Source organism: Terrabacter sp. NPDC080008, assembly GCF_040702505.1.
In the GTDB taxonomy this organism is placed as follows: Bacteria; Actinomycetota; Actinomycetes; order Actinomycetales; family Dermatophilaceae; genus Terrabacter.
Genome location: NZ_JBFBLC010000003.1, coordinates 113985 through 170568, shown reverse-complemented (window position 1 = coordinate 170568; position 56584 = coordinate 113985). Strand labels below are relative to the sequence as shown.

Annotated in this window: 55 protein-coding genes (2 of these 55 only partly in view); 18 read left to right on the top strand and 37 right to left on the bottom strand. The window is 73.0% G+C overall.

Annotated features, from left to right (window positions below; all coding sequences use genetic code 11):
- Positions 1–1602: the 5' end (the start) of an NAD-glutamate dehydrogenase gene (locus AB0316_RS11000; RefSeq protein WP_366273053.1), read on the bottom strand. 3660 nt of this gene lie to the left of the window's left edge; the window shows 1602 of its 5262 coding nt (coding positions 1–1602); it begins with the start codon at positions 1600–1602; its stop codon lies beyond the left edge, outside the window.
- Positions 1603–1754: 152 nt separating this feature from the next.
- Here AB0316_RS11000 and AB0316_RS10995 point away from each other — a divergent pair, with 152 nt between their 5' ends.
- The 3 genes from AB0316_RS10995 to AB0316_RS10985 all read left to right on the top strand — a co-directional run bounded on the left by AB0316_RS10995 (position 1755) and on the right by AB0316_RS10985 (position 3151).
- Positions 1755–2036, top strand: a complete 282-nt coding sequence (locus AB0316_RS10995) for a hypothetical protein (protein ID WP_366273052.1) — start codon at positions 1755–1757, stop codon at positions 2034–2036.
- Positions 2033–2572 carry a hypothetical protein gene (locus tag AB0316_RS10990; protein WP_366273051.1) on the top strand — a complete coding sequence of 180 codons (540 nt, stop codon included), beginning with the start codon at positions 2033–2035 and terminating at the stop codon, positions 2570–2572. The genes AB0316_RS10995 and AB0316_RS10990 overlap by 4 nt, the downstream gene beginning before the upstream one ends.
- Before the next feature lie 81 nt (positions 2573–2653).
- A complete protein-coding gene (locus AB0316_RS10985; protein ID WP_366273050.1) occupies positions 2654–3151 on the top strand; it encodes a DUF2505 domain-containing protein in 498 nt (165 codons plus the stop codon).
- 79 nt (positions 3152–3230) lie between these two features.
- Here AB0316_RS10985 and pruA read toward each other — a convergent pair whose 3' ends face one another.
- The 6 genes from pruA to AB0316_RS10955 form a co-directional block, all read right to left on the bottom strand.
- On the bottom strand, positions 3231–4859 hold the full coding sequence (pruA, locus tag AB0316_RS10980; protein WP_366273049.1) for an L-glutamate gamma-semialdehyde dehydrogenase: 1629 nt from the start codon (positions 4857–4859) through the stop codon (positions 3231–3233).
- A 140-nt stretch (positions 4860–4999) separates the two neighbouring features.
- A complete protein-coding gene (locus AB0316_RS10975) occupies positions 5000–5398 on the bottom strand; it encodes a DUF4870 domain-containing protein (RefSeq protein WP_366273048.1) in 399 nt (132 codons plus the stop codon).
- A 96-nt stretch (positions 5399–5494) separates the two neighbouring features.
- On the bottom strand, positions 5495–6208 hold the full coding sequence (locus AB0316_RS10970; RefSeq protein WP_366273047.1) for an SGNH/GDSL hydrolase family protein: 714 nt from the start codon (positions 6206–6208) through the stop codon (positions 5495–5497).
- Positions 6209–6268: 60 nt separating this feature from the next.
- Entirely contained in the window at positions 6269–7576 is a 1308-nt protein-coding gene (locus AB0316_RS10965; protein WP_366273046.1) for a phosphotransferase, read from the bottom strand.
- A 13-nt stretch (positions 7577–7589) separates the two neighbouring features.
- The gene (locus tag AB0316_RS10960) at positions 7590–8030 is read right to left on the bottom strand and encodes a hypothetical protein (RefSeq protein WP_366273045.1); all 441 of its coding nucleotides are present in this window, start codon (positions 8028–8030) and stop codon (positions 7590–7592) included.
- Complete coding sequence (locus tag AB0316_RS10955; RefSeq protein WP_366273044.1) at positions 8030–9451, bottom strand: wax ester/triacylglycerol synthase family O-acyltransferase; 1422 nt, start codon at positions 9449–9451, stop codon at positions 8030–8032. The genes AB0316_RS10960 and AB0316_RS10955 overlap by 1 nt, the downstream gene beginning before the upstream one ends.
- A 41-nt stretch (positions 9452–9492) precedes the next feature.
- On the opposite strand from AB0316_RS10955, the gene AB0316_RS10950 reads away from it, so the two are divergent.
- Together AB0316_RS10950 and AB0316_RS10945 are read left to right on the top strand one after the other, a co-directional pair.
- A complete protein-coding gene (locus AB0316_RS10950; RefSeq protein WP_366273043.1) occupies positions 9493–9879 on the top strand; it encodes a hypothetical protein in 387 nt (128 codons plus the stop codon).
- A 2-nt stretch (positions 9880–9881) separates the two neighbouring features.
- Positions 9882–11210, top strand: coding sequence for a hypothetical protein (locus AB0316_RS10945; protein ID WP_366273042.1), 1329 nt, complete (start codon positions 9882–9884; stop codon positions 11208–11210).
- 22 nt (positions 11211–11232) lie between these two features.
- Here AB0316_RS10945 and AB0316_RS10940 read toward each other — a convergent pair whose 3' ends face one another.
- Together AB0316_RS10940 and AB0316_RS10935 are read right to left on the bottom strand one after the other, a co-directional pair.
- Complete coding sequence (locus tag AB0316_RS10940) at positions 11233–12708, bottom strand: hypothetical protein (protein WP_366273041.1); 1476 nt, start codon at positions 12706–12708, stop codon at positions 11233–11235.
- Positions 12705–13367, bottom strand: a complete 663-nt coding sequence (locus AB0316_RS10935; RefSeq protein ID WP_366273040.1) for a hypothetical protein — start codon at positions 13365–13367, stop codon at positions 12705–12707. Before AB0316_RS10935 ends, AB0316_RS10940 begins: the two co-directional genes overlap by 4 nt.
- Before the next feature lie 250 nt (positions 13368–13617).
- Here AB0316_RS10935 and AB0316_RS10930 point away from each other — a divergent pair, with 250 nt between their 5' ends.
- Positions 13618–13845 carry a helix-turn-helix domain-containing protein gene (locus AB0316_RS10930; RefSeq protein WP_142184595.1) on the top strand — a complete coding sequence of 76 codons (228 nt, stop codon included), beginning with the start codon at positions 13618–13620 and terminating at the stop codon, positions 13843–13845.
- 44 nt (positions 13846–13889) lie between these two features.
- On the opposite strand, the gene AB0316_RS10925 is transcribed toward AB0316_RS10930, so the two are convergent.
- On the bottom strand, positions 13890–14435 hold the full coding sequence (locus tag AB0316_RS10925; protein WP_366273039.1) for a hypothetical protein: 546 nt from the start codon (positions 14433–14435) through the stop codon (positions 13890–13892).
- A 119-nt stretch (positions 14436–14554) separates the two neighbouring features.
- On the opposite strand from AB0316_RS10925, the gene AB0316_RS10920 reads away from it, so the two are divergent.
- Together AB0316_RS10920 and AB0316_RS10915 are read left to right on the top strand one after the other, a co-directional pair.
- Positions 14555–15571 (top strand): LysM peptidoglycan-binding domain-containing protein, encoded by a 1017-nt coding sequence (locus tag AB0316_RS10920; RefSeq protein WP_366273038.1) that lies wholly within the window; start codon positions 14555–14557, stop codon positions 15569–15571.
- Positions 15568–16173 (top strand): Rv3235 family protein, encoded by a 606-nt coding sequence (locus AB0316_RS10915; RefSeq protein WP_366273037.1) that lies wholly within the window; start codon positions 15568–15570, stop codon positions 16171–16173. Before AB0316_RS10920 ends, AB0316_RS10915 begins: the two co-directional genes overlap by 4 nt.
- 139 nt (positions 16174–16312) lie before the next feature.
- Here the strand turns inward: AB0316_RS10915 and secA are convergent, their stop codons facing one another.
- The 9 genes from secA to AB0316_RS10870 all read right to left on the bottom strand — a co-directional run bounded on the left by secA (position 16313) and on the right by AB0316_RS10870 (position 28340).
- Entirely contained in the window at positions 16313–19126 is a 2814-nt protein-coding gene (secA, locus tag AB0316_RS10910) for a preprotein translocase subunit SecA (RefSeq protein WP_366273036.1), read from the bottom strand.
- A 178-nt stretch (positions 19127–19304) separates the two neighbouring features.
- A complete protein-coding gene (locus AB0316_RS10905; protein ID WP_366273035.1) occupies positions 19305–20522 on the bottom strand; it encodes a crosslink repair DNA glycosylase YcaQ family protein in 1218 nt (405 codons plus the stop codon).
- Entirely contained in the window at positions 20519–21205 is a 687-nt protein-coding gene (locus AB0316_RS10900) for a response regulator transcription factor (protein WP_366273034.1), read from the bottom strand. The genes AB0316_RS10905 and AB0316_RS10900 overlap by 4 nt, the downstream gene beginning before the upstream one ends.
- Before the next feature lie 179 nt (positions 21206–21384).
- Entirely contained in the window at positions 21385–22035 is a 651-nt protein-coding gene (raiA, locus tag AB0316_RS10895; protein ID WP_366273033.1) for a ribosome-associated translation inhibitor RaiA, read from the bottom strand.
- Between the two features lie 285 nt (positions 22036–22320).
- Positions 22321–23205: a phosphoribosyltransferase family protein gene (locus tag AB0316_RS10890; RefSeq protein ID WP_366273032.1), complete on the bottom strand. Its 885-nt coding sequence runs from the start codon at positions 23203–23205 to the stop codon at positions 22321–22323.
- 155 nt (positions 23206–23360) lie between these two features.
- Positions 23361–25136 carry a GerMN domain-containing protein gene (locus tag AB0316_RS10885; protein ID WP_366273031.1) on the bottom strand — a complete coding sequence of 592 codons (1776 nt, stop codon included), beginning with the start codon at positions 25134–25136 and terminating at the stop codon, positions 23361–23363.
- Positions 25137–25150: 14 nt separating this feature from the next.
- Positions 25151–26923 carry an MtrAB system histidine kinase MtrB gene (mtrB, locus tag AB0316_RS10880; RefSeq protein ID WP_366273030.1) on the bottom strand — a complete coding sequence of 591 codons (1773 nt, stop codon included), beginning with the start codon at positions 26921–26923 and terminating at the stop codon, positions 25151–25153.
- 1 nt (position 26924) lies between these two features.
- Entirely contained in the window at positions 26925–27602 is a 678-nt protein-coding gene (gene mtrA / locus AB0316_RS10875; protein WP_366273029.1) for an MtrAB system response regulator MtrA, read from the bottom strand.
- Between the two features lie 198 nt (positions 27603–27800).
- Positions 27801–28340, bottom strand: a complete 540-nt coding sequence (locus AB0316_RS10870) for a hypothetical protein (protein WP_366273028.1) — start codon at positions 28338–28340, stop codon at positions 27801–27803.
- A 158-nt stretch (positions 28341–28498) separates the two neighbouring features.
- Here AB0316_RS10870 and AB0316_RS10865 point away from each other — a divergent pair, with 158 nt between their 5' ends.
- Positions 28499–29992, top strand: coding sequence for a hypothetical protein (locus AB0316_RS10865; protein WP_366273027.1), 1494 nt, complete (start codon positions 28499–28501; stop codon positions 29990–29992).
- Between the two features lie 102 nt (positions 29993–30094).
- Here the strand turns inward: AB0316_RS10865 and ahcY are convergent, their stop codons facing one another.
- The 7 genes from ahcY to AB0316_RS10830 all read right to left on the bottom strand — a co-directional run bounded on the left by ahcY (position 30095) and on the right by AB0316_RS10830 (position 37516).
- Positions 30095–31531, bottom strand: a complete 1437-nt coding sequence (gene ahcY, locus AB0316_RS10860) for an adenosylhomocysteinase (protein WP_366273026.1) — start codon at positions 31529–31531, stop codon at positions 30095–30097.
- 194 nt (positions 31532–31725) lie between these two features.
- On the bottom strand, positions 31726–32667 hold the full coding sequence (locus AB0316_RS10855; RefSeq protein ID WP_366273025.1) for a DUF808 domain-containing protein: 942 nt from the start codon (positions 32665–32667) through the stop codon (positions 31726–31728).
- A gap of 4 nt (positions 32668–32671) precedes the next feature.
- Positions 32672–34093 carry a mycothione reductase gene (locus tag AB0316_RS10850; RefSeq protein WP_366273024.1) on the bottom strand — a complete coding sequence of 474 codons (1422 nt, stop codon included), beginning with the start codon at positions 34091–34093 and terminating at the stop codon, positions 32672–32674.
- Positions 34094–34219: 126 nt separating this feature from the next.
- A complete protein-coding gene (locus AB0316_RS10845) occupies positions 34220–35383 on the bottom strand; it encodes an SIS domain-containing protein (RefSeq protein WP_366273023.1) in 1164 nt (387 codons plus the stop codon).
- 5 nt (positions 35384–35388) lie between these two features.
- Complete coding sequence (locus AB0316_RS10840; RefSeq protein WP_366273022.1) at positions 35389–35595, bottom strand: Trm112 family protein; 207 nt, start codon at positions 35593–35595, stop codon at positions 35389–35391.
- Positions 35592–37112: a phosphomannomutase/phosphoglucomutase gene (locus AB0316_RS10835; RefSeq protein ID WP_366273340.1), complete on the bottom strand. Its 1521-nt coding sequence runs from the start codon at positions 37110–37112 to the stop codon at positions 35592–35594. Before AB0316_RS10835 ends, AB0316_RS10840 begins: the two co-directional genes overlap by 4 nt.
- A gap of 8 nt (positions 37113–37120) precedes the next feature.
- The gene (locus AB0316_RS10830; protein ID WP_366273021.1) at positions 37121–37516 is read right to left on the bottom strand and encodes a DUF3499 domain-containing protein; all 396 of its coding nucleotides are present in this window, start codon (positions 37514–37516) and stop codon (positions 37121–37123) included.
- Between the two features lie 148 nt (positions 37517–37664).
- On the opposite strand from AB0316_RS10830, the gene AB0316_RS10825 reads away from it, so the two are divergent.
- Entirely contained in the window at positions 37665–38099 is a 435-nt protein-coding gene (locus tag AB0316_RS10825; RefSeq protein WP_366273020.1) for a metallopeptidase family protein, read from the top strand.
- A 30-nt stretch (positions 38100–38129) separates the two neighbouring features.
- Here the strand turns inward: AB0316_RS10825 and AB0316_RS10820 are convergent, their stop codons facing one another.
- From AB0316_RS10820 to AB0316_RS10810, 3 genes are read right to left on the bottom strand one after another with little or no spacing between them, the layout of a single operon-like run.
- On the bottom strand, positions 38130–39602 hold the full coding sequence (locus AB0316_RS10820; RefSeq protein WP_366273019.1) for a DUF5719 family protein: 1473 nt from the start codon (positions 39600–39602) through the stop codon (positions 38130–38132).
- Entirely contained in the window at positions 39599–42871 is a 3273-nt protein-coding gene (locus AB0316_RS10815) for a glycosyltransferase family 2 protein (protein ID WP_366273018.1), read from the bottom strand. The genes AB0316_RS10820 and AB0316_RS10815 overlap by 4 nt, the downstream gene beginning before the upstream one ends.
- 37 nt (positions 42872–42908) lie before the next feature.
- Positions 42909–43175 (bottom strand): WhiB family transcriptional regulator, encoded by a 267-nt coding sequence (locus AB0316_RS10810; RefSeq protein ID WP_020143018.1) that lies wholly within the window; start codon positions 43173–43175, stop codon positions 42909–42911.
- Between the two features lie 243 nt (positions 43176–43418).
- Here AB0316_RS10810 and cofD point away from each other — a divergent pair, with 243 nt between their 5' ends.
- Together cofD and AB0316_RS10800 are read left to right on the top strand one after the other, a co-directional pair.
- The gene (gene cofD, locus AB0316_RS10805) at positions 43419–44420 is read left to right on the top strand and encodes a 2-phospho-L-lactate transferase (RefSeq protein ID WP_366273017.1); all 1002 of its coding nucleotides are present in this window, start codon (positions 43419–43421) and stop codon (positions 44418–44420) included.
- Positions 44417–45475: a coenzyme F420-0:L-glutamate ligase gene (locus tag AB0316_RS10800; RefSeq protein WP_366273016.1), complete on the top strand. Its 1059-nt coding sequence runs from the start codon at positions 44417–44419 to the stop codon at positions 45473–45475. Before cofD ends, AB0316_RS10800 begins: the two co-directional genes overlap by 4 nt.
- A gap of 39 nt (positions 45476–45514) precedes the next feature.
- Here the strand turns inward: AB0316_RS10800 and AB0316_RS10795 are convergent, their stop codons facing one another.
- Complete coding sequence (locus AB0316_RS10795; RefSeq protein WP_366273015.1) at positions 45515–46486, bottom strand: zinc-binding dehydrogenase; 972 nt, start codon at positions 46484–46486, stop codon at positions 45515–45517.
- 52 nt (positions 46487–46538) lie between these two features.
- Here AB0316_RS10795 and AB0316_RS10790 point away from each other — a divergent pair, with 52 nt between their 5' ends.
- From AB0316_RS10790 to AB0316_RS10780, 3 genes are all read left to right on the top strand, one after another.
- On the top strand, positions 46539–47219 hold the full coding sequence (locus tag AB0316_RS10790) for a biotin transporter BioY (protein ID WP_366273014.1): 681 nt from the start codon (positions 46539–46541) through the stop codon (positions 47217–47219).
- A gap of 74 nt (positions 47220–47293) precedes the next feature.
- A complete protein-coding gene (locus AB0316_RS10785; protein WP_366273339.1) occupies positions 47294–47938 on the top strand; it encodes an ABC transporter ATP-binding protein in 645 nt (214 codons plus the stop codon).
- Positions 47935–48612: an energy-coupling factor transporter transmembrane protein EcfT gene (locus tag AB0316_RS10780; protein WP_366273013.1), complete on the top strand. Its 678-nt coding sequence runs from the start codon at positions 47935–47937 to the stop codon at positions 48610–48612. The genes AB0316_RS10785 and AB0316_RS10780 overlap by 4 nt, the downstream gene beginning before the upstream one ends.
- Here the strand turns inward: AB0316_RS10780 and AB0316_RS10775 are convergent.
- From AB0316_RS10775 to AB0316_RS10765, 3 genes are all read right to left on the bottom strand, one after another.
- Positions 48609–49784: an NADP-dependent malic enzyme gene (locus AB0316_RS10775; RefSeq protein ID WP_366273012.1), complete on the bottom strand. Its 1176-nt coding sequence runs from the start codon at positions 49782–49784 to the stop codon at positions 48609–48611. The genes AB0316_RS10780 and AB0316_RS10775 overlap by 4 nt on opposite strands.
- A 173-nt stretch (positions 49785–49957) precedes the next feature.
- Positions 49958–51253: an HD domain-containing phosphohydrolase gene (locus AB0316_RS10770; RefSeq protein WP_366273011.1), complete on the bottom strand. Its 1296-nt coding sequence runs from the start codon at positions 51251–51253 to the stop codon at positions 49958–49960.
- Entirely contained in the window at positions 51250–52560 is a 1311-nt protein-coding gene (locus AB0316_RS10765; RefSeq protein WP_366273010.1) for an HD domain-containing phosphohydrolase, read from the bottom strand. The genes AB0316_RS10770 and AB0316_RS10765 overlap by 4 nt, the downstream gene beginning before the upstream one ends.
- Positions 52561–52962: 402 nt before the next feature.
- Between AB0316_RS10765 and AB0316_RS10760 the strand changes: the two genes are divergently transcribed.
- Entirely contained in the window at positions 52963–53085 is a 123-nt protein-coding gene (locus tag AB0316_RS10760; protein WP_366273009.1) for a hypothetical protein, read from the top strand.
- A 68-nt stretch (positions 53086–53153) separates the two neighbouring features.
- On the opposite strand, the gene rsrA is transcribed toward AB0316_RS10760, so the two are convergent.
- The 4 genes from rsrA to AB0316_RS10740 all read right to left on the bottom strand — a co-directional run bounded on the left by rsrA (position 53154) and on the right by AB0316_RS10740 (position 55763).
- The gene (gene rsrA, locus AB0316_RS10755; RefSeq protein WP_366273008.1) at positions 53154–53462 is read right to left on the bottom strand and encodes a mycothiol system anti-sigma-R factor; all 309 of its coding nucleotides are present in this window, start codon (positions 53460–53462) and stop codon (positions 53154–53156) included.
- Positions 53459–54163: a sigma-70 family RNA polymerase sigma factor gene (locus AB0316_RS10750; protein ID WP_366273007.1), complete on the bottom strand. Its 705-nt coding sequence runs from the start codon at positions 54161–54163 to the stop codon at positions 53459–53461. Before AB0316_RS10750 ends, rsrA begins: the two co-directional genes overlap by 4 nt.
- 122 nt (positions 54164–54285) lie before the next feature.
- Positions 54286–54927 (bottom strand): alpha/beta family hydrolase, encoded by a 642-nt coding sequence (locus AB0316_RS10745; protein ID WP_366273006.1) that lies wholly within the window; start codon positions 54925–54927, stop codon positions 54286–54288.
- Positions 54924–55763 carry an SOS response-associated peptidase gene (locus AB0316_RS10740; protein ID WP_366273005.1) on the bottom strand — a complete coding sequence of 280 codons (840 nt, stop codon included), beginning with the start codon at positions 55761–55763 and terminating at the stop codon, positions 54924–54926. Before AB0316_RS10740 ends, AB0316_RS10745 begins: the two co-directional genes overlap by 4 nt.
- A 175-nt stretch (positions 55764–55938) precedes the next feature.
- Between AB0316_RS10740 and AB0316_RS10735 the strand changes: the two genes are divergently transcribed.
- Both AB0316_RS10735 and aroA read left to right on the top strand, forming a co-directional pair.
- Entirely contained in the window at positions 55939–56469 is a 531-nt protein-coding gene (locus AB0316_RS10735) for a DoxX family membrane protein (RefSeq protein WP_366273004.1), read from the top strand.
- Between the two features lie 67 nt (positions 56470–56536).
- A protein-coding gene (gene aroA, locus AB0316_RS10730) for a 3-phosphoshikimate 1-carboxyvinyltransferase (RefSeq protein ID WP_366273003.1) crosses the window boundary here: on the top strand, positions 56537–56584 show its 5' end (the start). It continues 1281 nt past the right edge of the window; the window shows 48 of its 1329 coding nt (coding positions 1–48); it begins with the start codon at positions 56537–56539; its stop codon lies beyond the right edge, outside the window.

Genomic DNA, 56584 nt, shown 5'->3' with positions numbered 1-56584 from the left:
GGCCTTGGCGTAGGCCGCCATCGTCCTCGCGGCGCCCTCGAGCCCGCGTGCCTGGCCGAGCGCCTCGGAGAGGTCCTCGTCCCAGGTGCGGGTCGCGTCGATGACGCGCCGCTCGAGCGCCACCTCGTCGACGTCCGGGATGTCGGTGCCGGACGGCATACGGACGACGAAGTGCAGCCGGGCGAGCGTCGACTCGCTGACGCGCGTCGTGTTGTCGATGTTCTCCCCGCCGAAGGCCTCGAGCAGGATCGCCTCGATGCGCAGGCGCACCGTCGTGTTGTAGCGGTCGCGCGGGAGGTAGACCAGGCAGGAGACGAAGCGGCCGAACTCGTCGCGGCGCAGGAACAGCTTGGTCTTGCGACGCTCCTGCAGGTGCAGCACGCTCGTGGCGATCTCGGCCAGCTGCGCCGCGGACGTCTGGAAGAGCTCGTCGCGGGGGTAGCTCTCGAGGATCTGCAGGATGTCCTTGCCGGAGTGGCTGTCGGCGGACAGGCCGGTCAGCCGCAGCACCTCCTGGGCGCGGACGTCGAGCAGCGGGATGTCGTGGATGGTGTCGTTGTAGGCCGCCGAGGCGTAGAGCCCGAGGAAGCGCTGCTCGCCGACGCACTCGCCGCGGGCGTCGAACGTCTTGATCGAGATGTAGTCGAGGTAGACGTCCCGGTGCACCGTCGCGCGCGAGTTGGCCTTGGTGATGATCAGGATGCTCGAGTCGCGGGCCGCCCGGCTGGCGGCCGGCGTGAGCACCAGCCCCTTGGCGGCCGCGGGCCGGTCGTAGCGCAGCAGGCCGAGGCCCGTGCCGGGCACCTGGCGCGAGACGTCCTTGCCGTCCTCGTGCTTGAGCGAGTACTCGCGGTAGCCGAGGAAGGTGAAGTTGTTGTGGGCCAGCCACTCGAGGAACCGGGCGGCCTCGCGCGCGTGGTACGGGTCGGTCCCGGGCGGGGTGGCGGCGCGCAGCTCGCTCGCGATGGTCAGGGCGTGCGCCCGCATCTTGGGCCAGTCCTCGACGGAGTCGCGGACGTTCTCGAGCACGTGGCGCAGGCGCGTCTCGACCTCGGGCAGAGCATCGGCCGGCAGGCGGTCGATCTCGAGGTGCATCCAGGACTCGCGCACGAGTCCCTCGGTGCTCGACGCGGTGGTCGTGGAGCCGTCGGTGACGACCGACCTCAGCTCCCCGGTGACGGTGCGCGACACCGTCATCTGGGGGTGGACGATCAGGTGGACGCCGCGGTCGAAGCCGCCGAGCGCTCCCACGACGGAGTCGACGAGGAAGGGCATGTCGTCGACGACGATCTGCACCACGGTGTGCGTGGTCGACCAGCCGTCGTCCTCGGCCGTCGGGTTGAACACCCGCACGTTGAAGGTGCCGAGCTGGCGCTGCTGCGCGAAGGCGCGGTGCTCGGTCGCGATGGTCGCCAGCTCCCGGGTCGGCCGCGCCAGCAGGTCCTCCGTGGCGACGAGGCGGTAGTACGCCCGGAGGAACTCCTCCACGTCGGCTGCGGCGGTCCCCCCTGACCGTCCCCGGCCCCGCCTCGGGGCTGGTGCCACTGCGTCGGCAGCGGCCTTGATGACGTCGATCCGAGACTGTTCGAGTGACGCTGACATGCGGTTGTCGGATTCCTCACCGTGCGGCCCGTGCGGCGGCACCTCGTCGTGCCGCGCATCTCACGATGTGAGCCTATCGCCGTCCCCTCGGGCCCCGCCCACCCGGTGGAGAACTCACCGGTCCGCGGTGCTGCAGTGCCTAGAGTGGTGCCATGGACGACGGGATCCCGGGGACGGGCGCGGCGGATCCCGCGACGCTCCGGGCGCTCGCGTCGGGTCGCTCGACAGCACGAGCGCTCTCGCAGGAGCTGCTGACGCACGTGCCCGACGTCGGCGACCTGCCCACGCAGCGCGCCCTCGACGCGTGGGTCGAGCAGGCTGCCGACACGCTGGCGGCGCTCTCCGAGGCACTCGAGGAGCGCCTCCTCGAGTGCCTCGGGGCGGCAGCCGTCCGGACGGACCAGCACGACCCCCGCGGGGTGAGCCGCGCGTGACGGGCCCCTCCGCCGGCGACCCGGCATCCACCTCGGCCCTGGGTGGTGCCCTGCGCAGCCACGCCGGCCGCCTCGCCGACCTCGTCGTCGACCTCGAGGCGGCGGCGCGGCGCGGCGCGCGCACCGGACGCAGTGGCCGTGGGTCGTCCAGCGAGCCCGCCGACCTCGCCCACCCCACCGACCCCACCGGACGGGAGCGCGACCTGGTGATGCGGGCCGCCACCGAGCTCGACCGGGTCGGGGGCCTGCTGCAGGGCTGGACCACGACGGCCGTCGAGTCCGCCGCCCGGATCCGCGAGCTGGAGCCGGCGCTGGCCCGTTTCGACCTCGTCGTCGACGGCCAGCTCGTCGTCGAGCGTTCCGGCCCGAGCCGCGTCGAGCCGAGTAAGCGGCTCGCCGAGCGCGAGCGCCTGCAGGAGCTGCTCAACCGGGTCACGGCCGTGCGCTCGCGCGAGCTCGCACGGCTGCGCCGCGAGCTCGAGCAGTCCGGCTCCACGCTCGCCGCGCTGTCGGACCGGTCCCGGTCGGGCACCTGACCCGCGCGGCAGCGGCACGCAGGCACACGGCATACGTCCTCGGCGGGGAGCGGCAGCGGCGCGTGCAATAGCGTGTCCGCCATGAAGATCTCCGAGACGATGACGTATGCCGCGCCGCCCGAGACCGTCTACGCCATGGTCACCGACAAGGCCTTCCAGGAGCGCAAGTGCGTCGAGGCCGGCGCCCAGAAGCACGAGGTGGCCGTCTCCCCGGCGGGCGAGGGGACACGCGTGGTGACGCGGCGTGACCTGCCCGCCGACGGGCTGCCCGACTTCGCGAAGTCGATCGTGGGCCCGACGCTCTCGGTGACCGAGACCTACGAGTGGGGCGCTGCGGCCGCCGACGGGTCACGCTCCGGCACGCTCACCGTCGAGGTGGCCGGAGCACCGGTCGCCATGCGGTCGACCATCCGCCTCGCGCCGGCGGCGGGCGGCACCTCGATCACCGTCGACGGCGACCTCAAGGCCTCGATCCCGCTCTTCGGCAGCAAGGTCGAGAAGGCCGCCGCACCGGCGGTCGTGGACGCGATCCGGGCCGAGCGCCGCACCGGGACCGAGTGGATCGCCGAGCACGCCTGAGCCGGCGCACCACACGAGCAACGGGCCCGACTCCCCTGCGGGAGTCGGGCCCGTGGCGCATGCCGTACCGGAGCCGGCGTCAGCCCATGTGCGGGTAGGTGTGGTTCGTCGGCGGCACGAAGGTCTCCTTGATGGAGCGCACGCTCGTCCAGCGCAGCAGGTTCTGGGCGGCGCCGGCCTTGTCGTTGGTGCCCGACGCGCGGCCACCACCGAACGGCTGCTGACCGACGACGGCACCGGTGGGCTTGTCGTTGACGTAGAAGTTGCCGGCGGCGAAGCGCAGCCGCTTCGTGGCGTCGGCGATGGCCCGGCGGTCCTGGGCGATGATCGACCCGGTCAGGCCGTACGGCGCGAAGCGCTCCATCTGGTCGAGCACCGCGTCGTAGTCGGCGTCCTCGAAGACGTGGACCGACAGGATCGGGCCGAAGTACTCGGTGCGGAACGACTCGTCGCCGGCGTCCTTGACCTCGAGCACCGTCGGGCGCACGAACCAGCCGACGGAGTCGTCGTAGGTGCCGCCGGCGATGACATCGATGCCGCCCGTCGCGTGGGCCCGGTCGATGGCGTCCTTGTGCTTGGCGAAGGCCCGCTCGTCGATGACGGCACCCATGAAGTTCGACAGGTCGGTGACATCGCCCTGCGTGAGGCCGTTGGTGATGTCGACGAGGTCCTCCTTGATCTGGCGCCACACCGAGGCCGGGACGTAGGCGCGGGAGGCGGCCGAGCACTTCTGGCCCTGGAACTCGAAGGCGCCCCGGATCATCGCGGTGCGCAGCACGGCCGGGTCGGCGCTCGGGTGGGCGAGGATGAAGTCCTTGCCACCGGTCTCGCCGACGAGGCGCGGATAGGTGCGGTAGCGGTCGAGGTTGGCGCCGACCTGCTGCCAGAGGTGCTTGAACGTGGGCGTGGAGCCGGTGAAGTGGATGCCGGCGAGGTCCTCGTCGGCCAGCGCCGCCTTGCTGACCTCGATGCCGTCGCCGGTCACGAGGTTGATGACGCCCGGCGGCATGCCGACCTCCTCGAGCAGCTCCATCGTCAGCTGCGCGGCGAGCTGCTGGGTGGGGCTCGGCTTCCACACGACGGTATTGCCCATCAGCGCTGGGGCTGTCGGCAGGTTCCCCGCGATGGCGGTGAAGTTGAACGGCGTGATCGCGTAGACGAAGCCCTCGAGCGAGCGGTAGTCCGAGCGGTTCCAGATGCCCTTGGCGTTGAGCGGCGGCTGCTGCTCGAGGATCTGGCGGCCGAAGTGGACGTTGATGCGCCAGAAGTCGATGAGCTCGCACGCCGCGTCGATCTCGGCCTGGTAGGCCGTCTTGGACTGACCCAGCATCGTCGCCGCGTTGAGGCGGGCGCGCCACGGGCCGGAGAGCAGCTCGGCAGCCTTCAGCAGGATCGCAGCACGGTCGTCGAAGGAGAGCTCGCGCCACATCGGGGCGGCGGCCTTGGCGGCGTCGACCGCGGCCTGGCCCTCCTCGACGGTGGCGTTGCGCAGCGTGCCGAGCACCTTGGCGTGGGCGTGCGGCTGGCGCACCGCGATCTCGGCGCCGGAACCGGTGACCCGCTTGCCGTCGATCGTGTGCGGCAGCTCCCGCTGGCTTGAGCCCAGCTCGACCAGGGCGGCCTCCAGCGCTGCTCGCTCGGGCGAGCCCGGGGCGTAGTCGAGCACCGGCTCGTTGGCCGGTGCGGGCACGTGGGTCACGGCATCCATCAAGTCTCTCCTGCTGTTCGGCACGGTCGGTCGGCCCGTTGGTCGGTGCGGTCGGCGCCCGACAGGCCGGGGTGGCCCGCCTCGTGGGCGGACCACCCCATCGTTCCATGCCTCCCCTACCGTCCGCGGCGGGGCGAGTGTCAGTGCAGGACCGGGATGCTCCAGGGGTAGCGGTAGGACTCGCCCCGGTTGGCGGCCATGGCGGCCCGGATGTGGAACCAGAGCCCAGCGCCCACCGCGACGATCCAGACGATGATGGCGAGCGGGATCAGCAGCAGCGTGAAGAACATGAGCCAGCCGACGATGATGGCGGCCCACACGGCGAGGTTGAAGTTGAAGGACCCGGCCGCCGCCTGGCGCACGAACGCGCTGCGGTCCTTGTAGATGGCCCAGATCACGAGCGGGCCCACGAAGCTGAGCCAGCCCACCGAGATGACCGCGGCGATGAGGGCGGCGAGGTGGCCGAGGACTGCCCAGGTGCGCTCCTCGCTCGATGGGGTGAGCGACTGGCCGTACGGGTTCGGGATGGGGTGCGTCATGACTCCATCGTGGCCCCGGCTGGGCCGGTTCCGCTGCCCGGGACGGCCCTGAGCCGACCCTGATCCGCCCCTGACCCGGTGCGGGGATCGCTGCCCTCAGGCGCTGGCGCCGATGCCCTCGTCGACGGTGAGGGAGCAGACGGCGCTGGCGGGGTCGAGGAGGCCGACGGCCGCCAGCAGCGTGAGCACCATCTCGTGGTGCCCCCGGGCGCCCGGGTGGAAGGCGTCGTCGAGCCACCCCTCCGGCGCGTGCTGCGCCCTGGCGTCCGTGGCGGCCGCCTGCCAGGCGGCCAGGTGGTCGACGAGCAGCACGCCCAGGTCGTCCGCGACCTCGCGGACCGCCTGGGCGTAGAGCCCGAGCAGGTGCGGGTTGCGCTGCCCCTCGTCGAGGACGGGTGGCGGCGTCTGGAGGACCACGGTGGCGCCGACGTCACGCGATCGCTGGACGATCTGGTCGAGGCGGTAGCGGAACCCGCGCACGCCGTCCTCGCCGGCGACCATGTCGTTCGTGCCGAACAGCACGAACACGACGTCGGGCGCGAAACGCCCTGCGCGCCAGTGGAACTCGGGGAGCAGGTCCTCGGTCGTCGCGCCGGAGACGCCGGAGTTGACGACGGCGTCACCCAGCCGACCCAGCTCACCGCGTACGCGCTCGGTGAAGTGCTCGACGTAGCCGCGGTGGCCGTGGGTGTGCTTGACGCCCTGCGTGATGCTGTCGCCGAGGAAGACCCAGGTGACCGGCGGGCCCGAGAGGATCTCGCGGATGCGGTCGGCGTCGCGGCGCGCGTACTCGTCGGCGGTGAAGTCCATTCACGCACCGTAACAAGGGAGGCAGCGGCGCCGGCCCGATCCGACCACCACGTAAGACGCTCAGCCCGCGCGCCACCAGGTGAGCCGGTCGGCGACGGCGTCGAGGGCGGCGTCGAGCACCGCGGTGCCTGACGCGTCGTGCGCCGCGTCGCCTGCGGCCCGCTCCGCCTCGTACCAGGGCGCCAGCGCCCACCGGTCGCGCGACCGGGCGCCCAGCTCCGCGTCCACATCGACCCCCTCGACCACGGCGCGGGCGAAGCCCGGAGTGGTGGCGTTCAGCGCCCACGCCAGGTCGAGCGCGGGATCGGTCACCCGTGCATCGCCCCAGTCGATGACAGCGTGCACGCGACCGTCGCGCGCGAGCAGGTGCTCGGCCACCAGGTCGCCGTGGCAGAGCACCTGCCAGCTGACTGTCCCGACACGGCGCAGCAGCTGCTCCCCGACCGGCACCATCGAGTCGGGCAGCCGAGGCAGGACCACCTGCCGGAAGCGCGACAGCTGTGCAGCCCGGACGCGCTCGTCGTCGTCCGCCGTTGGACAGCCGGCCTCCGCAGCCACCCGCAGCGGCGTGGCGTGCAACGCGGAGAGGAAGGAGGCGAAGACCCAGCCGTCCTCGGCCGTGAGCGCGAGCGGGTCGACCGCGGCGCCGTCGACCCGGGTGTGCCTCACGCGTACCGGGTGCCGCTCCATCACCGTCGGGCGCGGCACCTCGAGCGGGAGGCTGTCAGCCAGTCGGGCCAGCAGGGCCACCTCCGTGAGCAGGGCCCTCTCGCCGTCGGGACGTCTGGCCACCCGGTCCACCCAGCGCCCTTCGACGAGGGTCGTCACGCTGTCCCACCCCTGCTGCAGGGGCACCCGGTCGAGGCGCCAGGAGCGGATCGTCTCGGACCACACCGCCACGCTGTCGGGGACGAAGGCCGACGGCTGCTCGTCGAGGCGGCGCACGAGCTCCTCCACGGTGACCCACTCACCCCAGGACACCTCCTCCGGCTGCCACCGGATCGCCCCGTCCCACGTCGTGACGAAGCGCACCGCGAGGTAGTCCGTGCGCTCGTCGGCGTAGTGCGTGACGCCGAGTGGCTCGAGGGGGACGCCGTGCACCCCGAGCTCCTCCTCGACCTCGCGGACGGCGCCGACCGCAGGGTCCTCCCCCGCAAGGACCACTCCGCCGGCTGCGAAGTCGAGCAGTCCAGGGTAGACGTCCTTGGTCGGGGTCCGCCGGTGCACGTAGATGCGCCCCATCGGGTCACGCACCACCACGGACGATGCCGCATGCCTGAGGTTGCGTGACCTCATGACGGAACGCGGCGCCGACCCCACCACCGCGCCGGCCGCATCGTAGAGGGCGACCACCTCGTCGTCGGCCACGGTCTGAGCGTCCTCAGCCGAAGAAGGAGCGCACGTCGTCGAGCTCGGTCACGTCATACCAGAGCAGCTCGTCGGCCTCCTCGTCGAACCCGGCCGGCCCCTCCTCGTCGATGTGGAAAGAGGCGACGCGCGCGAGTGGAACCGGTTGTGTCAGAAGCACCTTGGAGACCGGCGCGTCCTCCCGGGGCGCGACCCAGGACGCGTCGGCGTCGGCCGAGGCGACGACGCGGCGGTCCGACGGAGCCGCGCGCAGCTCGGCGGCAGCCGTCACGGCATCGCTGAAGGCGGCGTACTCGAGGTCCTCGAGGTCGAGACCGGGGGCGAGTCGCTCGAGACGGGACGTGACGGCATACGCGATCCTCGGGGACCCCGGCCCCGCGGCGAGGGCACCGGTGCCGGCGAGCTCCTCGAGGCCCGCCCGGCCCAGCGGCACGTAGACGCGCACGACGGGCATCAGGACTCCCTCCCGCTGGCCAGCTCGGCCAGCGACTCGACGATGGACTGGCCGAGCACGTCGACGTCGGGCATGGCGTCACGGTCGGCGTTGAGGCCGAAGTAGACGCCGCCGTTGTAGGAGGTGATGCCGATCGACAGCGCCTGGCCCTTGGCCAGCGGGGTGACCGGGTAGGTCGACAGCATCTCGGCCTCCCCTGCGTAGAGCGGGGTCTGGGGGCCCGGCACATTGGTGATCATGACGTTGTAGAGCCGGCGCGACATCGCCGACCCCAGCCGGGCGCCCAGGGCGTGCAAAGTCGGCGGCGCGAAGCCGGCGAGGTTGGCGAGCGAGGTGGCGCCGACGGCCTGGCCGCCCTCCATCTGCTGGCGCATGGCGAAGGCGATCTGGTGCAGGCGCATCGACGCCCCCGGCTCACCGACGGGCAGGTTGACCACGCAGGCCATCACCTGGTTGGCGTACATGCCGGCCGGGTCGTCGCCATAGATGCTGACCGGCACCATGGCGCGGACGGTCGTGTGCGGGCTCACCGCCTCGCCCCTGCCGAGCAGCCACGAGCGCAGGCCGCCGGCGATCGTCGCGAGGACGACGTCGTTGATCGTGACGTCCTCGGCGTACGCCCCACGGGCCAGCCGCTTGCGCACGAGACGGTAGTCCTCGAGGTCGGTGGCCACCATGACCCACCTGCGGGCCGAGCCGATCTCGGCGTTGAGCGGCGAGTCGGGTGCCGGCCGCGCGGCCGTGCGCGCCACGGTGGAGAGCACCTGCCCCGCGGACTCGACGGCACGCAGCCCGACGTTGAGGGCGTCGTTGAGGCCGCCCCGCACGAGGTCGACGACCTGGGTGGGCCGCCGCACGGCGTCGACGACCGCCCCGGCGACGAGCTCGACCGATGACGGCGGCCGGCTGGGCTGCCACGGCAGGACGGCCTCGTCGAGGTCACCGCCCTTGACGGAGTCGACGATGACGTGCGCGATGTCGAGGGCGTTGACCCCGTCGATGAGGGCGTGGTGGGTCTTCGTGACGATGGCGAACCGTCCGTCGTGCAGGCCCTCCACGAGGTAGACCTCCCACAGCGGCCGGGTGCGGTCGAGCTTGCGCGGCTGGACCCGCGCCACGAAGTCCTGCAGCTGCCGGTCGCTGCCCGGCCGGGGCAGCCCGGCCCGGCGCACGTGGTAGCCCATGTCGAAGGCCTCGTCGTCGACCCACACCGGGTTGGCGATGCGGCCCGGCACGTCGCGCACCTTCTGGCGGAAGCGCGGGATCGCGCCGATGCGGCTCTCGATGATGTGGACCAGCTGGTCGTAGTCGAAGCCCTCGCGCGGCGGCTGGAAGACCATGACCGACCCGACGTGCATCGACGTGGTGGACTCCTCGAGGTAGAGGAACGACGCGTCGAGCGAGGTCAGGCGGTCGGACATGGTGACACTCTGCCAGACGCCCCTGCCTAGGATCGGGGGCCATGCGAGCGATTCGTCCCCTGCCGTATGCCGTGTGCGTCCTTGCGCTGGTCGGTGCGGCTGCGTGCTCCTCGGCCAGCCCGCAGCCCTCCGCGGGGGCGGCGGGCAGCGTCGCTACGTCCGGCAGCGTCCGGCGACTGTCGGTGCAGGTCACCGGCACGACGGTGACGCCGGCCCCGGCGCAGGTCGACCTGCCCGTCGGCTCGACGCTCGAGCTGTCGGTGACGAGCGACCACGACGACGAGCTGCACGCCCACGGGTTCGACGTCGAGACGCCGCTTAAGGCGGGCACCGCGACGACGCTGCGCCTGACCGGCAAGGAGCCGGGCGTCTACGAGGTCGAGACGCACGAGCCTGCGCTGACCCTGTTGACCGTCGCCGTGCGTTGAGCATGCTGCTTCCCACGGTGCTTCCGGCCCACGGGGTGGGCAGCCGCAGCGACCTGCCGCTACCGTTCACCGCGCTCGTCGTCTCCGCCGTCGCGGTGCTCGTCATCTCCTTCGTCGCCCTCGGCACCCTCTGGCGTGAACCGCGACTGCGCGACACCGACGGGCTGCTCGTGCCCCGTCGGGTCGCGGCGGTGCTCGACTCCCGCTGGCTGCGGGTGGTCGCCCGGGTCCTCGCCGGTGTCCTCACCCTTTTGACCCTCGCCGCCCTCTTCCTCGGGGCGGACTCGGCGCGCAACCCCGTGCCGCACGTGGTCTACGTGTGGCTGTGGGTGGGCCTGGCGTTCGCCTCCATGCTTCTGGGCCCCGTCTGGCGCGTGATCAACCCCGTGCGGGCCGTGCACTCCGGTCTGCTGCGCCTCGCGAGGGTCTCCGCCGACCTCGCCGTCCTGCCCTACCGCTGGGGTCTGTGGCCGGCCGCGCTGGGCCTCGCGACCTTCACGTGGGTCGAGCTCGTCGCCGAGGACAACACCTCGCTCGGCTTCCTGCGCCTGCTGGTCGGAGGTTTCCTGGCCGTCTCGGTCCTCGGCGCCGCCGTCTTCGGACGTGAGTGGTTCGAGCACGCCGACCCCTTCGAGGCGTGGTCGCGGCTGCTGGGGCTGCTCTCACCGCTCGGACGCCGCCCGGACGGCCGCTGGGTGGTGCGCACCCCCCTGCACGGCGTCAACGCGCTGCGGGGTCAGCGTGGTCTCGTGGCGACGGTGGCGGTCATGCTGGGCGGGACGGCATACGACGGCTTCTCGGCCAACCTGCGGTGGGCGACCTTCGTGCAGAGCTCACCGCTGCCCTCGTCCCTGCTGAAGACCCTGACGCTGCTCGGCTTCTTCGCCCTCGTCGCCGTCACGCTCTGGCTCGCCTCCGCGGTGTCGCTGCGCCTGGCCCGCGAGCCGTTCTCGAGCTCCTTCTCCTTCGTCAGCGACATCGCGCCCTCGCTCATCCCGATCGCCGGCGGCTACCTCGTCGCGCACTACTGGTCGCTGTGGGTCTACCAGGGGCAGTACGCGTGGCGCCTGCTGACCGACCCGCTCGGCACCGGCGCAGACCTGCTCGGCACGGCGGGGCTCACCCCGAACGACGCCCTGATCCAGCCGACCCTGGTCGCGACCATCCAGGCGGTGAGCATCGTCGTGGGCCACGTGCTCGGGGTCTTCGCCGCCCACGAGCGGGCGATCACAGTGCTCGACCGGCGCGCGGCCGTCATCGGTCAGGTCCCGCTGATGGTCGTCATGATCGTCTACACCCTCGGCGGGCTGACCATCCTCTTCAGCAGCTAGCGCTCGGGGCCCCCGCCGGGGGTCAGGCCTCCACCGCGGCGGAGGAGCGGCGCCCGAGCCGGGACCCGCGCCGGCGTCGCTCGCGGCGCTGGCGGCGCTCCCCGGAGGCCGTCCACGGCAGCAGTCCGGTGGCGAGGTCGGCGACAGCCCGGCGCACCGGGGAGTCCGGGGCGTGCTCGACGACCGAGCGTCCGGCGAGGAGCGCCCCGTCCAGGGTCGCCGGGTCGTCAGGCACGAAGCGCACCGACCCGAGACCGGCGAAGCGCTGCAGCGAGTCGGCGATGCGGGACTCGGGGCGAGAGCCGACGGCGCTGGAGCGCACCCGGTTGACGACGGCGACCGGGCTGCCCGAGGGCACCGTGCCGAGCTCCTGCAGACCACGGACGAAGCGCTGGAGAGCGACCGGATCGGCGCCGCCCACGGCCACCACGAGGTCGGAGGCGGCAAGCGACGTCAGCGTCGCCTCGTTGCGCCGCGGGGCCACGGTGTCGTAGCTGAGCTCCTCGTCGTCCTCGAGGCAGAAGCCGCAGTCGACGACGACGACGCGCACGAGGGAGCGGCTCAGCTCGAGCACCCGCTCGAGCGTGGCCGCCCGCACCTCGGGCCAGCGCTCTGCCTTCGGCAAACCGGTGAGCACCCGCAGGCCGGGCACCACCTGCGGGGCGATGCGTGAGAGGGCCGGCAGGTCGAGCAGGCCCTGGTCGGCGGCGCGGCAGGCGGCGGCGATCCCGGGAGCCTCGTCGAGCAGCCCGAGGGCCTGGGCGACGCAGCCGCCGTAGGTGTCGGCGTCGACGAGCAGCGTCTGCACGCCCCGACCTGCGAGCTCGGCTGCGAGCGTGGTGGCGACGGTCGTGCGCCCGGGCGCTCCTGTCGGTCCCCACACCGCGATGACCGGTGCGCGCCCCGGCCCACCGTCGCGGGGGCGGTCGGTGCCTGACCCGAGGAGCGCGCCCGCATCGCCGTCGCCGGACCGCGGCTCGCCGTCGGCGGCGACGTGGTCGGACTCGGGCGACCCCGCCGGACGCCAACCGGCTGCGCCGGTGGTGTCGTCGTCGACGGGCTCACCGGCCACGTCCGCGCCCGGGTCACCCGGGCGGGACTCCCCCTCGCCCGTGAGGGGCGCCAGGGCCGCCTCCAGGGCGTCGGTCGTGAACGCGCCCTCCTCGAGCGCCTGCTGCCACCGGTCGGCCGCAGCGTCGACGGGCAACGTCACGCTGATCGTCAGCTGGCGCAGGCGGCGCTCGGCGGCCTCGTCGTCGGCCGGGTGCACCCCCACGACGTGTATGCCGTCGGCCCTGAGCCGGTCGACGACGGCCAGGTCGAGGCCCCGCAGGTCGGAGGAGACCACGGCGGTGTCCCCCACCCCGGCGTCCGCCACCGAGAGCAGCTCCGCGACGTCGGCGCAGCGGCGGGTGACGGAGACGCCGCGCAGTCCCTCGAGGGTGGTCGCGACCCCGGACTCCCACTGGGGGCTCAGGGCCGTCAGGACCTCGCTCACGCGCCACCGCCGGAGACGGCGCCCACCGAGGGCACCAGCGTCACCTTGGCGTCGGCGTCGACCGCCTCGACCAGGGGCTGGACCTTGCTGGACGGCACGTAGATCTGCACGGACGTCGTCGACCCCGAGCTCAGCGCCGCCGAGCTCGTGAGGACCGCCGCCACCGCCGCCGAGTCGAGCACCTTCTTCGTGGCCGGCCGCGAGGCATCGCTCGTCGTCGGCGCCTTCGGCGTGACGAACACGTCGACGCGGCTGCCCTTGGTGAGGCCGTTGGTGGACATCGCGTCGGCACGGACCGTCACCCGCTGGACGTCCACGGCGTCGGGCCCACCGACCGCCGAGACCGGGATCAGCTCCCCGGCCCGCACGTCACGCAGCATGAAGGAGCCGGTCGGGGCGGGTGCGTTCGCGGAGAGGTAGCTGTCCATGCCGTCGGCCAGCCGCACGTCCGCCCGCACGAAGGAGGCCTCCTGGACCGCGTCGCCCGCGACGAGGTTGGCGGCGGCCACCCACATCGGGGTGCGGTCGTCGGCGCTGGCCACAGCCTTGGCGCCGAGCGTCGCGGCGACGAGGATGAGGAGCACGCCGACGACGAGACGGCTGTCGCGCCACGACGGTCGTTGCAGGCGTTTGGCGCTGGGAGTAGCCAGCTCTGTCATGTGGTCCCCTGTGGTCATGCCGGTGATGGGCTGGCGCCGGCCGCTCGGCCGCACGTCGCGGAGCCATCCTGCATCAGGGGCGCCAGAACCGCGCGCCCAGCCGCACAGGTGGGGACAACCCGGCAGGCTGCCCGCCTGGCCTCCTTAGGATGGTCATCATCCCCCGACGGTGGCCCATGGGTCGCTCGACGCCTGCTCGGGGTACGAATGAGGTCGGGCCGTCGCCGACGGCAGCAGACAAGGAGTTCACGTGGCCCAGAGGTTCCTGCAGCTCGCCGAGGTGTCGGAGATCCTCAACATCTCCTCGGCCCAGGCGTACGCCCTGGTGCGCTCGGGTGAGCTGCCCGCCATCAAGATCGGCGGCCGGGGGCAGTGGCGCGTCGAGGCCACCGAGCTGGAGAACTACATCCAGCGGATGTACGCCGAGACCAAGTCGTTCGTGCAGGCCCACCCGTTCGGCGGCGCCGGCGAGGAGTAGCCGGCCGCACCCGGGCCCGGCCACGGGTGCTGCAGGCTCGCGCTTCACAGCCGCCGCACCGAGCCCAACGACCAGAAGGGCACGAGCAGCCGGCCGGTGACGTTGGCGGCACGTCTCGACTCGTCCGCAGCATGCTCCGCGAGCTCCAGGTGGTCGGCCCCGACGACGTCGATCGTGCCGGTGGCCGGACGGCCGTCGAGGTCGGCCACCTCCACGACGGCGCGGTCCCGGCTCAGCGCACGTAGCGCCGCGCCCAGCGCGAACCGCTTCGCCACGACGGAGGCGGTACGAGCGCCCGGACCCAGACCACTCACGGCTCGTACCGCCCCGAGCGCGACCAGCACGGGGCGCTCCGGCGCGGTCTCCAGCAGGGCCCAGTCGGGGCCCACGTCCACGAGCTTCCCGGCGAGGACCCGCCCGGGAAGGCGCAGGGCGACGCCCGCGCTGCCCACGTTGGCGAGCAGTCGGGTGTGCAGATCCAGCAGGGCCCGCTCGCGCCGGGTCCGGTCGGCCACCTCCGAGCTGAGCTCGCGGGCGTCCTCCAGCCCGAGCTGGGCCTCGAGGTCCTCGAACAGGCGGTCCCAGCGCATGAGCACACCCTTGCGGTCCCGGCGTCGACCGGCCAGTCGAACCGGCTCTCGGCGCGAAAATGCATCGCCGAACGCTCTCACTCTTGACCAAACGCAAGCAAACTGCATTGAATGGAGGCATGAACAGGGGAACGAACGCGACACGGATGCCCATCCCGGCTCCCCCGGCACCCGGCCTGCGGCCGCGCCGGACTCGGACCAGCGCGGCGCGGGAGCTGGCCGCGAGCCTGCTCGGCACGGCCGTCGGGGCCACCGCTCTGCTGGTGCTGCTCACGCTCGCGCGGCACGCACCGCCGTTGATCCGCGGGGCTGCACGGGCCGACGACGTGCTGCTCCTGCTGATCATGTGGCTCGGAGCCGGCCTCGCCGGCTGGCTGGCCCTCGGCTCCCTGCTCGCGGCGCTGGCCCTGCTTCCCGGCGCCGCCGGCCGACTGGCCGGACGGCTGGCCGAGCGCGTCACGCCCCTGGCGGTCCGGAGGCTGTTGACCTTCACCCTGGGCGCGGCCGTCGGCTCGTGCGCGCTGCCTTCCGCTCCGATGGCGAACGCGTCCACCGCGTCGGTCGACGCCGGCCGGAACGGTGCAGGTGCGGCCGCGGGGCACGCGGGCGCCGGCCTGCTGCCGGGCTACGCGCCCACCGCTCCCGAGGCGCCTCGGGCGAAGGCCTCCGGTACGCCCGTGGCTGGCGCTCGGGTGGACGACGGCCCGGGGTTCCTGCCGACGCTCGACCGGCCGGGCCCCCGGCGTCTGGATGCCCCGCCGCCGCCCGCGACGTCCGCTCCCGCACCGACGCGCGGCCCCGGCTACCTGCCGTCCGCACCCCCGCCGGTGCACGACGCGGACCGCCCACGCCTGCTGGCCCCGGCACCCCGCGCGGCGACGTCCACCCACGAGCTGGTGACGGTGCGCCGTGGCGACTCTCTCTGGTCGATCGCCGCCCGCCACATGGGCACCGGGGCCACCGATACCGAGGTCGCCCACGAGTGGCCCCGGTGGTATGAAGCCAACCGGGCCGTCATCGGCGACGACCCGGACCTGCTCGTGCCGGGACAGCAGCTCAGGCCGCCCCCGGGCCGGCACGCCGGTCCGGCGGCACCAGGCGTGGTCGGCGCGGCAGCCACGGGAGGCCGGCGATGAGCCCCGCACGCCCGTCAGGCGCCACGGCTGCCACGGCTGCCACGACTGCCACGAAGGCCCCCACATCGGCCGCATCCACGTCGAGCACCACCTGCGTCTCACCGGCCGGCGACACCTTCACGGTCCGGCGCATCCCGCAGACCGCACCGCGCATCATCAGCGCGGACGAGGCGTGGCACGGGGAGCGGCCCTACGCGCAGGACGCCCTCGCCCTCGACTTCTTCGGCGCCCGTGACGACGAGGACTTCGGCCGGCAGCCGACGCGCAGCAGCCTGCTCCCCGACCCGACGGCGTTCGTCGGGCGCGTGGCGCAGGCCGTGGTCGAGATCGTGTCCGGCCAGCGCCCGGCCCCGCAACTGATCCGGCACACCGCCCCGTCGGTCTACTCCGTTCTCGCCCGCCAGGCGATGGTCGCCGGGCGGCGCCGGATCCCCGGGGCCCGACGTCCCGCCGTCGTGCGCCGGGTCCGGATCTGCGAGCCCGCCGACGGCATCGTCGAGGCCTGCGCGGTCGTCGTCTCGCACGGACGGGTCCGGGCGCTGGCGCTGCGGCTCGAGGGCCTCGACGGCCGCTGGCTCGTCACCGCCCTCACCATCGGCTGAGGCCCTTCCCGAGCCGCCAGCCGCCCCGGGTGCCGCGCGGCCACGCTGACGCCGGCGACGGCATACCAAACCTCCACGAACGAACGACGTCCCGGACACCAGCCGGTGTCCGGGACGTGGCTCGTTCGTGCCTTCAGGGTCAGCGGCGCTTGCGCTTGACCTTCTTGCCGCGACGGTCGGCCTTGCGCTCGACCGTCTGCTGTCCCCCGGTCTCGACGGCGCGACCGTCCTCGCCGGGCGCGCTGTAGCGGAGCGCACCGGAACGCTGGCCGTCAGTGTCGAGGTCCACGCCGGAGACGCGGACACCGGTGGCCACCGGCTGGCGGGCCCCGTCGACCTCGGCCTCGGCAGCAGCGCCTGTGGCGTCGTCCGGCACCGGCGCTGCGAGACCGTCGACGAGGTCGCCGACGGACATCGGCGCGGCGCCCACGGCAGCGGCCGCCGGCTCGGGCACCTGCACCTCGACGGAGAACAGGTGCGAGACCGACTCCTCCTTGATGGCCTCCATCATCGCCTCGAAGAGCTGGAAGCCCTCGCGCTGGTACTCGATGAGCGGGTCGCGCTGGGCCATCGCGCGCAGCCCGATGCCCTCCTGCAGGTAGTCCATCTCGTAGAGGTGCTCGCGCCACTTGCGGTCGAGCACCGAGAGGACCACGCGGCGCTCGACCTCGCGCATCGTGTCGGAGCCCAGCGACTCCTCGCGCTGGTCGTACGCGTTGTGCGCGTCGGACATCAGCTGCTCGCGCAGCAGCTCGGCCGTGATGGCCTGCCGCCCGCCGGCCATGTCCTCGACCTCTTCGATGGTGAGCGAGACCGGGTAGACCTGGCGCATCGCGTCCCAGAGCTTCTCGAGGTCCCAGTCGGCGGCGAAGCCCTCACCGGTCGCGGCGTCGACGTAGGAGTTCACGACGTCGTTGACGAACATCCGCAGCTGCTCGTGCAGGTCCTCGCCCATGAGCACGGCGCGACGCTCGTCGTAGATGACCTGGCGCTGGCGGTTCATGACGTCGTCGTACTTGAGGACGTTCTTGCGGATCTCGTAGTTCTGCGCCTCGACCGAGCCCTGGGCCTTCTGGATCGAGTTCGTCACCATCTTGGACTCGATCGGCACGTTGTCCTCCATGCCGGCCGTCTGCATGAAGCGATCGACGAGGCCCGCGTTGAACAGGCGCATGAGGTCGTCGTTGAGCGAGAGGTAGAAGCGTGACTCGCCGGGGTCGCCCTGACGGCCGGAACGGCCGCGCAGCTGGTTGTCGATGCGGCGCGACTCGTGGCGCTCGGTGCCGAGGACGTAGAGCCCGCCGAGGGCGGTGACCTCCTCGTGCTCGGCCGCGACCTCCTGCTCGGCCTTGGCGAGGGCCTCGTCCCAGGCGGCTTCGTACTCCTCCGGGGTCTCGTGCGGGTCGAGACCGCGCTTCTTCAGCTCGGCCACGGCGCGGAACTCGGAGTTGCCGCCGAGCATGATGTCGGTGCCTCGACCGGCCATGTTGGTCGCGACGGTCACGGCGCCCTTGCGGCCGGCCTCGGCGACGATCGCGGCCTCGCGCTCGTGCTGCTTGGCGTTGAGCACCTCGTGCTTGATGCCGCGCTTCTTCAGCTGCTGCGAGAGGTACTCGCTCTTCTCGACGGACACCGTGCCGACGAGCACGGGCTGGCCGACGGCGTGCTTCTCGGCGATGTCGTCGACGACGGCGTCGAACTTGGCGATCTCGGTGCGGTAGACGAGGTCCGGCTGGTCCTTGCGGATCATCGGGCGGTTCGTCGGGATCGGGATGACACCGAGCTTGTAGATCGAGTTCAGCTCGGCCGCCTCGGTCTGGGCGGTGCCCGTCATGCCGGAGAGCTTGTCGTACATGCGGAAGTAGTTCTGCAGGGTGATCGTGGCGAGCGTCTGGTTCTCGTTCTTGATCTCGACGCCCTCCTTCGCCTCGATCGCCTGGTGCATGCCCTCGTTGTAGCGGCGGCCCGGGAGCATGCGGCCGGTGTGCTCGTCGACGATGAGGATCTCGCCGTTCATGACGACGTAGTCCTTGTCCTTCTTGAACAGCTCCTTGGCCTTGATGGCGTTGTTGAGGTAGCCGATCAGCGGGGTGTTGACCGTGTCGTAGAGGTTGTCGATGCCGAGGAGGTCCTCGACGCGGGCGATGCCCGACTCGAGCACGCCGACGGTGCGCTTCTTCTCGTCGACCTCGTAGTCGCCGCGGCCGTCTTCGCCGCGGTTCAGGCGGGCGACGATGCGCGCGAACTCGACGTACCACTTCGTCGCGAGGTCGGCCGGGCCGGAGATGATGAGCGGCGTGCGGGCCTCGTCGATGAGGATCGAGTCGACCTCGTCGACGATGCAGAAGTTGTGGCCGCGCTGGACCAGCTCCGAGGGGTCCCAGGCCATGTTGTCGCGCAAGTAGTCGAAGCCGAACTCGTTGTTGGTGCCGTAGGTGATGTCCTTGGCGTACTCGGCCCGGCGCTGCTCGGGGTTCATCGAGGACAGGATGCAGCCGGTCTCCATGCCGAGCGCCCGGTGCACGCGGCCCATCAGCTCGGACTGGTACTCGGCGAGGAAGTCGTTGACCGTGATGACGTGCACGCCCTTGCCCGAGAGTGCGTTGAGGTAGCTCGGGAGCGTGGCGACGAGGGTCTTGCCCTCACCGGTCTTCATCTCGGCCACGTTGCCCATGTGCAGGGCGGCCCCGCCCATGAGCTGCACGTCGAAGTGCCGCTTGCCCAGGGTCCGCTTGCTCGCCTCGCGGACCGCCGCGAAGGCCTCCGGCAGCAGCATGTCGAGGGTCTCACCGTTGTCGAGCCGCTCGCGGAAGCCCTTGGTCTCCTCGCGCAGCTCCTCGTCGGTGAGCTTCTCGAAGTCGGCCTCGAGGGCGTTGACCTGCTTGGCGATGCCCTGGAGCTTCTTCAGGGTCCGGCCTTCGCCGGCGCGAAGCAGCTTCTCGATGACGGCCATCTGGTGATCTCACTCCCGACTGAACGTGTGGACGCGCCCGGTGGGCGGGCTCCATCGCCCGTGAGACGTCACGGGACCCGCCTAGGCTAGCCGCCTTCCGGACACAACGACCAACGCATCGGTGAGCGGCCCTGTTCCAGCATGACCCGAGGACGTATGCCGTGTCGCCCCCTCCCGCTCAACGGGCCGCCGGCTCGTGCGGGGCGTCGACGGCGTCGAGGCCCAGCCAGGCGGCCATCGTCTCGAGGTTGCGCAGCAGCGCGGGGCGCGCCTCGGCCGGCGCCCCGGGCTCCCACGTGACGCGGTGGCAGCGCAGCACGCCGGCGGCGCGGTCGGCCTTGAGGTCGCAGCGGGCCACGAGCGCGTCACCGAACAGGAAGGGCAGCACGTAGTAGCCGTGCACGCGCTTGTGTGCCGGGGTGTAGATCTCGATCCGGTAGTGGAAGTCCCACAGGGCGTGGATGCGCTCACGCGTCCAGACCAGGGAGTCGAAGGGGCTCAGCAGCGCCTCGGCGTGCACGCGGCGCGGCAGCCGGGCCTGCGCGTGCAGCCACGCCGGCCGCCAGCCGGGCACGGTAACGGGGACCAGCTCGCCGTCGGCGACGAGCCGGGCGATGGCGGGGCGGGCCTCCTCGCGGCGGATGCGGAAGTAGTCGGCCAGGCACACCTCGGTCGCGACCCCGTGGGCGCGAGCGGCGATGCGCACCAGCTCGACGTAGCGGTCGGCATCGGCCTCGGCGCCGGGGCGGTGGGTCCACGCCGCTCGCTGCGCCGGGGGCGCGGTGGTCGTCAGGGCGGCATACCGGCGCTCGAACTGGCTCGTGCGACCGGCCGAGCTGATCTGCCCGGCCCAGAAAAGGTACTCGAGCGCCTGCTTGACGTCGGACCAGTTCCAGCCCCAGTGATCGGTGCGGCGGGGCTGGTCGTGCGCGAGCGCCACCTCGACCTCGCGCGCGGTCAGCGGGCCTCGCGCCTCGACCTCGGCCCGCACGATCTGCACGTAGTCGGGTCGCTCCTGCAGGATGCGACGCATCCCACCCCACGCCTTCTCGGCGGCGGCCCGCATGCGGAAGTCGAGCAGCGGCCACGTGGACGGCGGGACGAGGCTCGCCTCGTGGGCCCAGTACTCGACCACACGCCGGGGCGCCCGGTCACGGGCGCGGTCCAGCAGCGCGGTGTCGTAGGGCCCGAGGCGCGAGAAGAACGGGAGGTACTGGCTGCGCGTCAGCACGTTGACGCTGTCGATCTGCACGACCCCGACCCGGTCGACGACGCGCTGCACGTGCCGCATGGTGGCGGTGAACGGCTCCGGCCTCGCGTCGAGGAAGCCCTGGGCCGCGAGCGCCACCCGGCGCGCCTGGCCGCGCGTCAGGGTCCGGGCCGGCTGGCCGGTCACTCGCCGGGGTCGATCAGGCGCTGGCGCACCGCATACATCGCCGCTTCCATCCGCGAGTGCATCTGCAGCTTGTCGAGGATGTTGCGGATGTGGTTGCGCACGGTGTTCTCGGAGATGAACAGCTCGCCCGCGATCTCACGGTTGAGGCGGCCGCGGGCGACGAGCTTGAGGATCTCGAGCTCGCGGTCGGTCAGGCGCGGCAGCTCGAGCCCCGACATCGGGGCCGGCGCCGGTTCGCGCTGGCTGATCTGCTTGAACTCCTCGAGCAGCTTGGAGGCCATCAGCGGCGAGAGGAGCGACTGCCCGTGGAAGACGCTGCGGATGCCGGCCGCGACCTCCTCGGGCGGCACGTCCTTGAGCAGGTAGCCGTTGGCGCCGGCCCGGACCGCCTCGAAGAGGTTGGCCTCGTCGTCGGAGCTGGTCAGCATGAGGATCCGCGCGGACGGGACGCGCTGCTTGATGACGCGGCACGCGTCGATGCCCCCGCGCTTGGGCATGCCGACGTCCATGACGATGACGTCGGGGAGGGTCTCCTCCGCCTGGTCGACGGCCTCCACCCCGTCGGCGGCCTCGCCCACGACCTCGATGCCGTCCTCGACCGCGAGGACGGTCTGCAGGCCGCGGCGGTAGAGGGCGTGGTCGTCGACGATGAGGACCCGGATGACGTCGGGTGGCAGGTTCACGTCCCCATCTTGGCGCAGAGCACCGACCGAACGGCCGCACCCCGGCGCCGGCGCGCGTCCCGAAGCTTGCCGTGCCGGTCGCCCGGGAGGCACTCGGGGCGCTCCTCCGGTTGAGGAGCGCCCCGAGCGGGCGCTGTCGATGCGCGGTCGACCGTGGGCGGCCCGACCCGCGCGGGGCGTCAGCCGATGGCGGCCACCGGTGCGTCGGCCTCGGTCTCGAGGTGCAGCACGCCGTAGCTCCAGCCACGGCGCCGGTAGACCACGCTCGGCCGGTCGGTGTCGCTGTCGTGGAAGAGGAAGAAGTCGTGACCGACGAGCTCCATCTGGTTCACGGCCTCCTCCAGGGTCATGGGCGCGGCGGTGTGGATCTTCTCGCGGACCTCGATCGGCGAGTTGCCGAGGGCGCCGAAGCGGTCGAGGTCGTCGACCTGCCCGTTGGCGCTCTCGAGCGGCTCCTGCTCACCGAGGGAGGCCCCTCCGGACGCGTCGGCTCGCGCTGTCGCCCGTGCGACGGACTCCGGGATTCGTCGTCCGCGGCTCACCCGCCGCTTGTCGTGCACCCGCCTCAGTCGCTCCATGAGCTTGTCCACGGCCGCGTCGAGAGCGGCGAACTTGTCGTCGAGACAAGCCTCCGCCCGAATGACGGGGCCCTTCGCGTGGCACGTGATCTCGACCTTCTCGGAGCCGCGGGCGACGCGTTCGTGCGTGACGACGACGTCGATGCGGTGCACCTTGGGGGCGAGGGCGGGCACCTTGGCCAGCCGCTCGTCGAGCTGCTCACGGAATCGGTCGGGGATCTGGACGTGGCGTCCAGTGACGACGATCTCCACAGTTCCTCCTTGATCGCGCACGTCTTCTTCGTGCGGGGGCAGTGAGAGTGGTTCAGGGCTCTGGTCACCTTGGACAGGCCCACCGGTGAAACAGCACCACCCCTTCCCGTCGATCGCGTCCCGGGGCGGCCGGCGACCGCTACCCCGAGGCGGGGGTTCATACCTCGACCCTAGTGGGGCGGCGAGGACTCCGGTAGCCGTCCCCCGCCGACACACAGGGCTTCGCGTGGGCGTTACCCCGCCGGCCCAGGCGCCGCTCGCAAGCCGGCGTTCCCCCGGTGACGATCACCCCCTCGTGCGCTGCGTCGCCGCCATGGAAGCACCCACGATCTCGTGGGCGCCGGCGGCCCAGAGGGCCCGCGACGCCTCGGCCAGCGTGGCGCCCGTCGTGACGACGTCGTCGACCAGTAGGCAGCGACGCCCGCGGATCACGTTGCTCCACAATGGATCGACATCGAGTGCGCCGCCGAGGTTGCCGCGGCGCTCGGCGGTGCCCAGGCCCGACTGGTCCTCCACACGGCGCACGTGCCGCAGGGCCGGGGCCACGCGCAGCACCGGGCCGGGTCCAGCGGGCAGGGCTGCCACGGCCGCCTCGCACAGCCGGACCATGGGCGTGTCGCCGCGCTGGCGCACCGAGCGCCGTGACGAGGGCGCCGGCACGACGACTGCAACGCCCTCATGCCAGCCCGACCCGGTCAGCGCCCCGTGCAGCGCCTCGGCGAGGAGCGGCACCAGCACGGCGAGGAGGTCGCGCCGTCCGGCGTCCTTCCAGGCCGACACGACGGCCCGCAGCGGGTCGGCGTAGACGCCCCACGCATACACCGGTGGCATGTCCGTGGGCGCCGGGTGCGGTACCACCCACGGGCCTCCACCCCCGGCCCCTGCCGGCTCCGCCCTCGCGGAGCACCCGCTACCCGCACGGGACGCCAGGCCGAGGGCGGACGCGCCGAAGGCGGACGCGCCGAAGGCGGGCGCGCCGAGGGCGGGGGCGACGAACGCGAGCTGTCCGAGGGCCCGTTCGCACCGCAGGCACCAGTCCGAACCGGGGCGCAGGCAGCCGCCGCACTCGCGGGGCAGCACGAGGTCGGCCAGCTCGGACGAGCGCAGCCGCGCCACCAGACCCGACGCGCCCTTGGGCCGTGCTGCCTGCGCACCGTCCCTGGAACCCACGGGGCCCAGCACACCTCAGCCGGCGCCCGCAGGTCGAGGTCCGGAGCCGCCCTGTGGAGAACCGCTCCGACGGCGCAGACGTGTGGACACCGGCACGTCACGCGGCAGAGGCACGGCCGGCGGCGGAAGGGCGCCTTGCTCGGATAAGGTCCGGCTCAGCCGCCGGGGACGAGCAGGTCGCTGCCCCGCTCGATGAGCGGCCAGTTCGAGCCGGCCCTCGCGAGCACGCGCTTGTCGCTGGTGACGAGCAGGAGCCCACGCGGCCCCCCGACGGTCGTGATGGCGACGGCGCCCGGCACCGCGCCGAGGCGACCGACGCCCGGTCGGGTCCCGTCGACGCCGGCGCCGACCGTCGCCAGCCACGGCCGCATCGGGTCGCCCGCGCCCACCTGTCCGAGCAGCGCGAAGCTGAAGGCGTCGATCCAGGTGACCGCCTGGATCCGGGTCAGCGACTGCGCCTGCTGCAGCGGCTGGGACAGGGACTGCGGCTCGCCGTTGGTGGCCCGCACGATCCCGCAGAGGTCGAGCCGGTCGTCCCGGCCGTTCGTGTCGGTGTTCAGGACCAGCACTCGCGCGCCGTCCGGCGACACCGACAGCGCCTTGACCCGACGACCGCCCAGCCACGGCACGCTCACCGGCTTGGGCGCCGAGGCGGGGTCGCTGGAGACGGCGTCCAGCGCGAACACCCGACCACGCCCCGCGGCGTCACGACCGCCGACCCAGAGGTAGCCGTTGGTGTCGTAGACCGGGCGGGTCAGCGACGAGGCGAAGGAGGAGAACCGTCGGGGCTGGTCGGTGCTGCGCCAGACCGACAGCAGGGTCCGGTCCGTCGACACCCCGGCGACCTGCTTGCCGTCGTCGGACAGGGCGAGGTCGACCCACGAGTCGGGGATCTGCGCGACGTCGCCGCCCTTGGGCTTCAGGTCCGGGCGCTTGGCGGGCTGGATGTCCGGCACGTAGCGCGGGTCGATGCGGCGCAGGGTGTCGCCGCTGCGCAGCAGGGCCGTGTCCGAGAAGGCTCGCTGGACGACGTCGTAGCCGAGATCTGCCGCAGAGGCCACCGAGGTGATGCCTCCGGGCAGCTCGAGCGGCGTGTTGTCCACGGCCAGGGAGACCGAACCCACCGACGAGACCTGGCTCAGCGTCTTGGTCAGCTGGGCCCACATGGCAGCGCGGGCGGCCGGGTCTGCAGACAGTGCCTCGCTGCTGAGGTTGACCTGGGCCTTGCCGCTCGCGACCGGCACGGCGTTGACCGCCAGGCGGGTGCCCGCGGGCACGCCGGTGGTGACGGCTCCGCTCAGGTAGTCGGGTACCGCGCTCAGCTGCGCGCGCGCCAGGGTCGTGGCGAGGCGGGTGCCGATGGGGAACCACCGCGAGTCGGGCACGAGGTCTCGGCCGCCGCGGCTGACGTAGTAGACGAAGCGGTTGGTGTAGACGCGGTTGAACTGGTCGATGTCGAGCCACAGCCCGAACCCCTCCGGCGGCAGCTCGAGCCGCCACTCGCCCCCGACCTTGGTCAGCCCGAAGGTGACCGTCTCTCGCGCGCCGGGGGGCTGTTCGAGATAGCGGCCATCGGGTGTGAGCCGCGCGAGGACGGACGCGCTGACCTCGATCGTGTCCGCGTCGATGCGGCGCAGGGTGACGTCGCCGTCGTAGACCACGACGTCCTCGCTCGACCAGCGCCACAGGTCGAGCGACTGGGGAGCGAGGAACATCTGGCCGGTCGCATGCGTCTCGTCGGTGTCCTCCCCCGCCCGCAGGAACCCGCGGACGATCGCCTCCTGGCTCGCTCCGTCGAGTGGGCCCACGGCCACGACGCGCACCGGTTCGTTCAGCACCTCACCGAGGGCCCGGCCGTCGACCACGGGCCCGCTGCTGGGCAGGCCCCCGCAGCCGGCGAGGAGCAGGCAGGCCGCGACGAGCAGGCCCACGAGCCAGCGCCTTCTCACGGCGCGCGCTCGACCACGATGCGGCGCAGCCGGACCGTGTCGTCGTCGGCCGCACTGGACGTGCCCGCGGGGTCCCCGGCCCTCGGGCCGGCGCCCGGCGCGCCGTCGCCCCCGGAGTCGCCCGGCGCCCCGGCCCGTGCCCGGGCCGCCTCCGCGAGGAGCGGGCTGAGCGGCAGCGGCGAGCCGGTGATGGTGGCCCCGGCCCTGCGCGGGAGCGTGAGCCGGAAGCACGACCCCTCGCCGAGCGCGCCCCAGGCCTCGAGCCGGCCACCGTGCAGGCGCGCGTCCTCCAGGGCGATCGCCAGGCCCAGCCCCGTGCCCCCGGTGGTACGGGCCCGAGCGGGGTCGGCCCGCCAGAACCGGGTGAAGACCAGGGCCGCCTCGCCGGGCCGCAGTCCAACCCCGTGGTCGCGCACGGTCACCGCGACGGCGGTGTCGTTGGAGCCGATGGTGACCTCGACGGGCCGGCCCTCGCCGTGCTCGACCGCGTTGGAGACGAGGTTGCGCAGGATGCGCTCGATCCGGCGCGAGTCCATGTCGGCGATCACCGGACTCGGCGGGGTGTTGACGACCAGCTGGGTGCCCTTGCGCGCTGCCAGCGTGCGGTGCGCGTCGACGGCCCGCTCGACACATCCGCGCAGGTCGCTCGCCTCGACCTCGAGCTCGGCCGCGCCGGCGTCGAACCGCGAGATCTCGAGCAGGTCGCTGAGCAGGGACTCGAAACGGTCGAGCTCGCCGCGCAGCAGCTCAGCGGAGCGTGCGACCGTCGGCTCGAAGTCGCCGCGGGAGTCGTGGATGAGGTCGCCGGCCATGCGGATCGTCGTCAGCGGCGTGCGCAGCTCGTGCGACACGTCCGAGACGAACCGCTGCTGGACGCGCGAGAGGTTCTCGAGCTGGCCGATCTGCTGCTGGAGCGAGGCCGCCATCCCGTTGAAGGAGTTGGCGAGGCGGGCGAGGTCGTCCTCGCCCTTGGCGCGCATGCGCTCGTTGAGGTTGCCCTCGGCGAAGCGCTCGGCGACGGCGGCCGCCCGCCGCACCGGGTCGGCCACGAGCCGGGTCACGACGAACGCGATGGCACCGATGAGCAGGGTCAGGGCAGCGCCACCGAAGAGGAAGGTCTGCCCGATGAAGTTGATGATCTCTCGCTCGCGGTCCATCGGGTAGATGAAGTAGAGCCCGTAGTCGCCCGCGACCGGCAGCACGACCTTCTGCCCCACGATGACGGCCGAGACGCTGGTGTTGCCCTCCTCGATGGTCGCCACCTGCAGGTGCTGGCGCTTGGGCTGGGCCGCGACCTCGCGGCGCAGCTCGTCGGGGATGAAGCGGACGCCGACGCTGCCGCTCTCGATCGGGCCCACGATGACCGGCGAGGGGTTGTCGTCGAAGCGGGTGAGCACGACGTAGCGCGTCTCGTTGCCGGCGTCACGCCGGTAGGAGTTGATGAGCGTCGTGGCGAACTGCGTCAGCTTCGCCTGCGTGTCGGTCTGGTCGGTGGAGTCGAACTGGCCCTGCGCATCGGTCGCGTCGCGGAGGCTGTCCTCGGCGGCGATCCGCTGCCGGCTGTCGACCAGGCCCTGCGCGATCGAGCCGTAGAGGTAGGTGCCGACGGCGGCGAGGACCAGGATGCCGAGCAGCATCGTCACGACGACGACTCGGAAGCCGAGCGAGGCCCGCCACAGGTGGAGCACCCGGTGCCAGAGGCCGCGCAGCACGGACCCGACCCACGAGGCCCAGCCCGCGGGTCTGCTGGTGGCCGCGCGCGGGCTCATGTCAGGACGGGCCCGCCTTGTAGCCCACGCCGCGGACCGTCACGACGATCTCGGGCCGCTCGGGGTCGTGCTCGATCTTGGAGCGCAGCCGCTGGACGTGGACGTTGACGAGGCGGGTGTCCCCCGCGTGCCGGTACCCCCACACCTGCTCGAGCAGCACCTCGCGGGTGAAGACCTGCCACGGCTTGCGCGCGAGCGCCACGAGCAGGTCGAACTCGAGCGGCGTCAGCGACAGCGGGTGGCCGTCGCGCTTGACCGAATGGCCCGCGACGTCGATCTCGAGGTCACCGATCGAGAGCTTCTCGGGGGCGGGCTCGTCGCCGCGGCGCAGGCGGGCGCGCACCCGGGCGATGAGCTCCTGCGGCTTGAACGGCTTCACGACGTAGTCGTCGGCGCCGGACTCGAGGCCGACGACGACGTCGACGGTGTCGGTGCGGGCGGTCAGCATGACGATCGGGACGCCGCTCTCGGCGCGGATGCGGCGGCACACCTCCATGCCGTCGAGGCCGGGGAGCATGACGTCGAGCAGCACCAGGTCGGCTCGCGAGTCCCGGAACGCGGCCAGCGCCTCCGAGCCGTCGGCCACGTGCGTGACCTCGAGCCCCTCGTTGCGCAGCACGATCCCGAGCATCTCGGCGAGTGCGAGGTCGTCGTCGACGACCAGTACCCGACCCTTCACGACACACTCCTCCCCGGAGCCGCGCCGGCGCGCCCCGTACGTCCTGACCAAATCATCACACACCCCTGACCTCACGCTGACGTGCGGCAGCGGCGCCGAGGCCGTATGCCGTGCCGTTCCCCGGGCGTATGCCGCGCCTTGGCCGGCGCCCGGGAGGTGCGCTCACGCATACGGCCGCTAGCGGTCAGCGGCTCGCCGTCAGCTCTGGGTGATGTACCACTTGCCCCCGACCCGGACGGCCTTGAAGCTGCGCACGACGTCGGCCGCGAGCGCCGGCTCGGTCGTGACGCTCTCGAACGAGGCGGTGTCGCCCTTGACCGTGGCGCCGGTGATCTTCAGCCCCTTGAAGGCGGCTCCCAGCTCCTTGAGCTGGTCGAGCATCGGCGTGATCTTCTTCCCGCAGGCCGCGGCCGCGCCGGGGATGCTCGGGATCGGCTTGCCGTTCGTCGACATCAGCTGGCACACCGTGTTGCCGTCGCCCGACACCATCGCCGCGAGCCAGGAGGTCATCGCCGCCTCGGGGGTCGACTGGTCCGCCGGTGCTGCGGTCGTCGGGACGGCGGCCGAGGACACCGTGTCGCCCGGTGCCGCGGTGTCGGTGCCGGGGGTCTCCGTGCTGGAGCTCGTCACGGCCGGACCGGTGGTCGACGGCTGCGCACCGGACCCGTCCGACGTGGAGCAGGCTGCGAGCGAGGCGGACAGCATGAGCGCCAGCGCACCGGTCAGGAGCTTCTTCATGGGGTTCCCTGCCAGAAGAGGTGTCGGGTCGGTAGTGGGTCGGTCGGTGCGGCCATCGTGCCACGCGAGGCCGTCGGGCCTTCGGGCGGTCCGTCCGGCTCACAGCCCAATCCGCACAAACCGCCCCGTCGCAGCGCGGCAGCGGGGATGATCTCCGGGTGACGAGCGAGATCAGGGGCGCTGCCGCGACGGCCGAGCCAGAGGCCGGTCTTCCGGATGAGGCCGGCTACGGCACGGCCTCCGCCGACCCGGCCTCCCCGGCCCGCCGGGGGCCCTTGCCGCTCCGGGTCAGGCAGGCGCTGCCCGGGCTCGTGCTGCTCGTCGCGGTGCTGCTGAGCACTCGTCCGGTGGGTGATCCCGACACCTTCTGGCACGTCGCGGCCGGCGACTACCTGCGCCGGACGTGGACGTTCAACGGCCCCGACCCGTGGAGCACGATGTCCACGCAGCCGTGGCGGCTGCACGAGTGGCTGCCCGAGCTGCTCATGAGCGCGGTGCAGCAGGTGCTCGGGCTGCCCGGCGTGGCCTGGCTCCTCCCGCTCGGGGTGGCCGCGATCGGGCTGACGCTCTGGCGCGCCACCCGGGCCCGGGCCTGCCTGCTGGCCGCGGCGGCCGTCACGTCGGTGACGTGCGTCGCGATGAGCCAGAGCCTGTCGCTGCGGCCGCAGCTGGTCTCCTTCGCCTTCTGCGTGGCCTTCACCGCGGCGTGGCTGCGGTCCTCCCGCGACGGCCGGCCCCGGTGGTGGCTCGTCCCGGCGACGTGGCTGTGGGCCTGCTCGCACGGCATGTGGTTCTTCGGGGTCGCGATCGGCGTCGTGGCGGTGGTCGGCATCGCCCTCGACCGGGTGGTCGGGCCACGCCAGTGGCTGCGGCTGGCTGCCGTCCCGCTCGCCTCGCTCGCCGCCGCCGCCGTCACGCCGACCGGGCCGAGCCTGCTGCTGTCACCCTTCGCGGTCAACGAGACGACGCAGTTCATCGAGGAGTGGATGCCGCCGTCGGTGCGCCAGCCCGGCTTCCTCGGCTTCCTGGTCCTCGCCGCGGCCGTGGTGCTCATCTGGGCCCGTTCCCGTCGGCCGGTGCGCTGGACCGAGGTGCTGCTCGTCGGCCTGGCGATCGGCCTGGCCCTGCTCTACGCCCGCACCGTCGCGGTCGGGGCCGCGGTCATCGCCCCGGTGGCCGCTGCCACCATCCAGACCCTGCTGCCGGCAGAGCGCGAGCCGGCGGCCCGGCGCGAGACCGTCCTGACGGTGGGGCTCACCGCGCTCGGCCTGGTCGTCGCGGCAGTGATCCTGCCGGCTCGGGCTGCGGTGCCGACGTGGGGCGCGAGCGACCTCGACGCCCGCCTCTCGGCCCTGCCGGCCGGCACCGTCGTCTGCAACGACTACGGCGTGGGCGGCTGGCTGATCTGGCGTCACCCGAACGTGCGGCCGACCATCGACGGTCGGGTCGAGGTCTACGCCACCGGTCACGTCCGGCAGCACATCGACTTCGAGCACGCGGCCCCCGGCTGGCAGTCCTACCTCGCCAGGACGCACTGCAGCTACGCGCTGCTCGGCAAGGACCAGCCCGTCGTTGAGGCCCTCACGGCGCAGGTCCACTGGACCGTCGAGCAGCGCGGCGCCCAGTACGTGCTGCTGCGCGCACCCCGCTGAGCCTGCCCCGTTTTAGGGCCGCCCCGGACGCACGTATGCCGCCCACCTCACGAGGTGGGCGGCATACGCAAGCGGTGAGTTCAGGCCCTCAGGGCCGCTCGCTCAGTAGCGGTAGTGGTCCGGCTTGTACGGGCCGGCGACGTCGACGCCGAGGTACTCGGCCTGGCCCTTGGTCAGCTCGGTGAGCTTCACGCCGAGGGCGTCGAGGTGCAGGCGGGCGACCTTCTCGTCGAGGTGCTTCGGCAGCGTGTAGACCTTCTTGTCGTACTCGGAGGTCTTCGTGAACAGCTCGATCTGCGCGATGGTCTGGTTGCTGAAGCTGTTGCTCATGACGAAGCTCGGGTGGCCGGTGGCGTTGCCGAGGTTCATCAGGCGACCCTCGGACAGCACGATGATCGAGCTGCCGCTCTCGAAGGTCCACTCGTGGACCTGCGGCTTGATCTGGGTCTTCGTGATGCCGGGCACGCGGGCCAGACCCGCCATGTCGATCTCGTTGTCGAAGTGCCCGATGTTGGCCACGATCGCCTTGTTCTTCATCTTCGTCATGTGCTCGGCGGTGATGACGTCGTAGCAGCCGGTGGTGGTGATGAAGATGTCGGCGGTCTCGACGACGTCCTCCAGGCGGGCGACCTGGAAGCCCTCCATCGCAGCCTGCAGCGCGCAGATGGGGTCGATCTCGGTGACGATGACGCGGGCGCCCTGGCCGCGGAGCGACTCGGCGCAGCCCTTGCCCACGTCGCCGTAGCCGGCGACGACGGCGACCTTGCCGCCGATGAGGACGTCGGTCGCGCGGTTGAGGCCGTCGATGAGCGAGTGGCGGCAGCCGTAGGTGTTGTCGAACTTGCTCTTGGTGACCGCGTCGTTGACGTTGATCGCCGGGAAGAGCAGCTCGCCGGCCTCGGCCAGCTGGTAGAGGCGGTGCACGCCGGTCGTGGTCTCCTCGGTGACGCCCTTGATGCCGGCGGCGACCGTGGTCCACTTCTGCGGGTCGGTGGCCAGCGTCTGGCGCACGAGCTCCTTGAAGACGCCGAACTCCTCGGAGTCCTCGTCGGTGGTGGGCGGCACCTGGCCGGCCTGCTCCCACTCGCGGCCCTTGTGGACGAGCATCGTTGCGTCGCCACCGTCGTCGAGGATCATGTTCGGGCCCTCACCGCCGGGCCAGGTGAGGATCTGGTCGGTGCACCACCAGTACTCGGGGAGCGTCTCGCCCTTCCAGGCGAAGACGGGCACGCCCTGCAGGTCGTCCGGCGTGCCGTTGGGACCCACGACGACGGCCGCGGCGGCCTCGTCCTGGGTCGAGTAGATGTTGCAGGAGGCCCAGCGGACCTCGGCCCCGAGCGCGGTGAGGGTCTCGATGAGGACGGCGGTCTGCACGGTCATGTGCAGCGAGCCCGCGATGCGGGCGCCCTTGAGCGGCTGGGCCTCGGCGTACTCCTCGCGGATCGCCATCAGGCCGGGCATCTCGTGCTCGGCGAGTCGGAGCTGGTGTCGGCCGGCCTCGGCAAGGCTCAGGTCGGCAACCTTGTAGTCGAAGGACATGAGTGATCGCTTCCTTTGATCGTCGGTGTGCAGACCCGGCGCGCCCCTCTGGGCTGTCATGGCGGGTCATCACCCACGCCGGCAGGCAGCCATTCTAGCCGCGGGCCCGGTTCGCGCCCGAACGCCGTGTCGAGCCTGACGTTCGGAGACCCCGCCGAACCGGTGCCGCTGGCGCCCGGGTGGCTCCGGCCGGATCAGTGCGCGTCGGCGACCTGGTCGTGCTTGTCCCGGCGCGGGATCAGGTGCAGCACGGCGACGACGACCGCGCCGACGACGAGACCGACGAGGGCGGAGGCGAGGGTGTTGACGATCCAGGCGAGCAGGCCGCCGACACCGGCCACGCCGTGCACGGCGTCCTCGAGGTGATGCACCAGCGAGTACGGTCCGTGCCACCCGAGCTCGTCCACCCCGACGAGCAGGATGTGGCCGCCGACCCACAGCATGGCAGCGATCCCGACCGTCGAGAGCACCGAGAGCAGCCGCGGCATCCCCTTGACGAGGGCGTGCCCGATGCGCTGCGAGGTGCGCGACTCGCGCTGGGCGAGGGCCAGCCCGACGTCGTCCATCTTCACGATGAGCCCGACGACGCCGTAGACGAGCGCCGTGATGAGCACGGCGACGATGGCGAGGACGATCAGGCGCGTCAGGAAGGGCTCGGTGTCGACCTCGTTGAGCGCGATGACCATGATCTCTGCCGAGAGGATGAAGTCGGTGCGCACGGCGCCGGACACGACGGCGTCCTCGTCGACCTGGCCGGCCGCAGCCTGTTCGGCGCGGTGTCCCGACAGGACCTCCCAGACCTTCTCCGCGCCCTCGTAGGCGAGGTAGGTGCCGCCGACCATGAGGATCGGGGTGAGCAGCCACGGCAGGAACTGGCTCAGCACCATGATGACCGGCAGAATCACGAGCAGCTTGTTGCGCAGCGATCCCACCGCGATCCGCCGGATGATCGGCAGCTCGCGCTCGGGCGCCAGGCCCTCGACGTAGCGCGGCGTGACCGCCGTGTCGTCGACGACGACGCCGGTCGCCTTGACGCTGGCCTTGGCCGCGGCGGCCCCGACGTCGTCCACCGACGCGGCGGCGAGCTTCACGAGAGCCGCGACGTCGTCGAGGAGGGCTACGAGTCCGCCTGCCATGCCGTCATCCTAGGGTCGTCTGGGAGTCCGCTGAGACCGGCGGCGCGTCGAGGCGCAGTCCCAGCAGGGCGTTCTCGACGACCTCCGACAGGGCGGGGTGGATCCAGTACTGCCCCCGGGCCAGCTGCTGGACGGTGGTGCCGAGCGCCATCCCCTGCACCAGCGGCTGGATGAGAGTCGTGGCCTGCGGCCCCATGAGGTGGGCGCCGAGCAGCAGCCCGGTGGACGGGTCGGCGATGAGCTTGCACACGCTCGTCGTGTCCTCCATCGCCCAGCCGTATGCCGTGTCGCCGTAGGCCTGCACGTAGGTGGAGTGCCTGAGACCGCGGTCGACGCACTCCTCCTCGGTCAGGCCGACGGTCGCGATCTGCGGGTGGCTGAAGACGCCCGACGGCACGTGGCGGTGGGGCAGCGGTCGGAGGTCGTCGGGGTGCACGAGGTTGTGCGCGATGGTCCTGGCCTCGGCGTTCGCCACGTGCTTGAGCTGGTAGGGAGCGCTGACGTCGCCGAGGGCCCAGACGCCGGGCGCGGCGGTGCGGCCGTACTCGTCGACCTCGATGCGCCCGTCGTCGAGCAGCCGCAGGCCACCGGCCTCGACGCCCAGACGGGCGGTGTTGGCCCGGCGGCCCGTGGCGACCAGCAGCAGGTCGGCCTCGACCACCGCGGCGCTGTCGAGCCGCAGCCGCACCCCCGCTCCCCCGGCACCGCGCTCGACGCCGACGACGTTGGTCCCGGTGCGGACGTCCCACTGCTCGCGCGCCAGGTCGGTGAACCGCTCGGCGATCCCGGTGTCGAGGTGGCGCAGCAGGTGCGAGGCGCGCGCGAGCACCGTGACGTGCACGCCGAAGGAGGCGAAGACGTGGGCCATCTCGGCCGCGATGAAGCCACCACCGAGGATGGCCATGCGCTCGGGGAGCTCGTCGATGCGCATGATCGTGTCGGAGGTGTGGAACGGCACCCCGGAGTCGGTGACGACGTCCGGCACGACCGGGTGGGCGCCCGCCGCGACGACGACCTGGTCGGCTGTCAGGCTCTCCTCCTGGCCGTCGGGCAGCGCCACGGCGAGCCGCCGCTCGCCGGTGAACCGGGCGTGCCCGAGGTAGGCGGTGGTGTTGGGCCCGTCCTGGCGGTACTTCCTCCCGCCCTCGGAGATGGGGTCGATGCGGCCGAAGATGCGGTCGCGGACGTCGGTCCACCGCACCCCCTCGAGGGTGGCGTCGACCCCGTAGCGGCGGGCCTCGCGCACGTCGCGGGCCAGGTCCGCTGCGTAGACGAACATCTTCGTCGGGATGCAGCCGACGTTGAGGCACGTGCCGCCGAAGGTGCCGCCCTCGATGACGGCGACGCGCTTGTCGTCGAAGTCGGGCGTGACGAGGGCGTTGCCCGAGCCACTGCCGATGATCGCGAGGTCGAAGTGCGGTTCCACCGGGGCAGCCTACGTGGGCGCGGGGACGCCGGCGGGGCTCCCGAAAGGTGACGACTCGCGTACGCCGGTGCACCGCCCTGCCGACCCGGGGCGTACGCCCTCGGCTGGCCGGGCGCAGACGCCTCCTCAGCCCGGGGTGTTCTCTGCGCCGCGCGCACCCCGGAGCAGCCGCACGTGCGGCGAGGTGGCCGGGTCGAAACCGAAGCCGAGCGCGACGTAGGTGGCGGCGAAGTCCGTGACGGCCACGTGGTGGGCGAGCCGGAGCAGCGGCTCGGGGGCGGCGGCGTCGACGAGCGACACGCGTACGCCCGCGTCCTGCGCGACGGAGACGATCGTCTCGGCGAGGGCGTGCCCGTCGCCCGGGGAGGTGTCGCGCAGCATGACGAGGCGCAGCGGTGGCCGCGTGGGGCCGTCGAGGAACGGGTCGGCGAAGATGTCGTCGCTACCGCCGCCGCCGGACTGCCCCGGTGCGAGCGGACCGTCGAAGCAGGCCACGATCTGGCTCGCGGCGTCGGGCAGGCAGCCGTGCGCGACCGGGACCCGGCCCGTGCGCCCGAACATGGCCGCGGCCCGGCGCGCCGTGACGTCCCCGAACGCCCCCTCACCGAGCACGATGGGTGTCGACTCGGCGAGGTCGGCGGCGAGCAGCTTCGCCGGGTTGACGAAGGACTCGGAGGCAGGGCCGACCTCCCACGCGGTGCGGTCGAGCACGTCGGCGAGGGCGCCCAGCGTCTCGAGGCTGACGGACGCCAGTCCCATCGCGTCCGCGGCCAGCAGCGCCGGCGTGGCCTGGGCCCACACGGAGGTGCGCGAGGAGGACCCTTCGACGGGGATCGGCACGTGCACGCCGTGGGCGCGGGCGCACACGTCGGCCAGCGGTGAGTCGGCGGCACCGACCGTCACCAGGAAGGCGCCGCGGCGGGCCGCCTCGGCGGCCAGCGCAAGTGTCCCGGCCGCCCGGCCGGACTGGGAGACCGCCAGCACGACGTCCAGGGCTCCGACCCAGCCCGGGAGCGACCCCGAAGAGCAGCTCTGGACGGGAAGGGCGGAGGCTCCGCGCGAGAGGGCCTCGAAGATCTCGGCCACGGCGGCGGACCCGCCCGCTGCGGCGACGACGACCCCGCGCGGCCCGACGTCGCGGAGACGGTCGAGGCCGGCCTCCCCAGCAGCGGCGATGGTGCGGCGCACCTGGGCGCCGGCGCCGGCGAGCGCCCGGAGGGTCTCGCCGGAGTCGAGGGCCACCAGGGCGCCCTCGTCGTCGAGGCGCGCCTCGTCGAACACGGCGCCCACGGCGTTCAGCTGTCGGTGCTGCGGGCGAGCTCGACGAGCAGGACGGGGACGCCGTCCTCGACGGGATACGCCAGACGGCAGGTGTCGCAGCGCAGCTCGGCGACCTCGGTGTCACCGGCGCCGTGGACGGCGTCGGTGAGCTCGCCCTTGCACTGCGGGCAGCGGAGGATGCCGCGCAGCCACGGCTCGATGGTCTGCTGGCTCTGGCTCACGAAGCATCTCCTGCGGCGGGGTCGGGCTGGGCCTGCGACGGGGCGTCGCCGGTTCTGGTGGACGGGTCGTCCTGCGCGGCGTCGGGTGCCGACCGGATCAGGGCGAGCAGCTCGTCGCGCACGTGCTGCATCGTCTCACGGTCGGCCGCCTCGACGTTGAGTCGCAGCAGCGGCTCGGTGTTGGAGGCGCGGACGTTGAACCACCACGACGGCTGGTGGTCCTCGGGGCAGCTGACCGTAAGACCGTCGAGCTCGTCGGTACGCGCGCCCCGGACCTGCGCCCAGGCGCGCACCTGCTCCACGACGGCGGCCTGGTCGTCGACCGTCGAGTTGATCTCGCCGGACGCCACGTAGCGCTCGTACTCGGCACAGAGCTGCGAGAGTGGACGCTCCTGCTCGCCGAGCGCCGCCAGCACGTGCATCGCGGCGAGCATGCCGGTGTCGGCGAACCAGAAGTCACGGAAGTAGTAGTGGGCGGAGTGCTCGCCGCCGAAGACCGCTCCGGCGCGGGCCATCTCGGCCTTGATGAAGGAGTGGCCCACGCGCGTGCGCACCGGCCGGGCCCCCTGCTCCGCGACGACCTCGGCGACGGCAGCACTCGAGATGACGTTGTGCACGACGGCCACCTCGGCGTCCCCGGCGGCCCGCGCCCGCGCGATCTCGCGGACCGCGACCAGCCCCGTGACGGCGCTCGGTGACACGGGCTCGCCGTCGGCGTCGACGACGAAGCAACGGTCGGCGTCGCCGTCGAAGGCGAGGCCCAGGTCGGCGCCGTGCTCGCGCACGGCAGCCTGAAGGTCGACGAGGTTCGCGGGGTCGAGCGGGTTGGCCTCGTGGTTGGGGAACGTGCCGTCGAGCTCGAAGTAGAGCGGGACGATCTCGAGCGGCAGGGCGGGCAGGCCCGCGCCCGTGCCGAGCACCGCCGGGACGGTGTGGCCGCCCATGCCGTTGCCCGCGTCGACGACGACCTTGAGCGGCCGCGAGCCGGAGAGGTCGACGAGCCCGCGCAGGAAGGCCGCGTAGTCGCCGAGGAGGTCGCGGGTCGTGACGGAGCCGGGGCCGCCCGCCGGGCGCGCCAGCCCGCTTCCGCCGCCGATCATCCACTGGGCGAGGTCGCGGATCTCGGCGAGTCCCGAGTCCTGCCCGACCGGCCGGGCGGCCGAGCGGCACAGCTTGATGCCGTTGTAGCGGGCCGGGTTGTGGCTGGCGGTGAACATGGCGCCGGGAAGGTCGAGCGCGCCGCTGGCGTAGTAGAGCCCGTCGGTCGAGCACAGCCCGATGAGGGTCACGTCGACCCCGCGGGAGGTCACACCGGCGGCGAAGGCGGCGGACAGCTCCGGGGAGCTCGGGCGCATGTCGTGTCCGATGACGATCCCGGGTGCGCCGTCGGGCACGGCCACGACCTCGGCGAACGCGGCGCCGATCGCCTCGGCCACCTCCGGGGAGAGCTGGTCGGGCACGATCCCACGTACGTCGTAGGCCTTGACGAAGTCTGCGAGGTGCGGCACGCCGAACAGACTAGTGCTCAGGAGTCCTTGAGGATCCGCAGGTGACCGCGACGGCCCGACTCGACCGCACCGGACTCGGCCTCGACGTTCGCCTGCCCCCGCGACGACGACGGGCGCGCCTCGGTCGGACGTGCCTGGCGCGGCCGGCCGGCCTCCCTGACGGCGTCGGCGAGGGCCAGCAGGTCGTCGGTCGCGAGCGTCGGCTCCGGGAACTCCCCACCCACGCGCACGACCTCCCAGCCGCGCGGCGCGGTCATGCGCTCGGCGTGCTCGAGGCACAGGTCGTAGGTGTGCGGCTCGGCGTACGTCGCCAGCGGGCCCACGACGACCGCGCGGTCGGCGTACGCGTAGGTCAGGGTTGCGACGGCAGGACGGGCGCATCCCGTCTTCGAGCAACCACGTGTCAGACCCACGATCGGGGACTCTAGCCCGACCTCCCGGGGAGGACGAAACACCACGCCGTCCCCAGCACGATCGAGGGCCGTATGCCGTCCCGTCGGGCGGGCGCCCGACGCGGAGCGTCGGAGCCGGGCGTCGTCGGCGCCGATCTAGAGTGGAGCCGTGGACACTGCCCAGCCCCGCACCACGGGCCGTCACCGACGGCGCGACCGACACGGTCGTGGACGGCGCGGGCCGCTGGCGTGGCCGCCGGTGCCGGCGATGGCCTCGCGCCGGGACGAGTTCGACGACTTCGTCCTCGACGCCGCGGCGCGGTTGGAGGCCACGTGCGGTCGGGCCTTCCCGGCCGTCGAGTTCGCGGTCGAGGACGTGCCGCGCGGCCCCGCGCCGTGGGACCACCGTGAGGTGCCGCTGGGCCGGCTCTACCCGGCGACCGGCGCACGTCCGGCGCGCATCGTCGTCTACAGGCGGCCCGTCGAGACGCGGGTCACCGACCGTCGTGACGTCGCGGCCCTCGTCGCCGACATCGTCACCGAGCAGGTCGCCGGTCTGCTGGGCGTATCTCCCGAGGAGCTCGACCCCGGCTTCGGCGAGTGAGCCGTCCGGCGCGCACGCCGGAGGGCCCGGCTAGTTGCGGACCTGACGAACGGGCACGGACTGGGCCCGCACCGGTGCCTCGCTGAGGGAGGCCACCGACAGGAAGGGCACGCCCCCGTCGACGCCGGAGACCGAGACGGCACCACGCACGGCGCCGCTACCGGTGCCCGGCACGACCCACACGGAGTCGGCGTCGCCCGCGTCGACGACAGCGGTCGAGTCGGCCGCCACCGAGACCGTGGAGACGCGGGCGGCGTCACCGGAGCCGAGCCGCACCTGCACGGTGGCGGGAGCCGGACCGGCCGTGAGGAGCAGCCGCTTGGTCGTACCGCCCAGCGCGGGCAGCACCACGCCGGCGACGTTGCGGATCGCGGGCGTGGCCGGCGTCCAGGCGAAGTCGCCCATCCGGTCGGCCGTCGCCGCACGCCGCTCGGTCCACGCGGCTGCGACGAGTGCCTGGTCGGAGCGGATCCCGACGCCCATCGGCGCGGCGTTGCCGGGCACCGACACGTCCACCGTGGAACCGGCCGGGACGCGCACGGCGCGGAGGTTGTCCGGCTGCACCGCCCCCTTGTCGGTGAGCAGGCGCACCTGGGCCAGGGCCTCGGTGTCCCCGGGGTTGGCCAGCCGGAGCCAGACGGCGCCACCGGTCTCGACCGCGGGCACGACGAGGTCCTTGCCGGGAGCGGCCGCGCGGGTGGCGTCGTCGATGCCCCGACCGGTCGCGCCGTCGATCCACTGCTCGTCGAGGACGGCAGCGACCACGCCTCCGGTCGCGGTGACGTGGACCACCGGTGACGGCTCGTCGGGGGCCACCGCGTCGAGCGAGAGCACCTCGCGGGACAGCGGCGCGATCGACATCGTGCGACCGGCCGCCGCATCGATGCGCCCGGCACGGCCGAGCACGTCGAAGGAGACGGTGACCGCGTTGGCGCCGGGGTTGGTCACGATGACCCGCTCGGTGCGCGACGCGCCGCCGCCGCCTCCGACCAGCCACACGTCCGACGAGGGCAGCTGGCAGGGAGTGACGGCCAGGCCACGGTCGTCGTCGCCAGTGTGGCGCCAGACCTGCGTGGCAACGAGTCCAGGGGCCAGTCCCCCGCCGGCGCGGGCGAAGACCGGGTCGGCGGTCGAGCTCGCGGCCGACACCACGGACCCGCGATCGGAGGTCTGGCCGAGGCCGCGGGAGGACGGACCGCCCAGCAGCTGCACCGTGCCCGTGGCGCCGGAGGGGGCGCCGGCGACGACACCGGCGGCCGCGGAGGCCGCGCCGACCGTCACGGTGCCCTTGACGTCGCGCAGGCCGGTCGCCCCGAGGCGCTGCTGGCCGGGGCACACGAGCGTGGACTGGTCGACGAGCACGCTTGAGGCCTCGGGGAGGCCGGCACGCCCGCTCGCGGCGGCGAGCTGGAGCGAGCCGCCGACCCGGGTGGCGCCCACGGCGAGGCCGGCGGCAGCCAGCGCCACCACGCTGGCCCGGAGGATCCCGGTCACGTTGCTCACGAGCGTCTCCTGGACCGTCGGTTGCCGAAGGGCACTGCCATGAACACCACGAAGCCGAGCAGCACGGCCTGAGCCAGTCGCCACCACGGTTCGGCGGCGGCGAGGTCGACGTTCAGCGCTCCAGCGGTGGGCGGCACGGCATACGTCGGCTGGGCCCTCCCGGCCACGGGCTGCAACTCGCGCCCGTCGAAGGTGACCAGCGCCTGCTGCGACCACTGGGCCGGCTCGGCGAGGACCAGGAAGCGCGCGCCGTCACCGGCTGCCAGCGTGGTTACCACCGCAGCGTGCGGCCCTGAGGTCGGCACCACCTGCAGCAGGCGCCCCTTGGCGTCGACCAGACGGGCCCGCGAAGGAGCCGTGGCGGGGGCGACGCCCTTGACGGGACGGAGCGGCTGGACCTTCCACAGGGTGCCGCGCTCGCTCGTGCCGAGGCGGCTGAGCCCCTGGGCGGAGTCGAGCCGGCGCGCGACCGCCGAGTCGGCCGTGCCACGCACCTGCACGAAGCCGATGCCGAGGCGGGCCAGGGCCGTGGAGTCGAGCGAGTCGGCGCTGCGTCCCCCGACGATGTCGGCCACGGCGTCGACGAGCGGCGTCTCGTCGGCGTCGGGAGCCCGGTCGAGGTCGCGCAGCAGCTCGCCGGGCTCCTGGCCCGCGAGCACGAAGTCGACGACCGTGTCGGACGGTCGCAGGAGGAGCAGGCGGTTGCCCAGCGCGCCCCTGCCCTGCTCCACGGCCACGGCCGGCAGGGTGGCCTGGCCGACGGACAGGGTGCGTCCGATGCCGTCGACGCCCCACAGCGCCGCGCTGCCGACGACCGGCACGACGGCGAGTGCGGCGGCCACGGTCGCCGCCGCGAAGGTCCAGCGGCCACGGGGGCCGGCGAGCGCGGCCAGCACCGGCCGGCTGCCGGCGAGCAGGCCGACGACGAGGCCGGCGACCCACAGCTGCACGCCCAGCCCGGCCCAGAGATGAGCGGAGGCCGACCGGCCGACGCCGGTCTCGGCGGAGCCGAGCACGACGTGCGCGGAGGCCAGCGCACCGGCGAGTCCGACGAGCGCGAGAAGGCCACCGACCGCGAGGCCGACCGACTCGGAGCGGCTGCGCCCGCGGACGGCGAGGCCGAGCACCCCGAGGACCACGAGCGGCGCGCCGAGCCAGACGGCCCAGGTCCCGGCGCCGGGGGCACCGAGGACCAGGGCCAGCACCCCGAGGACTCCGCGGTCGTCGCCGGTCGAGAGCAGACCTGCCCCGGACAGGAGCAGGCGCGGGTCGTCGACGAACCGCACCACCCAGGGCCCGAGGAGCGCGACGGGCACGAGGAGCAGCACGAGGGCGCGAACCCGGCGCAGGCCGGGGCCCAGCACGAGCAGGAGCAGGGCTGCGACGACAGAGAGCGCCAGCAGGGGCGGCGCGAAGGCGCCGAGCACTGCGGTGGCGAGGGCCGTGGCGAAGGTGGCGGTGAAGGTGCCGTCGCGCCGGGCTGCGAGGCAGAAGCCGGCCAGCACGAAGGGAAGCAGGATGTGGACGACCGACACGGTGACCCGGCCGTGCGCCAGCGCCGTGGTGGCCACTCCAGCGGTGCCCCACGCCAGCGCTCCGACGGCGCGGGCCACCCGGGAGCTGCTCACCACTCGCCCGGCGAGGTAGGCCGACCAGGTGGCGAGCACCGGGGTGAGGAAGAGCAGCCAGGCCACGGTGACCCCGGCGCTCGAGCGGCTCTCGGCGACGCCGGGCACTCGCTCGGCGAGCCAGGTGAGGGCCGACAGCACGGCCAGGTGCGGCCCGGACTCGGCGCCCGTGCCGAAGCCGGCACCGTGCCAGGCGTCGCGGAACGCGTGCCAGAGGCCGTAGGAGTCGGTGGTCACCGGGCGCAGCTCGCCGCCCGCGACACCGGCGTTGGTCGGCGACAGCGCTCCGGCGCGCAGGGCGTCGCGCCAGGCCGCCACCGTCGCCACGAGCACGGCCACCGCCGCGAGGAAGCCGGGATGGGTGGCGACCCGACGGGGCAGGGATGCCGGAAGATTGTCCAGCGACTCCGAGTCGTCGGCGACCGGCCCGGTCTCGGTGCTGGTGGTGAGGGCCTCGTGCCGGGCGCGAACCCGCTCGGGCGTGATGGCGTCCTGGATGTGGTCGATGGTCGTGCGCGCGGCGACGGTGGGCGCGACGAACAGGGTGCCGAGGTGGTCACGGCGCAGACGCTTGGTCGCGCGGCCGCGCCAACGGGCAGCCAGCGTGGCGAAGGGGTGCAGCAGCGCGCTCACGTCGGTCAGCTCGCGCCAGGCCAGTCGCGGGCGCTTGGCGAGCAGCAGGGTCAGCGAGGCGACGACGGCGGACAGCGCCATCCACAGCGCGAGGAACGGCGCCGCGAGCGGCGAGCACCGCGCGAGGGTCACCTGCCGGGCGGCCCGGCGACCGCGCCGCTCGAGGTCCCGGGAGCCGGCCACGCCGGGGCGCTCCCCGTCGAGGCTGGCCGAGGCGTCGCGTACGACGGCGGCGGGGACGACGACGACGCGGTGGCCGGCGAGCTGCGCACGCCAGCCGAAGTCGAGGTCGGAGCCGTGCTCCACGAACGCCCGGTCGAAGCCGCCCAGGTCGTCCCAGACGGAGCGGCGCACCAGCATGCCGCTGGTGCTGACCGCGAGGACGTCGGCGCGGGTGTCGTACTGCCCCTGGTCGGCCTCACCGCGAGCCGGCGACGCGAGGCGACGGCCGGTGCGGGTGATCTGGATGCCCATCTCGACCAGGCGCCGGGGGTCCTCCCAGCTGACGATCTTGGGCCCTGCCACGCCGACCGACCGGGATCGCAGCCCGGCCTGCAGGAGCTGCGCCAGCGCGTTGGCCCGCGGCACGGTGTCGTCGTGGAGCACCCACACCCAGCTGGACGAGGGGTCGGCCGGGACGGGAAGCGCCTCGACGCCGCGCTGGATGGCGCGGCCGACGGGCACGCGCTTGTCGAGGCGGAGGACCTCGACGGACGGGACGGCCCGGCGGACGCCCGCGTGGGCCTGCGCGATGGCGGCCGAGGAGTCGCTGCTCGCGACGTCGACGACGACCAGACGCGCGGGCGGCAGTGTCTGGGCGGCCAGGCCGTCGAGACACTGGGCCAGCCACGCGGCACCGTTGTGCACGACGACGACCGCGTCGACCGCCCCGCTCGTGCGCTGCCCGGTGGAGGGAGGGGCGGTCAGCGACACGTAGGACGCACCGCCCGCGGTCGCGGGGGTGCTCTGGTCTCGGGCGAGCTCGTCGGGCACAGCGGCTACCTTCACCCGGACGCCTGGGACGGGCCGGGCCTGCGCTTCACGCTCAGACCGCGCGCTTCTTCAGCTTGCGGCGCTCCCGCTCGGACAGTCCGCCCCAGATGCCGAAGCGCTCGTCGTTGGACAGGGCGTATTCGAGGCACTCGGACCGCACCTCGCACCCGACGCAGACCTTCTTGGCCTCGCGCGTGGAGCCGCCCTTCTCCGGGAAGAACGCCTCCGGGTCGGTCTGGGCACAGAGCGAGCGCTCCTGCCAGGAGAGCTCACCCTCCTGCTCGCCCGTGTCCGACCAGACCACCATCAGCTCGTGCATGACCCCTCCTCGACCCTGACTGCACCTGTGTGTCAGCACTGTCGCACCGAGCGGCATCGCATTTCGGAGGTTCCGGACAAAATGCTCCGGCTCGCCCAGCCACGTGACCCGACCGACTACAACAATGGAATTACATGCGTGTCATACCCATCCCGTCAAGCGGCTTGGTGATATTCGCCCCCTGACTTTGCGCCGCCGCACCCGGGCAAGCCCCTCCGGACGGCGTGCTGAGAGGATTGGGGCATGCGCATCACCGCCCTGGCCGGAGGAGTCGGCGGCGCCCGGTTCCTCCGCGGCCTGCTCGAGCACGTCCGACGCACCGCCGACGCCGGGGGCCACGACCCCGCCGAACCGCTCGAGCTCACCGTCATCGGCAACACCGGCGACGACATCACGCTCTTCGGGCTGCGGGTGTGCCCCGACATCGACACGCTGCTCTACACCCTCGGCGGCGGCATCCACGAGGGTCAGGGCTGGGGACGGGCGGACGAGACCCACAGCCTCGCCGCGGAGCTCTCCGCCCTCGGCGCCGAGCCGCAGTGGTTCACCCTCGGCGACAAGGACTTCGCCACCCACGTGTATCGCTCGCAGCTGCTGGGCCAGGGTATGCCGCTCAGTGCCGTCGTCGAGCGCCTTTCTGCCCGCTGGGGGCTCGGGGATCTGGGCGTGCGGCTGCTCCCGATGACCGACACCCCGGTCGAGACCCACGTCGTCGTGGACGACGACGGCGAGCGCCGCGCCATCCACTTCCAGGAGTGGTGGGTGCGCCACCGCGCCGCGCTGCCCGCAGAGCGCTTCGTCGTCGCAGGCCTCGACCGCGCGACGGCGGGCCCCGGCGTGCTCGACGCCATCCGCGAGGCCGACCTGGTCCTGCTGCCGCCCAGCAACCCGGTCGTCTCGATCGGCATCATCCTCGGCGTGCCCGGGGTGCGGGACGCCCTGCGCGGCACCCGCGCCCCCGTCGTGGGCGTCTCCCCTCTCGTGGGGGGCCGGCCTGTCCGGGGCCACGCCGACGTGTGCCTGCGCACCATCGGGGTCGAGGAGACCAGCTCCGGTGTGGCCGGTCTCTACGCGGACTTCCTCGACGGCTGGCTCGTGGACGAGGACGACCCGATGCGCGAGCGGCCCGGCCTCGAGGTGGTACGCCGCCCGCTGCTGATGAGCTCGGTCGAGGCGGCCGCCGACATGGCCGGCGCCGCCCTCGACCTCGGCGTGCGCCTGCGCGCGGCACGGGCCAGCGCGTGACCGCACCCGTTGTCGTCACCCCGCTCACCGGCATACCCGAGGTGGTGGAGGGCGACGACCTCGTCGACGTGCTCCAGGCGGGGCTCGACCACGCCGGAGTGCAGCTCGCCGACGGCGACGTCGTCGTGGTCTCGAGCAAGGTCGCGAGCAAGGCCCTGGGCCTCGTGGCCCACGCCGAGGACAAGGAGGGCGTGGTCAGCGGCGAGAGCGAGTACGTCGTGGCCGAGCGGGCGGTCGGGGACCGGCTGACCCGCGTCGTGCGGGCCAAGGCGGGCCCGGTCATGGCGGCCGCCGGCGTCGACGGCTCCAACACGGGCGAGCGGGGCGGCTGGCTGCTGCTCCCCCACGAGCCGGACGCCGTCTGCGAGCAGCTCCACGACGCGCTCGTGGCCCGCCACGGCGTACGCGTCGGGGTCGTCCTCAGCGACACGGCTGGCCGGCCCTGGCGCGTCGGCCAGGTCGACTTCGCCCTCGGGGCACACGGGCTGCGAGTGCTGGATGACCTGCGCGGCGGGTCCGACGCCGACGGCAAGCCGCTCGAGGTGACGGCACGCGCCGTCGCGGACGAGGTCGCAGCCGCCGCCGACCTGGTCAAGGGCAAGGTCTCCGCCGTCCCGGCCGCCGTGGTGCGCGGGCTGCCCGACGCCCTCGTCGACGAGCCCTCCGAGCCGCACGCCCGCGCGCGCGACCTCGTGCGCACCGGCCCCGGCGACTGGTTCGGCTACGGCCGGGTGGAGGCCGTGCGGGCGGCCCTGGGCGTCGAGCCCGGCAGCCCGGAGGCCAGGGAGGTCGGCATCGCCCAAGCAGGTCCCGAGAGCCGGGCCGAGGCGGTGTCGCGGGCGGTCCGGACGGCCCTGCACGGCTTCGAGTCGGGCACCGCCGACGTCGGCCCGCTGTCGGTGACCCTGGGCGCCGACTCCTCCTACGAGCTGGGCCAGCTCGTGGCGCGGCTGTGTGCCGCGTTGTGGTGCGAGTGGCTCATCGGCACGGCCGGCCCCCCGTCGGCGGACGCGCTCTCGACCGTCGTGCACGTCTCGGCCGCGCCGTTGCCCTGACCCAGCCCGGATCAGGGCCCGGCGCGCCGGCGGCTGCCGTCACCCGACGGTGAAGACGACTTTCCCGAAGACGTCACCGTCGACCATGCGGGCGAAGCCCTCACGGGCCTGCTCGAGCGGCAGGACCGAGTCGACGACCGGCTCGATGCCCCGCTGCTGCACGAACCGCGCGAGCTGGGCCAGCTCCTCACGGCTGCCCATCGTGGACCCGACGACCCGCAGCTGCTTGAAGAAGATCTTGGTCAGCTCGGCCTTCGCCGGGGCGTCGCCGGACGTCGCACCGGAGATGACGATCGTGCCGCCGGGGCGCAGCGAGTTGACGGAGTGCGACCAGGTCGCGGCGCCGACCGTCTCCATCACGGCGTCGACGCGCTCGGGGAGGCGTTCGCCGGAGCCGAAGACCCTGTCGGCGCCGATGTCGAGCGCCCGCCCCCCTCGGGTCTCGTCCCGGGAGGTGGCCCACATCCGGTAGCCGGCGGCCGAGCCGAGCTGGATGAGCGCCGTCGCGACGCCGCCGCCGGCCCCCTGGACCAGCACAGTCTCGCCCGGCTGCACCCCGGAGTTGGTGAAGAGCATGCGGTATGCCGTCAGCCACGCCGTCGAGAGGCACGCGGCGGTCTGCCACGACATCGACTCCGGCTTGGGCACGACGTTGCCCGCCGGGACGAGCACCTTCTCGGCGAGGGTGCCGTCGTGCAGCTCGGAGAGCAGCGTGCGGCGCGGGTCGAGCGTCTCGTCCCCGCGCCAGCCGTCCGACGGCACGACGGCGTGGACGATGACCTCGTGGCCCTCGGCGTCCACGCCGGCGCCGTCGCAGCCGAGCACCATGGGCAGGCGGTCCGCCGGCAGCCCGACGCCGCGCAGGGACCACACGTCGTGGTGGTTGAGCGCGGCGGCACGCAGGTCGACGACCTCCCACCCCGGACGGGCCTTCGGATCGGGCCGCTCCCCCACCTCGAGGCCGGAGAGCGGGTCGGAGGCGGACTGACTGACGGCGTAGGCAGCGAGCATTGCAGCACCATAGTGACCGGCGCCCTCCGGCAGCCCCGGTAGGGTCCTGCCCGTGAGCGACAACACCCCCGTGCGCAGCGCGGACCCGCGGCCCGCGACGCTGCCGCGCAGCAGCGACCCCGAGGCGGTTCCGGCCACCGCGGACGCCCGGGGCGTCGATGCCCAGGGCGTCGCGCTCGTCGCCGTCTTCACGGCCCTGCTCGTCGCGGCCGCCGTCGTGCCGGGCATCCCGGTCGGCGGTCTGGGCGTGCCGATCACGCTCCAGACGCTGGCCGTCATGCTGACCGGACTCGTGCTCGGACCCGCACGCGGCGCGCTCGCCGTCCTGCTCTACCTGCTGCTCGGCTTCGTCGGGCTGCCGGTCTTCAGCCGTGGGCAGTCCGGCCTGCAGGTGCTGAACGGCCCGACCGCCGGCTACCTCGTCTCCTTCCTCGTGGCGGCGCTCGTCGTCGGCGTGGCTGCCCGCGTCGTCCTGCGCCGGACGGGGCGGAGCCTGTGGGTGCCGCTGCTCGTCGTGGCGTCCTTCGTCACCACGGTCGCCGTCGTACACGTCCTCGGCGTCGTCGGGATGATGGTCAACCTGCGGCTGCCCCTGTCGGCAGCGATCACCGCCGACCTCCCGTTCCTGCCCGGTGACCTGCTCAAGGACGTCGTCGCCGTGGTCGCTGCGGTCGCGGTGCACCGGGCGTTCCCCGACGTGCTCGTCCGGCGCCGCGGACTGACGACCCGGTGACCCGGGTCCACCTCGACGGAGCCGCGTTCGAGGTGCCGGTCGAGGTGGCGGACCACGGCGGCGGGGCTCGCCGCATGCGCACGGTCCTGGCGCCCGTCGACCTCGTGCTCACCGAGGCGAGAGTCAGCGTCATCGGCTCGAACGGCTCGGGCAAGTCGACGCTGCTGCGCCTGCTCAACGGGCTCGTCACGCCCACGTCCGGCACCGTCACGGTCGACGGTCTCGACACCGTCCGCCACGGCGCCCGGGTCCGACGCCGCGTCGCGTTCGCCTTCACCGACCCGCTCTCCCAGCTCGTCATGCCGACGGGGCGCGAGGACGTCGAGCTCTCCCTGCGCCGCCTGCACCGCTCGCGTCGGGAGCGCCGGCTCGCGGCCGAGGCCGTGCTCCAGCGCTTCGGGCTCACCGCGCTGGCCGACCAGAGCGTCCACGAGCTGTCCGGCGGCGAGCGCCAGCTCATGGCGCTCGCCGCCGTGCTCGCGACGGACCCGGCCCTGCTCGTCCTGGACGAACCGACGACGCTCCTCGACCGACGCAACACCCTGCGGTTGCGGGCGCTGCTGGAGCAGGTGCCCCAGTCGGTGGTGCTCGCGACCCACGACCTCGACCTGGCTGCATCGGCCGACCGGACCCTGGTCGTCGACGCCGGGCGCATCGTCTTCGACGGGTCCCCCGAGGAGGCGGTGCGCCACTACGTGGACCTGGTGGACCGGCCGTGACCACGCCGGGGCTCTTCACCTCGCACGTGCCGGGCAGCTCCCCGGTGCACCGGGCGCCCCTGTGGCTCAAGCTCGCCGCTGTCCTTGTGGTCGGCTGCGCCGCGTGGTTCGCCCGATCCCTGGCTGCGGTGCTCGTCGTGACTGCTCTCGTCGTCGCCGCCGCCGTACTCGCCCGTCTGCCCGTCCGGCGCTTGCTGGGCTCGGTGCGCGCTCTGGCGCCCGTGCTCGTCCTGCTGCTCGGCTTCCAGTGGTGGCAGAGCGGGCCCGCGTATGCCGTCCGCGTCGTCCTCGGGATCGTCAACGCGTTCCTTGCGGCAGGTGTGCTCACGGCCACCACGCCCGTCACCGACCTGCTCGACGGTGTCGTGCGCGCGGCTCGGCCCCTGCGTCGCGTCGTCGACCCCGAGGTGGTCGCGCTGACCCTCGGGATCGTCGTCCGCTCCGTCCCCTGGGTGGCCGGCTCGTTCTCGGAGGTGAGGCAGTCCGCGCGCGCCAGGGGGCTCGAGCGCAGCCCGAGGGCCGTCGTCGTGCCCACGGTGGTGCACGTCGTCGCGTACGCACGCTCCACCGGGGAAGCGCTGGCCGCGCGCGGCCTGACCGACCCCGCCGGCTCCTCCGGTGTGGGCGGTGCTCCCGGACCGGACCGGCCCGGGAGCACCAGCCCTGTGGACTAGCTGACGCGGTCGCGCAGGGCCAGCGCCGAGACTGCCTCGGCGACGGCCGGGGCCACCCGCTCGTCGAAGACGCTGGGCACGACCCGGTCGGCGGTCGGCTCCTCCACGAGCTGCGCGATGGCCCGGGCGGCCGCGAGCTTCATCTCCTCGGTGATCTGCCGGGCACCGCTGTCCAGCGCGCCGCGGAAGAGACCCGGGAAGGCCAGCACGTTGTTGATCTGGTTCGGGAAGTCCGACCGACCCGTGGCGACGACCTCGGCGAACCTGGCGGCCGTCTGGGGGTGCACCTCCGGGTCGGGGTTGGCGAGCGCGAAGATGACGGCCCGAGGGGCCATCCGCATCAGGTCGCGCTCGGCGACGGTGCCGCCCGAGACGCCGATGAGCACGTCGGCTCCCGAGAGCGCGTCCCCGAGCGTCCCCGTGACGCCGTGTCGGTTGGTGACCTTGCGCAGCTGCTCCTTGTGGTCGGGAAGGTCGACGCGATCCGGCCCGAGCACACCGCGCGAGTCGACGACGACGACGTCGCCGATCCCCGCCGAGAGCAGGATCCGGCTGACGGCGACGCCCGCCGCACCGGCCCCGGAGACGACGACGGTGAGCTCCTCGAGCGCCTTCTCCACGACTTGGGCCGCGTTGAGGAGCGCGGCGAGGGCCACGATCGCCGTGCCGTGCTGGTCGTCGTGGAAGACGGGGATCGCGAGCCGCTCCTGCAGCCGGCGCTCGATCTCGAAGCAGCGCGGCGCCGAGATGTCCTCGAGGTTGATGCCTCCGTAGGTCGGCGCGATGCGCACGACCGCCTCGACGATCTCCTCGACGCTGCCCGTCTGCATGCACACCGGCACGGCGTCGACGTCGGCGAAGTGCTTGAAGAGGACGGCCTTGCCCTCCATCACGGGCATGGCCGCCAACGGCCCGACGTCCCCGAGGCCGAGGACCGCGGTGCCGTCGCTGACGACGGCCACGGTGTTGCGGCGGCTCGTGTAGATCGCCGCCAGGGCGGGGTCGGCCGCGATGGCGCGCGAGACGCGCGCGACACCAGGGGTGTAGAGGAGGGAGAGGTCGGACGCGTCGTTCAGCTCCGACGTGGCGTGTACCCCGAGCTTTCCGCCCAGGTGGGCCCGGAAGACCGGGTCACTCGGGTCGAAGAGCTGGTGGGCGGGCAACGCACTCATGCTGGAACACCTCGTTCGCATGGAGAGAAGAGGGCAGGAGGCCCTCACTGGTTCAGACAGTGCCGGGGGTCTGGCCTGCATGCTCGTTCTCGCGACGGGGGTTGCCCGAGGTCGCCATCATGGCACGTGACACCGTCGGCGCCCATGGCCGGCAAGCCGATGTGACGGCTCTCTCAGGCCGTGGCCACGGCGTCGTCGAGCGACTTCAGCAGGGCGTCGACGACCCGCGGGTCGTACTCGTACCCGAGGCCCAGGTAGATGCGCTCGACCGCGGCCTCGCGGGCGCGTAGGCTCCGCGCGCCGGCGGTGAGGTCCTCGTACGCGTTGGCGACCTTGACGATGCGGCTGGTGAGCGGGATCTCCTCCCCCAGCTCGCGCACCTGGCGGTAGGGCGTCGTCTGGTGCTCGAGGATCCGGGCCACGCCCTCGAAGACGCCCGTCTCCCGGACGATGGCCACGGTGTCGGCCTCGATGCGGCGCTGGTCGGCGGGTGCGGCGAGCACCGTCGCCCCGCCCGGGATCGGCTCGATGAGCGCCACCTGCCCGATGTCGTGCAGCAGCGCCGCGTACTCGAGGTCGAGCAGCTCGCGGTCGGAGAGGCCGAGCTCCCGGCCGATCCGCACGGCCAGCTCGGCGACGCGCTCGGAGTGCCCCGAGGGCGTGTAGCCGGCGGCGTCGGTCAGTCGCGAGAGGGTCCGGATGCTCTGCAGGTAGGTGGCACGGATGCTGACGTAGCGGCGGAAGGCGAAGAGGGTCAGCACGAGCGGGATGAGGAAGAGCGGCAGGGCTGCGATGCCGAGCGGCGGGGCCGCCAGCGCGATGAGCACACCCGTGACCGCGACCGCTGCCGACAGTGTGAAGGAGGAGCGGAACTCCTCGACGAAGGTGCGGCGGACGTGCGCCCGAGCCGAGATCGCGCGCAGCAGAGAGGTGACGAGGGCGTCCAGCACCAAGGCGAGCAGGCAGATGACCAGCATCACGACGGCCTGCTGCCAGGGCACGGCCACGAGCTCGCGTAGCGGGGAGCCGGCCCCCTGTCCCAGCACCACGAAGCGGTAGCCGATCGCGACCACGACGATGGCCACGAACCGCCCGAGCGTGTCCACCAGGCTGGTGTCGCGCCGGGCAGCCACGAGGACGATGGTCCCCAGCGCCATGGAGACGGCGGTGACGGCGAGGACCGCGGGCGCCCCATATGGCAACTGGATGCCGCCGGGGAGCCGGGTCGTCAGCGCGAGGCCGAAGGCCGCAGCCATCGACATCGGCGCGGCCTCTCGGAAGCCGGGTGCCGAGATGTGGATCCACTCGCCCGCGACGATCGTGACGGCGAACGCGGCCACGAACCACCCGGTGGAGTGGTCCAGGATCGCCGACAGGTCGCCGGTCCACACCGCTGCGACGACGGAGGCGAGCAGGCACAGCAACCCGAGGGTGCCGGCCAGGGACTCACGGCGCAGCAGGGCCTTCACGACGCCACCTCGACCGCCGCGCCCAGTGGCCAGCCGTGCTTGTCGAGCGCCGTGACCGCTGCCTCGACCACAGCAGGATCGAAGCGCCCCGGGTCGGAGCGCAGCGCCGTGCCCGCTTCGGCTGCGGTCGTGGCAGACCTCCCAGAGTCGTCCCGGAGGAGGCCGTCGATGGCGGTGGCAACGGTGACGATGCGCGCGGCGACGGGGATGTCCGGTCCGGAAAGGCCGTCCGGGCGCCCGGTGCCGTCGAACCGCTCGCACTGGTGGCGGATGCCGGACCGGGCGGCCTCGAGGAAGTCGATGCCCTCGATCATCCGGGCACCGATCACGCAGTGACCGTCGAGGATGCGCCGCTCGCTGGGGCTCAGGGACGAGGGGTGCCGCCGCAGCAGCCGGGTGGCCACCCCGAGGTGGCCGACCTCGTGGAGCATCGCGGCGTAGCGCACCGTGCCGATCTGTGCCGGGGTGAGCCCCAGCTCCTCGGCGATCCACTCACCGAGGAGGGCGGTGCGCCTGCTGCGGTCGACGGCAGCGGGCTCCTTGGTGCCGAGGGCCGTCACGAGCGTGTCAACGGTGCGCTCGTGCGATCGCATCTCCTCGCCGTACTGGATGAAGGCCCAGCGAGCGGCGAGCAGAGGAGGCAGCACGAGGAGGGCGCTGAAGGCACCCAGGCCGGCGGGGAACCACAGGATGACGAAGAGCAGGCCGATGACCCCGTAACCGACGTAGGCCACGCCGGATCCGCTGAGGACGCGCCGGAGCTGGATGCCGAAGGGGATGCCCAGGTCGAGATGGATGACTCCCGCCAGCAGAATCGCATTGACCATACAGGCGACGACATCTGCGGCGAGCAGAGGCAGCCCGACACGCGCTCCCAGCTCCGAGGTGCTCATCCCGACCATTCCCTCGCCGGCCGCCCCGGCCAGTGCGCGGTAGGTGAATGCGGCCGCGGCGCCGAGCAACCCACACATCGCCGCGTTGAACGCCGTTGCCGACCAGCGCTGTTGGCGACGGTCCAGCAGCATCGAGACGGAGCCGACGACCCAGGCTCCGAACACGCCCACTATGGCTGCCGAGGCGACGAGGATGATCGAGAGGAAGGAGAAGCTGATCCGGGTGCCGACCTCGGGCTCTCGGATCTGGAAGCTCACCATGCCCATGAGGCACAGGAGGACGAGCGGGCCGACGGCGGGCGCGGGTAACAGGGTCCAGCTCAAGAGCCCCGTCAGGATCGACGCGAGGACAACGAGCGCAAGGTAGACGGGCAACCACCGCGACCTTGCGGTACGGGGGGCGGCGGGGCTCACGGCAGTCACGGTAGCGCGACGGCACCGGGACCGTGGCCGGTCCCGGTGCCGTCTGAGTGGGTCGTTGAGCGGCTCAGCCGTTCCAGCCCCACACGCTGGCGATGGAGATGAGCGCGTTCGTCGTGTAGTTGCCGGTGGTGGCGAGGGCCGAGAGAAGGGCAGCGAACATTGGGGGCTCCTAGTGCATAGTTGTTCCGGATGCGTGCGCCATGGAGGGGCGTTGCTCGCGGCAGCACAGAACACTGAGTGTGACCTCAGTGTTCATGCTGCCAAGACTAGGTCGGCGCACGGAAGTAGATCCGGCCGTTTCGGACGGATCTATACCAAGATTTTAAGGTCGGGAGCGTATCTGCGAGAGCGAATTGGGCCACCTCGTCGCGGTGTGGAAGAATCGGTGCCTCGGTGCCCGCACGGGGACCGAGACCGTGCACGACCCAAGGAGAGCCGACGATGAGCAAGCGCGCCCGCAAGCGCCGCTCCCGCAAGGGCAACGCCGCCAACCACGGCCGCAAGCCCAACGCCTGAGCCGCAGACGTCAAAGGCCCGCACCCGATCACTCGGGGCGGGCCTTCGTCGTGTCCAGCAATAGGGTTTCAGCCGCGGTCGACCTGGATCATCGTCATCGAGATGCGCGACATGATCGTCAGGCGCAGCGCCTCGGGCGCCCGCTCGGACTCGCACGAGCGCTTGATGAGCGACTTCAGCGTGGTGTCGAGGTCGTACTCCTTGAGGCAGGGACCGCACTCGTCCAGATGCGCCTGAATCTTGGCGACCTCTTCGGGCCCGAGCTCCCCGTCGAGGTACTCGTAGACCCGCAGCAGCGCCTCGGAGCAGTCGGTGTGCGTCGCAGCACCCTGCGACGGTGTGGTCGTCTCCGGCCTCCCGGTGGTCTCTTCGCTCACGACCGGCCTCCCTTCGAGCTCTCGGCGGCGTCGGTGCCCGCAGACGCTCCGGCGGCGACGAAACCGCGCTCGGCGGCATACTCCGAGAGCAGGTCGCGAAGCTGGCGTCGCCCGCGGTGCAGGCGGCTCATGACGGTGCCGATGGGTGTCTCCATGATCTCGGCGATCTCCTTGTAGGAGTAGCCCTCCACGTCGGCGAAGTAGACCGCGAGGCGGAACTCCTCGGGGATCGCCTGCAGGGCTCGCTTGACGTCGCTGTCGGGCAGGTGGTCGAGCGCCTCGGCCTCGGCGGACCGCAGGCCCACGGAGGTGTGCGACTCCGCGCGGGCCAGCTGGTAGTCCTCGATCTCAGCGGAGTCGGACTCGAGCGGCTGGCGCTGCTTCTTGCGGTAGGTGTTGATGTAGGTGTTGGTGAGGATGCGGTACATCCACGCCTTGAGGTTGGTCCCCGGCTTGTACTGGTGGAAGGCGGCGTACGCCTTCGCGAACGTCTCCTGGACCAGGTCCTCCGCGTCGCTCGGGTTGCGCGTGGTACGCAGGGCTGCGCTGTAGAGCTGGTCCAGCAGCGGCATCGCCTCGCGCTCGAAGCGCGCCCGACGCTCGGGCTCGGTCTCGGTCGCGACGTCCACCGTGGTGTCGTCGCTGCGCGGCTCGGCCACCTGCACGCCGGCGCTCGGGTCGGGGTTCTTGTCCTTTGCCATCGCCCCCCAGCCTAGACCGGTGGGCGGCAGGAACCGGTCGTGCACGACCTGCACGACCGACTCGGCGGACCCGGTCTCGGGGGCACGGGTAGGGCAACTGAGCATGCACCGTGCAACGACACCTAGACGGGCAGCATTCCCGCCACGGCGGAGAGGGCGTCGGTGATCGCGCTGCGCGAGCTCTTCGGGAAGCTGTGGCCGCCGGGCACCTCGATCAGGCTCGCCCCGGACGGCAGGTGTGCCCTCACCTCGTCCGGCGTCCCGAACGCGTCGGTGCGGCCCTGCACGACCCACGTCGGCTCGGGCGCGAGCGCCAGCTCGTGGGCGCGGGACTTCTCCGGCTGCCCAGGAGGGTGCAGCGGGAAGCTCAGCAGCAGGGCGGCGTCCGCCATCAGGGGCCCTGCGGTGCGACAGGCGACCCGGGCCCCGGCGCTGCGCCCGCCGAGGACGAGAGGACGCGGCAACCGGCCGCGCCCGGTCATGAGTGCCTCGACGATCGGGACCCAGGCGGCGTCGAGCGTCGGGGGGCGCCCGGCCACCCGCCGGCCGGCCACGAGCCACGGCTGCTCCACGAGCGCCACGGCCCAGCCGGCGGCCACGAGCACCTCGCGTGCGATGGCGAGGTCGATCGCCCCCAGGCCTCCCCCGGCCCCGTGGCCGAGGACGACGCTGCCGCGCGGCGAGACGGGGCAGTCGAGGTGCACCCGACCGGGTCCACCCGGCGTCTCGACCTCGCGGACCGCGTGGCGGATGGCATCGCTCACCCCGCGAGCACCTCTCCCGTCATCGGGTCGACGACCCCCTCGAGCTCCGAGGCCGGCACCCGCTCGAGCAGGCCGGGCCCGTTGTTGCGGGTGGCGCCCACCGCGCGGCCGACGGGGTAGGCCTCGAAGCGCCCCGGCTCGGCGAAGTCGAGGACACCCTGCACGAAGTCCGGGTCCTTCTCGTCGGGGTCGAGCCAGCGCGACCACTGGTCGCGCTCGAGGACGAGCGGCTGCCGGTCGTGGATCCGGTCCATGCCGGGGTCGGCCGCGGTCGTGATGATCGTGAAGGTCGTCAGCCAGGCGCCCGGGTCGCCGTCCGGCAGGCCTCGGTCGCGCCAGAACTCGTAGAGCCCGGCGAACCCCACGGCGTCGCCGTCGGCCCGGTGGATGAAGAAGGGCTGTTTGCGCGGCTTGCCCTTGGCGTCGACGGCGGTCGGCGACACCTGCCACTCGTACCAGCCCTCGGCCGGCACGACGCAGCGTCGCGACAGCGCAGCCTTGGCGAAGGCGCCCTTGCCGAGCACCGACTCCGCGCGGGCGTTGGTCATGCGCAGGCCCATGGAGACGTCCTTGGCCCACGACGGCACGAGTCCCCACGTCAGCAGGCGCAGCTGGCGCGTCGGGGCCGACTCCTCCCCGTCCTCTCCACGCGGGCGGCGGGTGAGCACGACGGGCGCCTGCTTCGACGGGGCCATGTTCCAGTCCGGCTGGCCGGCGGGCGGGGTCTGCGGGTTCTTCAGGATGCTGCGGCCCGGCTCGGCGGTGTGGTCCTCGTCGACATCGAACGCCTCGACCAGCTCGTCGGGCCGCGCGCTCGCGGCATACCTCCCGCACATGCGCCACAGCGTATGCCGCGGGGTGACCACTGCGGCTCCCGAAACCGCCGACGGTCGTGTCCGCGGGTGCGGGCGCCGGCCCGCGCGGCGGGGGTATGTCGATACCGTAGGTGTCCATCAGGTCCACGATGGCTGCGGCGCGCTCCGGCGAGCGGTGGCCAGAGGAGGAAATCGTATGATCGTCCGCCGTCTCGCCCGTCCGCTGCTCGCGTCCGTCTTCGTCGCCGCAGGGGTCGAAGCCCTGCGCAACCCGGCCGCGCGCACCGACCAGGCTGCCCACCTCCTCGAGAAGGTGCCCGGCCAGGTGCCCGGCGCCGAGGTGGCGGCCAAGGACCCGGACCTGTTCGTGCGCGTCAACGGCGGCGCGCTCCTCGGCGGCGGCCTGCTCCTGGCCACCGGGCGTATGCCGCGCCTGGCCTCCACAATCCTCGCGGCCTCCGTCGTGCCCACCACCGCCATCGAGCACGCCTTCTGGGAGGAGAGCGACCCCGCCCGCAAGGCGGCGGCGCGCAGCCTCTTCCTCAAGAACGTCGGTCTTCTCGGCGGCCTCCTGCTCGCCGCGGTCGACACCGAGGGGCGCCCGGGGCTTGCCTGGCGCGCCCAGCACGCGACGAAGACGACGCGGCGCGAGGCACGCCACGCCCAACGGGCCGCCAAGCGAGAGGCGCGCCTGCTTGCCCACCGAGCCCAGGACGTCGTGAGCTGACTTGAGTCCCGCCGACCATTCCCCTCCTTCCCCGCCCGCCTCTCCCTCCGACCTCCACCGTCACGCCGTGACGGTGGAGGCGGACTGGGCGGCGCCGGTCGCACCGGGCCCGCTC

Coding starts and splice junctions, on each gene's coding strand:
- AB0316_RS10995 (WP_366273052.1), top strand. CDS start 1,755: ATGGACGACGGGATCCCGGGGACGGGCGCGGCGGATCCCGCGACGCTC.
- AB0316_RS10985 (WP_366273050.1), top strand. CDS start 2,654: ATGAAGATCTCCGAGACGATGACGTATGCCGCGCCGCCCGAGACCGTC.
- pruA (WP_366273049.1), bottom strand. CDS start 4,859: ATGGATGCCGTGACCCACGTGCCCGCACCGGCCAACGAGCCGGTGCTC.
- AB0316_RS10975 (WP_366273048.1), bottom strand. CDS start 5,398: ATGACGCACCCCATCCCGAACCCGTACGGCCAGTCGCTCACCCCATCG.
- AB0316_RS10970 (WP_366273047.1), bottom strand. CDS start 6,208: ATGGACTTCACCGCCGACGAGTACGCGCGCCGCGACGCCGACCGCATC.
- AB0316_RS10960 (WP_366273045.1), bottom strand. CDS start 8,030: ATGCCCGTCGTGCGCGTCTACGTGCCGCTGGGCCGGGCGGGCCTCGAG.
- AB0316_RS10955 (WP_366273044.1), bottom strand. CDS start 9,451: ATGTCCGACCGCCTGACCTCGCTCGACGCGTCGTTCCTCTACCTCGAG.
- AB0316_RS10950 (WP_366273043.1), top strand. CDS start 9,493: ATGCGAGCGATTCGTCCCCTGCCGTATGCCGTGTGCGTCCTTGCGCTG.
- AB0316_RS10945 (WP_366273042.1), top strand. CDS start 9,882: ATGCTGCTTCCCACGGTGCTTCCGGCCCACGGGGTGGGCAGCCGCAGC.
- AB0316_RS10935 (WP_366273040.1), bottom strand. CDS start 13,367: ATGACAGAGCTGGCTACTCCCAGCGCCAAACGCCTGCAACGACCGTCG.
- AB0316_RS10925 (WP_366273039.1), bottom strand. CDS start 14,435: ATGCGCTGGGACCGCCTGTTCGAGGACCTCGAGGCCCAGCTCGGGCTG.
- AB0316_RS10920 (WP_366273038.1), top strand. CDS start 14,555: ATGAACAGGGGAACGAACGCGACACGGATGCCCATCCCGGCTCCCCCG.
- AB0316_RS10915 (WP_366273037.1), top strand. CDS start 15,568: ATGAGCCCCGCACGCCCGTCAGGCGCCACGGCTGCCACGGCTGCCACG.
- secA (WP_366273036.1), bottom strand. CDS start 19,126: ATGGCCGTCATCGAGAAGCTGCTTCGCGCCGGCGAAGGCCGGACCCTG.
- mtrB (WP_366273030.1), bottom strand. CDS start 26,923: ATGAGCCCGCGCGCGGCCACCAGCAGACCCGCGGGCTGGGCCTCGTGG.
- AB0316_RS10870 (WP_366273028.1), bottom strand. CDS start 28,340: ATGAAGAAGCTCCTGACCGGTGCGCTGGCGCTCATGCTGTCCGCCTCG.
- ahcY (WP_366273026.1), bottom strand. CDS start 31,531: ATGTCCTTCGACTACAAGGTTGCCGACCTGAGCCTTGCCGAGGCCGGC.
- AB0316_RS10855 (WP_366273025.1), bottom strand. CDS start 32,667: ATGGCAGGCGGACTCGTAGCCCTCCTCGACGACGTCGCGGCTCTCGTG.
- AB0316_RS10810 (WP_020143018.1), bottom strand. CDS start 43,175: ATGCACGAGCTGATGGTGGTCTGGTCGGACACGGGCGAGCAGGAGGGT.
- cofD (WP_366273017.1), top strand. CDS start 43,419: ATGCGCATCACCGCCCTGGCCGGAGGAGTCGGCGGCGCCCGGTTCCTC.
- AB0316_RS10795 (WP_366273015.1), bottom strand. CDS start 46,486: ATGCTCGCTGCCTACGCCGTCAGTCAGTCCGCCTCCGACCCGCTCTCC.
- AB0316_RS10785 (WP_366273339.1), top strand. CDS start 47,294: ATGCGCACGGTCCTGGCGCCCGTCGACCTCGTGCTCACCGAGGCGAGA.
- AB0316_RS10775 (WP_366273012.1), bottom strand. CDS start 49,784: ATGAGTGCGTTGCCCGCCCACCAGCTCTTCGACCCGAGTGACCCGGTC.
- AB0316_RS10750 (WP_366273007.1), bottom strand. CDS start 54,163: ATGGCAAAGGACAAGAACCCCGACCCGAGCGCCGGCGTGCAGGTGGCC.
- AB0316_RS10740 (WP_366273005.1), bottom strand. CDS start 55,763: ATGTGCGGGAGGTATGCCGCGAGCGCGCGGCCCGACGAGCTGGTCGAG.
- AB0316_RS10735 (WP_366273004.1), top strand. CDS start 55,939: ATGATCGTCCGCCGTCTCGCCCGTCCGCTGCTCGCGTCCGTCTTCGTC.